The sequence below is a fragment of the Streptomyces sp. TAA204 genome, from assembly GCF_000424965.1.
This window is the reverse complement of record NZ_KE384282.1, coordinates 155396-206953: the sequence shown is the minus strand read 5'-3', so window position 1 is coordinate 206953 and position 51558 is coordinate 155396. Positions and strand designations below refer to the sequence as shown.

At 70.6% G+C, this 51558-nt stretch carries 50 protein-coding genes, 1 tRNA gene and 4 pseudogenes (1 of these 55 running past the window's edge); 40 read left to right on the top strand and 15 right to left on the bottom strand.

The window, feature by feature from the left end:
* Window positions 1-353: integrase core domain-containing protein (locus H343_RS33180; RefSeq protein ID WP_158679630.1), on the top strand; the 353-nt coding region annotated here is incomplete at its 5' end.
* 382 nt (window positions 354-735) lie between these two features.
* Complete coding sequence (locus H343_RS0127290) at window positions 736-2529, top strand: IS481 family transposase (protein WP_486587076.1); 1794 nt, start codon at window positions 736-738, stop codon at window positions 2527-2529.
* A gap of 15 nt (window positions 2530-2544) precedes the next feature.
* On the opposite strand, the gene H343_RS36180 is transcribed toward H343_RS0127290, so the two are convergent.
* Both H343_RS36180 and H343_RS0127280 read right to left on the bottom strand, forming a co-directional pair.
* Complete coding sequence (locus H343_RS36180; RefSeq protein ID WP_078506145.1) at window positions 2545-3369, bottom strand: ATP-binding protein; 825 nt, start codon at window positions 3367-3369, stop codon at window positions 2545-2547.
* Window positions 3370-3414: 45 nt separating this feature from the next.
* Complete coding sequence (locus H343_RS0127280) at window positions 3415-3822, bottom strand: NUDIX domain-containing protein (protein WP_028433708.1); 408 nt, start codon at window positions 3820-3822, stop codon at window positions 3415-3417.
* Between the two features lie 111 nt (window positions 3823-3933).
* Here H343_RS0127280 and H343_RS0127275 point away from each other — a divergent pair, with 111 nt between their 5' ends.
* The 10 genes and pseudogenes from H343_RS0127275 to H343_RS0127230 all read left to right on the top strand — a co-directional run bounded on the left by H343_RS0127275 (window position 3934) and on the right by H343_RS0127230 (window position 10945).
* On the top strand, window positions 3934-4722 hold the full coding sequence (locus tag H343_RS0127275) for a GntR family transcriptional regulator (RefSeq protein ID WP_028433707.1): 789 nt from the start codon (window positions 3934-3936) through the stop codon (window positions 4720-4722).
* A 202-nt stretch (window positions 4723-4924) separates the two neighbouring features.
* The gene (locus tag H343_RS0127270; protein ID WP_028433706.1) at window positions 4925-5275 is read left to right on the top strand and encodes an SCO3933 family regulatory protein; all 351 of its coding nucleotides are present in this window, start codon (window positions 4925-4927) and stop codon (window positions 5273-5275) included.
* Window positions 5276-5279: 4 nt separating this feature from the next.
* Window positions 5280-6656, top strand: a complete 1377-nt coding sequence (locus tag H343_RS0127265) for an FtsK/SpoIIIE domain-containing protein (protein WP_028433705.1) — start codon at window positions 5280-5282, stop codon at window positions 6654-6656.
* 83 nt (window positions 6657-6739) lie between these two features.
* Entirely contained in the window at window positions 6740-7378 is a 639-nt protein-coding gene (locus tag H343_RS0127260) for a DUF2637 domain-containing protein (RefSeq protein ID WP_028433704.1), read from the top strand.
* Between the two features lie 19 nt (window positions 7379-7397).
* Window positions 7398-7589: a mobile element transfer protein gene (locus H343_RS0127255; protein ID WP_028433703.1), complete on the top strand. Its 192-nt coding sequence runs from the start codon at window positions 7398-7400 to the stop codon at window positions 7587-7589.
* A 16-nt stretch (window positions 7590-7605) separates the two neighbouring features.
* Window positions 7606-7799 (top strand): annotated as a pseudogene (locus tag H343_RS33170) (hypothetical protein).
* Window positions 7800-7816: 17 nt separating this feature from the next.
* A complete protein-coding gene (locus H343_RS0127245) occupies window positions 7817-8074 on the top strand; it encodes a SpdD protein (protein ID WP_486587075.1) in 258 nt (85 codons plus the stop codon).
* Window positions 8075-8234: 160 nt separating this feature from the next.
* Window positions 8235-9561 (top strand): annotated as a pseudogene (locus tag H343_RS33165) (replication initiator).
* On the top strand, window positions 9558-9773 hold the full coding sequence (locus tag H343_RS0127235) for a helix-turn-helix domain-containing protein (protein ID WP_028433701.1): 216 nt from the start codon (window positions 9558-9560) through the stop codon (window positions 9771-9773). Before H343_RS33165 ends, H343_RS0127235 begins: the two are co-directional and overlap by 4 nt.
* The gene (locus H343_RS0127230) at window positions 9773-10945 is read left to right on the top strand and encodes a site-specific integrase (protein WP_028433700.1); all 1173 of its coding nucleotides are present in this window, start codon (window positions 9773-9775) and stop codon (window positions 10943-10945) included. The genes H343_RS0127235 and H343_RS0127230 overlap by 1 nt, the downstream gene beginning before the upstream one ends.
* A 51-nt stretch (window positions 10946-10996) precedes the next feature.
* Here H343_RS0127230 and H343_RS0127225 read toward each other — a convergent pair.
* A tRNA-Gly gene (locus H343_RS0127225) sits at window positions 10997-11070 on the bottom strand.
* Between the two features lie 268 nt (window positions 11071-11338).
* On the opposite strand from H343_RS0127225, the gene H343_RS36175 reads away from it, so the two are divergent.
* The 3 genes from H343_RS36175 (at window position 11339) to H343_RS0127210 (ending at window position 12755) form a co-directional block, all read left to right on the top strand.
* Window positions 11339-11524 (top strand): hypothetical protein, encoded by a 186-nt coding sequence (locus H343_RS36175; RefSeq protein WP_028433699.1) that lies wholly within the window; start codon window positions 11339-11341, stop codon window positions 11522-11524.
* A gap of 100 nt (window positions 11525-11624) precedes the next feature.
* Window positions 11625-12200: a dCTP deaminase gene (gene dcd / locus H343_RS0127215; protein WP_028433698.1), complete on the top strand. Its 576-nt coding sequence runs from the start codon at window positions 11625-11627 to the stop codon at window positions 12198-12200.
* 57 nt (window positions 12201-12257) lie between these two features.
* Window positions 12258-12755 carry a phosphoribosyltransferase gene (locus H343_RS0127210; protein ID WP_028433697.1) on the top strand — a complete coding sequence of 166 codons (498 nt, stop codon included), beginning with the start codon at window positions 12258-12260 and terminating at the stop codon, window positions 12753-12755.
* 41 nt (window positions 12756-12796) lie between these two features.
* Here the strand turns inward: H343_RS0127210 and H343_RS33160 are convergent, their stop codons facing one another.
* Window positions 12797-13342 (bottom strand): DUF5994 family protein, encoded by a 546-nt coding sequence (locus H343_RS33160; RefSeq protein ID WP_037905383.1) that lies wholly within the window; start codon window positions 13340-13342, stop codon window positions 12797-12799.
* Window positions 13343-13530: 188 nt separating this feature from the next.
* The gene (locus tag H343_RS0127195; protein WP_158679628.1) at window positions 13531-14091 is read right to left on the bottom strand and encodes a GNAT family N-acetyltransferase; all 561 of its coding nucleotides are present in this window, start codon (window positions 14089-14091) and stop codon (window positions 13531-13533) included.
* Window positions 14092-14399: 308 nt separating this feature from the next.
* On the opposite strand from H343_RS0127195, the gene H343_RS0127190 reads away from it, so the two are divergent.
* Complete coding sequence (locus tag H343_RS0127190; protein ID WP_028433695.1) at window positions 14400-14621, top strand: hypothetical protein; 222 nt, start codon at window positions 14400-14402, stop codon at window positions 14619-14621.
* Window positions 14622-14686: 65 nt separating this feature from the next.
* On the opposite strand, the gene H343_RS0127185 is transcribed toward H343_RS0127190, so the two are convergent.
* From H343_RS0127185 to H343_RS33155, 3 genes are all read right to left on the bottom strand, one after another.
* A complete protein-coding gene (locus H343_RS0127185) occupies window positions 14687-15670 on the bottom strand; it encodes a Yip1 family protein (protein WP_028433694.1) in 984 nt (327 codons plus the stop codon).
* A 192-nt stretch (window positions 15671-15862) separates the two neighbouring features.
* On the bottom strand, window positions 15863-16270 hold the full coding sequence (locus H343_RS0127180) for an ATP-binding protein (protein ID WP_028433693.1): 408 nt from the start codon (window positions 16268-16270) through the stop codon (window positions 15863-15865).
* A 613-nt stretch (window positions 16271-16883) separates the two neighbouring features.
* The gene (locus H343_RS33155) at window positions 16884-19316 is read right to left on the bottom strand and encodes a heterodisulfide reductase-related iron-sulfur binding cluster (protein WP_078506143.1); all 2433 of its coding nucleotides are present in this window, start codon (window positions 19314-19316) and stop codon (window positions 16884-16886) included.
* 336 nt (window positions 19317-19652) lie between these two features.
* Between H343_RS33155 and dnaK the strand changes: the two genes are divergently transcribed.
* The 5 genes from dnaK to H343_RS0127150 all read left to right on the top strand — a co-directional run bounded on the left by dnaK (window position 19653) and on the right by H343_RS0127150 (window position 25174).
* Window positions 19653-21527, top strand: a complete 1875-nt coding sequence (dnaK, locus tag H343_RS0127170; RefSeq protein WP_028433692.1) for a molecular chaperone DnaK — start codon at window positions 19653-19655, stop codon at window positions 21525-21527.
* Entirely contained in the window at window positions 21524-22252 is a 729-nt protein-coding gene (gene grpE / locus H343_RS0127165) for a nucleotide exchange factor GrpE (RefSeq protein ID WP_028433691.1), read from the top strand. The genes dnaK and grpE overlap by 4 nt, the downstream gene beginning before the upstream one ends.
* Window positions 22253-22345: 93 nt before the next feature.
* Complete coding sequence (dnaJ, locus tag H343_RS0127160) at window positions 22346-23545, top strand: molecular chaperone DnaJ (RefSeq protein ID WP_028433690.1); 1200 nt, start codon at window positions 22346-22348, stop codon at window positions 23543-23545.
* Window position 23546: 1 nt separating this feature from the next.
* Window positions 23547-23999, top strand: coding sequence for a heat shock protein transcriptional repressor HspR (locus tag H343_RS0127155; protein WP_028433689.1), 453 nt, complete (start codon window positions 23547-23549; stop codon window positions 23997-23999).
* A 356-nt stretch (window positions 24000-24355) separates the two neighbouring features.
* Window positions 24356-25174: a hypothetical protein gene (locus H343_RS0127150; RefSeq protein WP_028433688.1), complete on the top strand. Its 819-nt coding sequence runs from the start codon at window positions 24356-24358 to the stop codon at window positions 25172-25174.
* Window positions 25175-25239: 65 nt separating this feature from the next.
* Here the strand turns inward: H343_RS0127150 and H343_RS0127145 are convergent, their stop codons facing one another.
* A complete protein-coding gene (locus tag H343_RS0127145; RefSeq protein WP_028433687.1) occupies window positions 25240-25665 on the bottom strand; it encodes a TIGR03618 family F420-dependent PPOX class oxidoreductase in 426 nt (141 codons plus the stop codon).
* A 199-nt stretch (window positions 25666-25864) separates the two neighbouring features.
* On the opposite strand from H343_RS0127145, the gene clpB reads away from it, so the two are divergent.
* Window positions 25865-28480 (top strand): ATP-dependent chaperone ClpB, encoded by a 2616-nt coding sequence (gene clpB, locus H343_RS0127140; protein WP_028433686.1) that lies wholly within the window; start codon window positions 25865-25867, stop codon window positions 28478-28480.
* A 198-nt stretch (window positions 28481-28678) separates the two neighbouring features.
* Window positions 28679-29212, top strand: a complete 534-nt coding sequence (locus tag H343_RS0127135) for a type III secretion system chaperone family protein (RefSeq protein WP_028433685.1) — start codon at window positions 28679-28681, stop codon at window positions 29210-29212.
* A 150-nt stretch (window positions 29213-29362) separates the two neighbouring features.
* On the opposite strand, the gene H343_RS0127130 is transcribed toward H343_RS0127135, so the two are convergent.
* Window positions 29363-30157: a carbon-nitrogen hydrolase family protein gene (locus tag H343_RS0127130; protein ID WP_028433684.1), complete on the bottom strand. Its 795-nt coding sequence runs from the start codon at window positions 30155-30157 to the stop codon at window positions 29363-29365.
* Between the two features lie 220 nt (window positions 30158-30377).
* Between H343_RS0127130 and H343_RS0127125 the strand changes: the two genes are divergently transcribed.
* Together H343_RS0127125 and H343_RS0127120 are read left to right on the top strand one after the other, a co-directional pair.
* A complete protein-coding gene (locus H343_RS0127125; protein WP_037905379.1) occupies window positions 30378-30734 on the top strand; it encodes a PadR family transcriptional regulator in 357 nt (118 codons plus the stop codon).
* Window positions 30731-31324 (top strand): HAAS signaling domain-containing protein, encoded by a 594-nt coding sequence (locus H343_RS0127120; RefSeq protein WP_028433682.1) that lies wholly within the window; start codon window positions 30731-30733, stop codon window positions 31322-31324. Before H343_RS0127125 ends, H343_RS0127120 begins: the two co-directional genes overlap by 4 nt.
* Before the next feature lie 187 nt (window positions 31325-31511).
* On the opposite strand, the gene H343_RS0127115 is transcribed toward H343_RS0127120, so the two are convergent.
* Window positions 31512-32672, bottom strand: a complete 1161-nt coding sequence (locus tag H343_RS0127115; RefSeq protein ID WP_051266160.1) for a pyridoxal phosphate-dependent aminotransferase — start codon at window positions 32670-32672, stop codon at window positions 31512-31514.
* Between the two features lie 309 nt (window positions 32673-32981).
* Between H343_RS0127115 and H343_RS34605 the strand changes: the two genes are divergently transcribed.
* The 11 genes and pseudogenes from H343_RS34605 to H343_RS0127065 all read left to right on the top strand — a co-directional run bounded on the left by H343_RS34605 (window position 32982) and on the right by H343_RS0127065 (window position 44146).
* Entirely contained in the window at window positions 32982-33260 is a 279-nt protein-coding gene (locus tag H343_RS34605; RefSeq protein ID WP_078506151.1) for a hypothetical protein, read from the top strand.
* A gap of 277 nt (window positions 33261-33537) precedes the next feature.
* Window positions 33538-34044, top strand: a pseudogene (locus H343_RS33150) (DUF2617 family protein); the annotation flags it as partial.
* A 305-nt stretch (window positions 34045-34349) separates the two neighbouring features.
* Entirely contained in the window at window positions 34350-36059 is a 1710-nt protein-coding gene (locus H343_RS0127105) for a polyamine aminopropyltransferase (RefSeq protein ID WP_028433680.1), read from the top strand.
* Between the two features lie 129 nt (window positions 36060-36188).
* Entirely contained in the window at window positions 36189-37298 is a 1110-nt protein-coding gene (locus H343_RS35705) for an SRPBCC family protein (RefSeq protein ID WP_486587073.1), read from the top strand.
* A 51-nt stretch (window positions 37299-37349) separates the two neighbouring features.
* Window positions 37350-38166, top strand: a pseudogene (locus tag H343_RS33145) (aldose epimerase family protein).
* A 52-nt stretch (window positions 38167-38218) separates the two neighbouring features.
* Window positions 38219-38803: an orotate phosphoribosyltransferase gene (pyrE, locus tag H343_RS0127090; protein WP_078506141.1), complete on the top strand. Its 585-nt coding sequence runs from the start codon at window positions 38219-38221 to the stop codon at window positions 38801-38803.
* 410 nt (window positions 38804-39213) lie between these two features.
* Window positions 39214-40236: a class II fructose-bisphosphate aldolase gene (gene fbaA, locus H343_RS0127085; protein ID WP_028433677.1), complete on the top strand. Its 1023-nt coding sequence runs from the start codon at window positions 39214-39216 to the stop codon at window positions 40234-40236.
* Window positions 40237-40445: 209 nt separating this feature from the next.
* On the top strand, window positions 40446-40859 hold the full coding sequence (locus tag H343_RS0127080; RefSeq protein WP_028433676.1) for a DUF3151 domain-containing protein: 414 nt from the start codon (window positions 40446-40448) through the stop codon (window positions 40857-40859).
* A 314-nt stretch (window positions 40860-41173) separates the two neighbouring features.
* Window positions 41174-42016, top strand: coding sequence for a tryptophan 2,3-dioxygenase family protein (locus H343_RS0127075; RefSeq protein WP_028433675.1), 843 nt, complete (start codon window positions 41174-41176; stop codon window positions 42014-42016).
* The gene (locus tag H343_RS0127070; protein WP_028433674.1) at window positions 42009-43301 is read left to right on the top strand and encodes an aminotransferase class V-fold PLP-dependent enzyme; all 1293 of its coding nucleotides are present in this window, start codon (window positions 42009-42011) and stop codon (window positions 43299-43301) included. The genes H343_RS0127075 and H343_RS0127070 overlap by 8 nt, the downstream gene beginning before the upstream one ends.
* Window positions 43298-44146, top strand: a complete 849-nt coding sequence (locus tag H343_RS0127065; RefSeq protein WP_106958963.1) for an alpha/beta hydrolase — start codon at window positions 43298-43300, stop codon at window positions 44144-44146. Before H343_RS0127070 ends, H343_RS0127065 begins: the two co-directional genes overlap by 4 nt.
* 18 nt (window positions 44147-44164) lie before the next feature.
* Here the strand turns inward: H343_RS0127065 and H343_RS0127060 are convergent, their stop codons facing one another.
* Complete coding sequence (locus tag H343_RS0127060) at window positions 44165-44605, bottom strand: cupin domain-containing protein (protein WP_028433672.1); 441 nt, start codon at window positions 44603-44605, stop codon at window positions 44165-44167.
* A gap of 383 nt (window positions 44606-44988) precedes the next feature.
* Here H343_RS0127060 and H343_RS0127055 point away from each other — a divergent pair, with 383 nt between their 5' ends.
* Window positions 44989-45153 (top strand): hypothetical protein, encoded by a 165-nt coding sequence (locus H343_RS0127055; protein ID WP_158679627.1) that lies wholly within the window; start codon window positions 44989-44991, stop codon window positions 45151-45153.
* Window positions 45154-45230: 77 nt separating this feature from the next.
* Here H343_RS0127055 and H343_RS0127050 read toward each other — a convergent pair whose 3' ends face one another.
* A complete protein-coding gene (locus tag H343_RS0127050) occupies window positions 45231-46514 on the bottom strand; it encodes an adenylosuccinate synthase (protein WP_028433670.1) in 1284 nt (427 codons plus the stop codon).
* A gap of 152 nt (window positions 46515-46666) precedes the next feature.
* Between H343_RS0127050 and H343_RS0127045 the strand changes: the two genes are divergently transcribed.
* Window positions 46667-47560 (top strand): hypothetical protein, encoded by an 894-nt coding sequence (locus H343_RS0127045; protein ID WP_028433669.1) that lies wholly within the window; start codon window positions 46667-46669, stop codon window positions 47558-47560.
* Between the two features lie 129 nt (window positions 47561-47689).
* Here H343_RS0127045 and H343_RS0127040 read toward each other — a convergent pair whose 3' ends face one another.
* Entirely contained in the window at window positions 47690-48235 is a 546-nt protein-coding gene (locus H343_RS0127040; RefSeq protein ID WP_486587072.1) for a GbsR/MarR family transcriptional regulator, read from the bottom strand.
* Window positions 48236-48327: 92 nt separating this feature from the next.
* Between H343_RS0127040 and H343_RS0127035 the strand changes: the two genes are divergently transcribed.
* Entirely contained in the window at window positions 48328-49281 is a 954-nt protein-coding gene (locus H343_RS0127035; protein ID WP_037905375.1) for an ABC transporter ATP-binding protein, read from the top strand.
* Window positions 49281-50966: an ABC-2 transporter permease gene (locus tag H343_RS0127030; protein WP_037905369.1), complete on the top strand. Its 1686-nt coding sequence runs from the start codon at window positions 49281-49283 to the stop codon at window positions 50964-50966. The genes H343_RS0127035 and H343_RS0127030 overlap by 1 nt, the downstream gene beginning before the upstream one ends.
* Before the next feature lie 33 nt (window positions 50967-50999).
* On the opposite strand, the gene H343_RS0127025 is transcribed toward H343_RS0127030, so the two are convergent.
* On the bottom strand, window positions 51000-51558 hold the 3' end of the coding sequence (locus tag H343_RS0127025; protein WP_028433665.1) for a serine/threonine-protein kinase. 1367 nt of this gene lie beyond the right edge of the window; 559 of the gene's 1926 nt are visible here — the last part of the coding sequence; its start codon lies off the right edge, out of view — the gene reads right to left on this strand; the stop codon is at window positions 51000-51002.

Here is a 51558-nt window from a genome sequence, read left to right as displayed (position 1 = left end):
CTTCGAGGAACAGCTACGCTCGCTGCAACAGCCCGGTGTTGCAACGACCGGTTGAACTCGCCCAATTCAGATCAAGAAAGTACGTCCACGCCCTGCACCGCCACGGCCTGGACGGCTCCATGGGAAGAGTCGGCGCCGCTGGCGACAACGCCGCCATGGAATCCTTCTTCGCGCTCCTGCAGAACAACGTCCTCGACCGCCGCCCCTGGGCCACCCGGCAAGACCTCCGCACCGCGATCGTCACCTGGATCGAGCGGACCTACCACCGACGCCGCCGACAACTCCGGCTGGGCCGTTTGACCCCCATCGAGTACGAGATCACCATGAAGCCCGCCGCAACCCTCGCGGCATGAAAACCGACTGTCACCAACCCGTGCAGCAGCCCCGATCGTAGAGGCTCGCTCCAAACTGGCTCCGTAAAGCCGCGGAGCCGACCGCCCCAGCCACGATGGCGCTCTCTTCTTGTGGGTCGCGTCCGCGCGCGGGCCGGCGGCCGGGCCGGAGCGGGGCGGAGACATGAGCGTCGGCCCGGCGGCGAGCCGGGCCGCGCGGCGAGCGGAGCGAGCCCTTGAAGTAGTAGAGAAAGTTGTTACTCACCGCTGAGGAAGCTGATGTCCTGTCCCGGTAGATGCTTGACGCTTCGGTCCCAGCTGATGGTTGACAGTGGCCGTGATCGGTCTTTCTGTGCGCGTCGTTGCGGCGTGTGTGGGGAGGCTGGGATTGGCGCTGGTGGAGTTGTCGGTCGTCGAGCAGAGATACCGGGCCGTTCTGGCGGTGCTGGCGGGTGCGACGGTGACGGAGGTCGCCGCTCAGTTGGGTGTGTCGCGGCAGACGGTCAGCGGGTGGAAGTCGCGTTATGCGGCTTCGGGGTTGGCGGGGTTGGTTGACCGGTCGCGTAGGCCGGCGTCGTGTCCGCATCAGGCTTCTGCGGAGGTGGAGGCGGCGGTGTGTGAGCTGCGGCGCAAGCATCCTCGGTGGGGCCCGGTGCGGATCGCTCATGTGCTGGAGCGGGCCGGTGCGGTGAGTCCGGTGCCGTCGCGGATGACGGTGTATCGGATCTTGCTGCGGCATGGGCTGGTGGAGCCGGGGGTTCGGCGGCGGAAGCGTTCGGATTACAAGCGCTGGCAGCGGGATCGGCCCATGCAGTTGTGGCAGATGGACATCGTCGGCGGGGTGATGCTGGTCGACCCGCTCACGGGTGAGTTGTCCGAGGCGAAGGTCGTGACCGGTGTGGATGATCATTCCCGGTACTGCGTGATCGCGTCCGTGGTCGCGCGGGCGACAGGGCGGGCGGTGTGCGCGGCCTTCGCTCGGGCTGTGCAGAGGTTCGGGGTGCCGGAGGAGGTGCTGACGGACAACGGCAAGCAGTTCACCGACCGGTTCGGGCAGGGTGGTGAGGTGCTCTTCGACCGGGTCTGCCGGGAGAACGGGATCGCGCACCGGCTGACGCAGCCGGCGTCACCGACCACGACGGGCAAGGTGGAGCGGTTCCATCAGACGCTGCGGCGTGAACTCCTCGACGACTGCGGTGCCTTCGAGAGCATCGAGGCAGCTCAGATGGCGATGGATGCGTGGGTGGAGGAGTACAACTCTCTCCGGCCGCATCAGGCGTTGGAGATGCAGTCTCCGGCGGACCGGTTCGCTTCGGTTCCCGAGCAGGAGCGAGGTGTGCTGGGAGTGCGGGTGCCGGGCGCGCTTGCTCTGGTGCCGCAGCAGACTCCTCCTGTGCTCCCGGAGCCGGTCGAGGTGGTGGAGCCTGCGCCTGCCGATCCGCCGGAGGCGGTGCCGTGGGAGCACGGTGGTCCGGTGGAGTTCGAGCGGGTGGTGCCTGCGAGTGGGAATCTGCAGGTCGCGGAGAAGCAGTTCTGGCTGGGGCCGGCCCGGTCGGGGCTGACGGTGACGTTCTGGGCCGACACGCAGGTGATTCATCTGCTGATCGCCGGTGCGAGGGTCAAGACGGTGCGTTCGCACCTGTCGGTGGCCGATCTGGCCCGGTTGGCGGCCCGGGGCGGGCGTGCGGCGGGGCCGGCACCGCTTCCCGCCGGGGATGCGGTCGCGTTCGAGGTGGACCGTTTGGTCAACAACAGCGGAGTGGTGAGCCTGGGCGGGCATCAGGTGCTGGCGGCGGAGATTCTGGGTGGTCGGCAGGTGGGCGTCCGGATCGAAGGAGAGACGCTGTCGTTCTTCGGTCCGTCCTCGCGGGAGCTGCTGCGGGTGCGGCCCAACCCGCTCAGCCCCGGGGAGGTCCAGCGTTTGCGGGGGCTTCGTCCGGCCGGTCCGCCGCCCCGGCCGCGGGTGGAGCCGGTGCGTGTGCAGCGCCGGATCAGCAGCCAGGGCACGATCATGGTGTGCCGCCAAGTTATCTCCCTGGGCCGGACGTACGCGGGACAGACCGTGGCCGTCCATGTAGCGGACTCGACGATCACCGTTGAGCTGGACGGCCAGGTCCGCGTGATCCGGCGTACCACCGACCTGCCGGTCCGCCACATCAAAGCGGACAAGCCCTACGAGGGCAGTGATGTTGTCTAGGCCCACCGTCAAGCATCACCCGGGATCAGAACGTCGCGCATCACCTGGGACTAGACAGCTGAGGAAGCTGAGTTGAGCGGTCGAGTGGCGCTGCGTGCATGCGGGCAGCGTCCTGCCGTGGCGGTGTGCCATCGGTAGGAATGTGACCGGACGGGCCGTCCAAGTGATCTGGGTGGTGCGGTGCTTGAGGGTGAGGTCCTGGGGTTCGCCCTGGCGGAGCGCTTCGAGGGCCTGCGGCTGCTCGTGGGCCTTCCAGCGCTGGGCCTGGCGGTAGGGCTCGTCGTCCAGGGTGATGGCGATCGTCATGAGGCTGATGCGGACCCAGCGGAGGGCTTGTTCCGGGCTGGTGGCGTCGAAGGCGCCGAGCGTGCCGCCGTTGACCGTGCATTCGCACCAGTAGCCCCGGGTGAGAGGGACGTCGGGCGATGGTTGGGGGCCGGCCTTCAGTTCGGCTGTGACGGTGTGGCCGTGTTCGTCGTCGCCGTAGATGTGGAGTCGTCGGGCGAGTGAGGCGACGAGGGCCAGGCCGCGGCCGTGGGTGTCGTTCTCGTCGGGGTGCTCGACGTGGGGTGTGGTTCGCGTGCCGCCGGAGTCGGTGACGGAGACGGAGACCGCCTGTGGTGTGCGGGAGATCGTGAGGTTGAAGCCGTCGCCCTGATTGCCGCTGGCGCTGTGCAGTAAGGCGTTGGTCCCCAGCTCGGTGACGATCAGTGCAGCGTCGTCGGCGTGGTCGCTGTCGCTGAGGATGTCGCGCGTCCATCGGCGTGCGCGGCCGATCTCTTCCAAGTAACCGGGGCAGGAGAGTTCCCAGATTCGCACCGTGCTCGTATACTCGTGCATACAAGTTCCTTCGTGCTGGTGGCCGCTATGGACAGTGGATTAGAGCTAGACGAGTTTCACGCCGTCGTGCGCGCGCACGGCCGGCGGGGATGTTGCGTCGAGTGCGTCCAGGACGCGGATCGCGTATGCCTCGTCGGCCAGTTCGGAGACCTCTTCGCGGGTCGCCCAGCGAAGTGCGTAGGTCTCCTCCCCCGTCGTCGGGGCCCCGTCGACCGCTTCGCAGCGGAAGACGAGCGAGATGATCAGGCCGGACATGTTCTTGTAGACGCCGGTGAGGGTCGCCGGAAGTGCGATCTTGAAGCCGGTCTCTTCGAGGACTTCGCGTTGGAGAGCGTCCGGGATGGTCTCCCCCGGTTCGAGCACGCCACCGGGCGGCTCCCACTGGCCGTTGTCACGCCGCTGGATCAGGAGGGCCCGGCCGTGCTCGTCGACGATGACTCCGGCGACGCTCACGGAATGGGGGCGCTCTACAGTGCTCACGTTCCTCGGCTTCCCTCTGCTGGCTAGGCTCTCCACCGTAGCAATGACACTCAGCTTCTCGTCTAGATATCTGAAGGAGTACACATGGCGGCTCTCCCCTCCGGCGTTCTCGGAGCGCTGGACCCGACAAGTGACCGCGCGGTGTTCCGGCAGATCGCTGACCAGCTGCGGGAAGCCATCGACAAGGGGCGGTTCAAGGAGGGCGCCAAGCTGCCGTCCGAAGCGGAGCTGACCGAGCACTTCGGGGTGTCCCGGATGACCGTCCGCAACTCGCTTTCCATCCTTCAGAGTGAAGGGCTGGTCTCCTCCGAGCACGGACGCGGGGTCTTCGTGCGGCCCCGGCCCCCGGTGCGGCGTCTGGCGTCGGACCGCTTCGCCCGGCGTCACCGAGATCAGGGGAAGTCCGCGTTCACTGTGGAGGCCGAAGCCGCGGGGAGCCGTCCCGAGGTGGACAGCCTGGAAGTGCGCGAGGAACGCTCCACGCCGGAGATCTCCGCCCGGCTCGGGTCAGCACGGAAGGTCCTCGCCCGCAGGCGCCGGTACCTGCTGGACGGCAAGCCGGTCGAGTTCGCCACCTCTTACCTGCCGCTCGACATCGCCCGCAACACCCCGATCGCCGAACCCAACCCCGGGCCTGGCGGGATCTACGCCCGGCTGGAAGAACTGGGGCACCGCCTGGAGCATTTCGACGAGGAGGTACGGGCCCGGATGCCGGCACCGGATGAGGTCAAGTCCCTGCGGCTGGCCTCCGGTGTGCCGGTGATTCACCTGGTGCGGACCGCGTACGACACCGAGGGGCGTGCGGTGGAGGTCTGCGACACGGTGATGGCCGCCGACGCCTACGTCCTCGCCTACCAACTCCCCGCCACCTGACGGGTCTCGGAGGCTGCTGCACTGCAAGTGGGGCCTCTTCTCCGGGACTTGTACACACGCAGAGGCATACTCGTATAGACGAGTGGGCAAGCATGTGGCACAGTGGTTCGTGTTCCCAATCGAACCGGGGCTGTCACGACGCATCTTGTCTAGACGACTAGGTGTTGATGGTTCCGGCCGTGACTGAAGGAGAAGAGAGACCTTGAAGACCATCCGTGTGCAGACCGAGAACGCCACGATCCTGCTGACCGAGGTGCCTGAGCCGAAGGTGCGGGACCGCCAGACCGGCGAGATCGCCAAGGACGCCGTCAGTGGTGAGGCGTTGATGAAGGTCGGCGTCGTCTACATCGACGAGGGGGAGTCCTCGCTGATCCACGTGACCGTGCCGGAAAGCGGCGTCTCCGACGGGCTGACGCTGGGGGCACCGGTCTCGCTGCCGGGGCTGATCGCCCGGCCCTGGGACTCGGTGTTCAACGGGCAGCAGCGGCACGGCATCGCCTACCGTGCGGCGGCTGTCGCCCCTGGTGCCGTTCCGGCCGGTGTGGGGGCCTGACCCGATGTCGGAACTGATGACCATGATGGAGGTGGGTGGTCCCCTCGCCGCTGCTGGTGGCGGGGCCGCCTACCTCCGGGCCCGGCATCCGGCCGCGTACTGGTCCACGGTGGGCTTGCCGGTGTCGGTGGCCCGGCTGTTGGGCTCGTACGGGTCGGTCATGGACTCCTGCGGGCTGACCGTTCCGCCGTCCCGGCCGCGGGTGTTGGCCACACGCGCGACGACTCGTCGCGAGGTGCGGCCGGTGCCTCCTCGCCGCGGAATGCTGCGGCCTACCTCGACGGGGATGCGGGTGCGGTTGCGGCTCGCTCCGGGTCAGGAACCGGCGGACGTGGCGGCCTCGGCTGAACGGCTGCGTCACGCCTGGGGTGTTCACGCCGTCTACGTGGACGTGGTCAGGCCCGGTGTGGTCGAGCTGCGGCTCGTCGGCTTCGACGTGCTGGACCGGGTGCGGATGCCCCGTAAGGCCGGTAGCGGCTTCCTGCGGGTGCCGGTGGCTCTGCGGGAGGACGCGACCGCGTTCGTGCGGGACTACCGCGCGATACCCCACCAACTCACCCTCGGCGCCACGCTGTCGGGGAAGTCGATGTACCTGCGGCACCTGGTCGCCGGGCTCGCCGGTCAGCCGGTGGCGCTGGTGGGGATCGACTGCAAGCGCGGTGTGGAGCTGGCTCCGTTCGCTTCGCGGTTGTCGGCTCTGGCGACTGAGTCGGGGGAGGCGGCTGAGCTGCTGCCGGTGCTGGTGCGGTTGATGGAGGAGCGCTACGACCTCATCAAAGCCCGGCAGGGGATAGCTCCGAGGACGCCGGATGAGGAGATCACCTCGGACGTGTGGGGACTGCCGGAGAAGCAACGCCCGGTGCCCGTGGTGCTGTTCGTGGACGAGGTCGCCGAACTCTTCCTCGTCGCAACGCGGAAGGACGAGGAGAGGCGGGACGAGATGGTCACCCAGCTCATCCGTCTCGCCCAGCTCGGCCGCGCTGCCGGCATCTACTTGGAGGTGTGCGGACAGCGGTTCGGGGCCGAACTGGGCAAGGGCGCCACCATGCTCCGTGCCCAGCTCTCCGGCCGCGTCTGCCACCGCGTCAACGATGAGCCCTCGGCCAAGATGGCGCTCGGTGACATCGCCCCGGAAGCGGTCGAGGCCGCCTGCGCCATCGCTCCGGAACGTCCTGGCCTGGCCGTGGCCGGTGACACCTCCGGCGGCTGGTCCCGCATCCGTACGCCGTACCTGTCGCTGGCGGATGCTGCCGCCGTCTGCCAGGAAGCCGCGCACATGGTGCCGGACGTGCCTGCGCTGGACCCGTTCCGGCCCGTCGTTCCGGCTCAGCCCGTCGAGCGGCCGATCTCGCTCGTGAAGCCCTGGCCCGTCACGGACTGACCCACACCCCGACCCGGTCGGCGTGACCGCCTCACGCCACGTCCCTACCCCTCCCATGCCTGAACACAGAAAGGAGGCTCCCCGTGCGCGCACAACTGGCCCGTGTCGATGCCGTACTCGTCCAGGCCGTCATCGCTGCCGCGCTGTCCTTCGCGCATCTGCACGACCTGGCCTCGGCTGCCGGACAGGACGGCTGGAAGGCGTGGGCCTACCCGGTCTCCGTCGACCTGCTCCTGGTCGCCGCGTGGCGGCGGCTGAGGTCCGGAAAGGACAAGGCGGCGGGCTGGTGCTGGTTCCTGATCGCCCTGGCTGCGTCGCTCGGCGCGAACGTCTCCACCGCCGGCCTCCTCGACCTGAACGACCTCCCCGACTGGCTCCGCATCCTCGTCGCCGGGTGGCCCGCACTGGCCTTCCTCGGCGGAACGCTTCTCGCCCACGGGTCGAACGAGCCTGCTGCGGCTGAGAGTTCGGAGCCCGTCGTGACTGCCGAGCAGGAGCCCGACGCTCCCGTTGGACCGGTTGCCGAGCAGCCGCCAGCACTGGGGCCCGCCAAGCCGGAGAGCACTGCACCACCAGTCCCGGCCGCGCTCGTCGAGCACGCCCGGAAGGTCGCCGACGCACATCAGGCCCGTACCGGCGCCCCCATCGACACCGGCACGCTCCGCGCCCGCCTCGGCGTCCCCGCACCGCTGGCCGAACAGATCGCCGCCCAACTCACCTGACCCGACAGGAGAACTCGCCATGCCGCTGAACCGCCGCTTCCGCCGCGTGACCCGCGTCGGCCCCGTCCAGGTCGGCACCGCCTACGACAACCGCGGGCGGGAGAAGCACACCGCCGCCTGCACCGCCCCGCGCTGTGGCTTCTCCGCCGACTACGACTCGCGCGCTGCCGCCGAACTCGCCGCCCGTACGCACCGCTGCCCCGTCCGCTGAAAGGAGAACTGACCTCGTGAACGTGACTCTGCCCCTGGTCGTCGTCCTCGGCCTCATCACCTGGGCGCCGTGAAGTTCCTCGGCGTCCGCGTCTGGCTCGTCGTCGTGATCGCCCTCTTCGGCTTCTACCTCGCCGACACCTTCCTGGCCCCCGCCATCGACAACGGCACCCGCGACGGGGTCGACGTCGTCAACGGCACCCACGACTGAACGGAGAACCAACCATGCTGCTCAAGCCCCAGCTCCCGCAGAACCCCACCGCGAATGTCGCGGGTTCAAGTCCCGTCATCCACGGCCACCAACCGGCCGCCCCGGCGCCCGTACGCCGCTCGCTGCCCTCGGTCAGCACAGGGGCCGTTGCCACCGTGCTCCTGGGCGGCGTCGTCCTCACGGCCCTGCTCACCGCCGTCGCTGTCTCGGCCATATCCGTCGCCGTGGCCGCCGTGGTCCTGCGCTCGCTCCTGAACTCCGAGCACCGCCGCTGAGCGGCTACCGGGGCGGTCTCGATACCGCCAAGCATCCACCGCCCCGGCAGCCCGACCCCTTCCGACCGAAGCCGAAAGGAGAACTCCCATCATCACCCGCAAGAGCCCGACGCCACTCAAGGAACTCGGGACCCTCGCCTCAACGGGGACGCTGCCCGGTATGCTCCGCCAGCTCTCCACGCTCGGCGGTTGCACGCACCCCGTGCGCCTTGCCGGCCACCGGACGGAACATCGCCTCAACACCGCGACAGGCGAGATCGGCGCCGAGTTGCACCGCCTCAACTCGGCGGACATGCCTGCCGGTCACCTCCTGGTGCGCTGCGGCAACCGCCGCACGACCCGCTGTGCGGCCTGCGCCGAGACGTACCGCCGTGACACGTTTCACCTGATCACCGCCGGACTGCGGGGCGGCAAAGGCACGCCCGAGACGGTCACTTCGCATCCGCGCGTCTTCGCGACGTTCACCGCTCCGAGCTTCGGTCCTGTCCACAACCGGCCGACCTCGGCCGGAGATTCAGTACGTCCGTGCCGGTGCGGCAAGCGTCACGACCAGGGTGACGGCGTGCTCGGCATGCCGCTGAATCCTGCCCGCTACGACTACGAAGCCGCCGTCTTGTGGAACGCGCACGCCGGGGCCCTGTGGCGGCGTTTCACCATCTACCTGCGCCGCGAGATCGCCAAGCGCGCCGGACTCACTCAGCGGGCCTTCCGGCACTTCGCCCGCGTCTCCTTCGCCAAGGTCGCCGAGTACCCAGAAGCGCGGTGCCGTCCACTTCCATGCCGTGATTCGCCTCGACGGGCCCGAGGGTGGCGACACTTCGCCCCCGGCCTGGGCGACTGCCGAGCTGCTGACCGATGCTATTCAGGCCGCTGCCGGGAAGGCCACCGTGGCCGGCCCCGTCCTCGACGGCCGCGCGCACTCGTTCGCCTTCGGCCGCCAGCTCGACGCACGCACCATCCACGGACCCGACTTCGACGGCGGTCAGGAACTCACAGACCGGGCCGTCGCTGCTTACGTCGCCAAGTACGCCACCAAGGGCGCAGAGACAGCCACGGGGACGCTCGATCGCCGTCTGAGGTTCGTCGGCGAACTCGCCCAGCTCGGCCTCAACCCGCACGCGGAACGCCTGATCCGCACCGCCTGGGCCCTCGGCGGGCGTAAGGACCTGGCTCACCTGCGGCTGCGGGCCTGGGCGCACATGCTCGGCTTCCGCGGTCACTTCTCCACCAAGACTCGCCGCTACTCCACCACCCTCGGTGCTCTCCGTGCTGCCCGCGCCGAATGGCGCCGCCTCCAAGCCGCCATCGCGCGCGGCGAGAACCATCCACAGCCCGTGGACAGTGCCCGCGAGGAGACGACGCTCGTCCTCGCGCACTGGGCCTTCGTCGGAACAGGGCTCAGCCCTGCTGAGGAATGGCTCTCGGCCTCGCTCGCCGACTCCGGAACGCCAACCGCCACCAGCAAGGAAGGAGAGATCGCACGATGACGGACCGATACCTCAGCGTCGACCAGGTCGCCGAACTCCTCGGCACAACAGCCCGGTTCCCCCGCCGGCTGATCGCCGAGCGCCGCATCACCTTCGTCAAGGTCGGCCGTCACGTACGCATCCCGGAAAGCGCCCTCGCCGCGTACATCGAGGAGCGAACCGTCCAGCCGATGCGTCCGCGTCGGGCCCGAGCCCGGAAGGCGGCTGCCTGATGGGAAACAGCAAGGGAAGGCGGCGTCGCTTCGGAGCCGTTCGCCAGTACCGGTCAGGACGTTGGACGGCGAGCTACCTGGACCCAGAGGGGATGGAACGCCGTGCGCCTCAGACCTTCGAGACCAAGACCGACGCGGAAGTCTGGCTCTCCCAGGTCGAAGCCGACCTCTCCCGGGGCAACTGGCAAGACCCCGACGCCGGAGCAGTCAACTTCGAGGTGTACGCCTCGCAATGGGTGAGGGAGCGCGGCTTGTCGCCGACAACGAATGAGCTGTACCGGCGACTGCTTCGACTCCACGTCCTGCCCACCTTTGGTGGCCTCGACCTCGACGAGATCACCTCACCTCGTGTCCGCACCTGGCGCACGGAGCGGCTGACGACGACGGAAGCTCCCACGACGGTCGCCAAGGCATACAGGCTGCTGAAGGCCATCATGCAGACTGCGACCGACGATGAACTGATCCGCCGCAACCCCTGCCGGATACGCGGGGCCGGCAAGGAGATCGCACCGGAGCGTCCCGTCGCCACGGTGGAACAGGTGGACGCCCTCGCGAACGCGATCGGAGTGCGCTGGAAGCTGATGGTCTACCTCGGTGCGTACGGGCCACTCCGCCCGGAAGAGCAAGCGGAGCTCCGGCGCCGCGATGTCGACCTGGACGCGATGACGCTCCGGATCACTCTGGCCTCACCTGAGCTGACCACCGGCGAGCGGGCCACGGGTCCCACCAAGTCGGAAGCGGGCGTACGGCTCGTCGTCCTGCCGGACTTCCTTCGCACCGACCTCCGCCGGCACCTCGACTGGTTCGCGGAGAAGGGCCGGGACGGGCTGCTGTTCGTAGGGGAGAAGGGCGCTCCGTTCCGGCGAAGCTCCTTCGGTCGGAAGTGGCGTCGAGCCCGTGCCAAGGTCGGTATGTCGGAGGGCTTCCGCTTCTACGATCTTCGTCACACCGGGCACACCCTGTCGACGCAGAGCGGGGCCACGCTCAAGGACACGATGGTCCGCGCGGGCCAGTCCTCCGAACGAGCGGCGCTGATCTACCAGCACTCGAACTCGGAGCGTCAGCGGGAGGTCGCCGACGGGATCGACGCACGGGTACGCGCTGAGCGGAAGAAGGCGGCGCAGGAGGACGGCGACGCGCCTTCTGGTGCGGATCTGGTGCAAGACCTTTAGAGAGGTCTGGACAACAAACAAGGCCCGGGTCTGTGACCTGGGCCTTTGTCGTGGAGCGGGTGACGGGAATCGAACCCGCGCTCTGAGCTTGGGAAGCTCATGTTCTACCATTAAACTACACCCGCGAGGAGCCCTGGGATCAGCGGCTTCAACGCCGCTCACTCTACCCCATCACTGACCCCCGCCGCACAGGCCGAGGGGTCTTTTTGCTGCTCCGGGACGTGCCCGGTGACCGTCGCGGCCCTTCGTCGGGCGATGCCGGAGGAGTGTCGGGGGGCCGTCGGAGCGGGGGAGTTGGGGCGTACCGTGGGGCGAGGAGTGCCCGGCGGAGCGTTGTCTGCTTGATCCCCTAATGTGGCTTTCGTCGTTCACGTATTTGGGGAGAGGAGAGCGATGGAGTCCACCGTCGTTCAGTGTGCCGAGGGGCACGTGTTCAGCACCTCGACGTTCCCGATGCAGAGCTTGGAGAGCGGCCGTATCGGCCCCGGGCGGCTGTTGCGCTGTCCGCGGTGTGGGCGGCTGCGGCAGGCGGTGCCCGTGACGGCTTCCGTCCCGCGCCCCGGACGTCCGGAGAAGTAGGGGCAGTTGGGGGCGCTGTGGCGGACAGCGCTGTTCGTGCGCATGCCGACGGGGCCGGTTCGATTGGGCCGGCCCCGTCCACTGCGCGTAGTCTCGGGCCGTGCTTCTCTCCGACAAGGACATCAGGGCCGAGATCGAAACGGGCCGGGTGCGCATCGACCCGTACGATCCCGCGATGGTGCAGCCGTCCAGTATCGATGTCCGACTGGACCGCTATTTCCGGGTGTTCGAGAATCACCGGTATCCGCACATCGATCCCTCCGTCGAACAGCCCGATCTGACGAGGCTGATCGAGGCGGAGGGCGATGAGCCGTTCATCCTGCACCCCGGTGAGTTCGTGCTCGCCTCGACGTATGAAGTGATCACGCTGCCGGACGACATCGCGTCCCGGCTGGAGGGGAAGAGTTCCCTCGGCAGGCTCGGGCTGCTGACGCATTCGACGGCCGGATTCATCGACCCCGGCTTCTCCGGGCATGTGACTCTGGAGCTGTCGAACGTCGCCACGCTGCCCATAAAGCTGTGGCCGGGCATGAAGCTGGGGCAGCTGTGCATGTTCCGGCTGACGACCCCGGCGGAGCACCCGTACGGGTCGGCGCTGCACGGTTCCCGCTATCAGGGCCAGCGCGGGCCGACGCCGTCGCGCTCGTATCTGAACTTCCACCGGACGCAGGTCTGAAGGTCCCGACGCGGCGGCGAGGGGCCGCCGGAGGCGACAGCGAGAGGGAGGCACGGGGTGAGCGACGAGCGGGAGAACCTGACCTATCCCCTGTTCGGGCAGGCGGTACGGGAGTTGGCGCAGGCAGTCGCCGATGACGCGTACGAGCCCGACATCATCCTGTCCATCGCGCGCGGCGGCCTCTTCGTCGCGGGCGGGCTCGGCTACGCGCTGGACGTGAAGAACCTGCATGTGATGAACGTCGAGTTCTACACGGGAGTCGGCCAGACCCTCGATATGCCCGTCATGCTGCCGCCGGTCCCGAACGTCGTCGATCTGAGCCGGAAGAAGGTGCTCGTCGCGGATGACGTCGCCGACACCGGCCGGACCTTGAAACTGGTGCAGGAATTCTGCGTGGAGCACGTCGCCGAGGTGCGCGCAGCGGTGATCTACGAGAAGCCGGACTCGGCGGTGAAGTGCGAGTACGTGTGGAGGCGCACGGACCGGTGGATCGAGTTCCCGTGGAGTGTCGATCCGCCGGTGGTGCGTCGCGACGGGCAGGTTCTCGACGCCTGACCCGGCGCTCGCCGCAGCGGATGCGGGCCGCGGCCCCCGGCTCAGCCGTCGCCGTGCTGTACCTCGTGCGTGCGGGACCGGCTGGGTCTCGTCGGTGAGGCTATGCCCGTCGCCACGAGGATCTGCTGGCCCGTCTCGGTGTTTCCGATGTGCGTGGCCATGGTCATCGCCGCGTGCGCCTCGTCGGTGCTGGCCTCGGGCGGTATGGCCAGCAGGGAGAAGTGGTCACGCTCACCGCGGGTGATGATCACGGTGTCGTCCCCCACCGGGAACCAGTCGATGTGCACGATCCGGCCGTCCACGAACAGCGGTTCGCCGAGGCCGTCCCAGGCGTCGGCGTCCAGGCCGATGCGGTCGATGTGCCCCAGGTGTTCGGTGAGTACGGCCACGAGGCCGGGCAACTCGGCCTGGACGTCCCGGGAGTGCGGCCACCACGCGCCGTCGAAGAGCCCCTCCCGTGAGGGCGCCGCCTGCAGCCTCAGTGCCAACAGGCCGGGTTCGAGGGGCATTCGGAGCGCGTTGAGCGCGGAGGCGTCCGCGGACGGGATGTCTTCGGTCACGTCCGGGAAGTTCGGTTCGACCTTCATGGCGTCCGCCCGTCTGTCAGTCCAGTTCCCGGGCTGTCAGTCCAGTCCCCAGGGGTTGCTCACCTTCCACCGGCAGGCCGACGGCCGGATGCCCACCCGGATCGTCCCTTGAAAGGGTGATTCCGCCTGCCTTTTTTCCAGCGTACTACCGGGCCGGAGCGTTCTTCGCTTCCTCCTCCTCGGGCCCTCTACCTGGGCAGACGGCGCGTCCACGCCTCCAGCGGCGGCCCCTCCGAGGCGGGCGTGATCTTGCCGAGGCTCTCCCATGTCCAGGACTGCAGCGCGGCACGCGCCGAGGCGTTCTCCTGGTCGGTCAGGGTGACGGCCAGCGCGATGCCCGAGGGGGCGAGCAGGTTCTCCTGGAGGCGGCCGGCGACGCCGCGGCGGCGGAAGGACGGCAGGACCATCAGCTCCGTCATCACGAACGCCCGCCCGGCCGCTGTCAGTTCGGTCATCTCCGCGGGCGGTTCGCCGTGCAGGCCGGCCCACCACCGGTCCGTACGGTCGGCCCGGTAGCCGTAGACGCTGCCCACCAGCCGTCCGTCCGCGCCGGCGATCACCAGCTCGAAGCCGGTGCGCTGCATGTGCTCGTCCAGGCGGCGCAGATAGTCCTGCCGTCCGTGGAACTCCTCGCCCGCCGTTCCCCGGTACGCCTCGACGTACAGGTCGGCCACGGCGTCCCGTTCCCGGTCGGCCTGCCAGCGGCTGAGCCGCCGTAGGAACACCTCTGCCATGTCCTCGCCCCCCATCCCGCCGGCCATCCTTGTGACCGGCCCCGACGTGCTGCCGCAGTCGCAGGCTGAACATATTGAGAGTACGTCTCTTCGTGCCTTTTTCGTCGCCCTCGTCCCGCGCGAATGGCGTACGGGGCACGATCACGGCAGCCGTGAAGTCCCGGACCTCCCGGACAGGTTGGAGGATCCGTGCCGCGCGTCCGTCACCGGTGGCGGACGGGCGGGGCCGTGCCCGGCGCCCGGGACGGGAGGCGGGGCGGTTGGGCTGCGGGAAGTGGGCACCCGGAGTGCGCAGGCCGTACTCGCAGGACGGAGTGACCGCGATGGACCTCATCCTCGGTGCCAGCGTCATCGTGCTGGTCGGGCTGACAGCGCTCGTGATCCATCTCATCGATGTGCACCGCGCGCAGCGCATCGAAGCCTTCCACTACCACCGGTTCCACGCCGGCGACCCTCCGGAGGGTTCCGGTCCGGCCTCCGCGGACGGTGCGCGCGGCCCGCGCGGGGACGATGCGACCCGGGAGGGCCGGAGGCGCGAGCCGTAAGGCATCCCGGGTCGGATGTCGGTTCAGATGTCCGGGCGGTGCCGTCCGGCACCGCCCGTCCGGATCTAGAGCGCGCCCAGCTTGATCAGTACGAGCAGCGCCAGGAGCTGCACCGCCGAGGCGCCCAGCGCCCGCGGCCACGGCAGGTCGTGGGAGCGGCTGACCATCGACGTGAACAGGGCGCCCGCGGCGATCCAGGTCACCCAGCCCAGCACCTGTACGACGGGTGCCGTTCCGCCCAGGAAGACGGCGACGAGCAGACGCGGCGCGTCCGTCAGCGACATGATCAGCATGGACAGGCCGATCGTCGGCGCCCATGCTCCGGCGCCTCCGAACTGGCGGGCCAGTGTGTGGGTCACCGCTCCCAGGATCAGCCCCGCCACGACAACGGCCACGCCGGTCGTCAGGACGTACGGGATCGCGTTGGAGAGCGGGGCGCTGATGGCCTCCTCGCGCGCGGTGTCCAGACCGAAGATCGCCAGCAGCCCGTAGAGGAAGGTGACGATGATCGCCGGGCCCCACACGGAGTGGTCGCGCATCTGCCAGAAGGTGGCGTTGGGGCGCAGCACGATGCCGCGCAGCAGGTCCTTCCAGTGCAGCCGCGGACCGGCGGGCGGCGCGGGGCGGCCGGCGCCGTAGGTGCTGCCGTCCTGGTCGCCGTAGCCGTCGTCCGGGCCGTAGGGGTCGGGGACGGTGAAGGAGCGGGTGTGACCGGGGCTGTTGGCGTACGGGTCTGCCGGGCCCTGGCCGTGACCCGCGTGCGGGCCGGGGCCGAAGTGCGGGCCCTGTCCGCCGCCCGGGCCTCCCGGCCCGCGGTACGGCTGTCCGTGCGGTTCACCCAGGTACTCCGGCTCGCCGTGCCCGCCGGCCATGGGAGGCCACTGCTGCTGCGGCGGGCGCTGCCCGTACGGCACGGGACCGCCCGGACCGGCTGCTCCCGCCCGCGGGCCCGGTCCCGGCTGCCCGGGATGTCCCTGTGATCCGCGGTACTGACCCTGCTGCTGCGCGTTCCGGGAACCCCGGCCGCGTCCGATCCTGAAACCAGCCACGCCTTCGAACGTACCTTGTCCCGGGAGCCGGAAGGCCGGGCCCGGGGGAATGGGGCGGGGTTTGTGGCCGATCCGGTACAACCCGTAGGGGCCTCCCCGAAGGGGCGGGCACCGCGCTCCCGGGGCTGCCCCGCCGCTGTGGCCCGCGCTGTGGCCCGCGGTGTGGCCCGCTGCTGTGCCCCGCGGCTGGGTTCAGCCGCCCGGAAGCCGCACCGCCAGGGTCACCACGGCACCCGAGTCCGGGCCGGCCGGTTCGACGGTGAGCCGGTCGGTGACCAGTCGCGCGAGCCACAGTCCGCGCCCGGCGGTGGCTCCGGCGACGCCGGGGGCCAGCTCGGGGATGACGTCCTCGGAGAACCCGGGACCGGAGTCCTCCACCTGGCACTCCAGCTCGCCCGGGAGGTGACGCAGCAGCAACCGGCCTGTTCCTCCCGCGTGTTCGACCGCGTTGGTGGCCACGGCGTCGACGGCGACGACGAATTCGCCTCTGCGTGGCTCTCCCAGCCCCGCCGATGCGGCGCACTCCTCGACCTCTATGCGGATGCGGGGGAGGTCGCGTGAGGTGAAGTGCAGTCGGCAAAGGCGCTCGTTGGTCAGCATGCGTCGTCCCCCTCTCCGGCGGTGAGGTCCGGTGAGCGGTCCGGGGCCGTCCCGGGCCCGGACGGTCGGCGCGGCCCGTGGGTGTGTGCCGGGCCCGGCGTACGGGTCTGCGTACGGGGGTGGCTACAGGTCTTCGTGCGGGGCTGTGGACCGGGTCGTGAACCGGGCCGTGTCCCCGCCCGTGCACAGGCCGGCGCCGTGGCCGCGGCGCCCTCGCCTCCGTCCGGCACCGCCCCTGTGGAGCGTCTCCGCGTGTACGTTCGTAAGGGCGTGGCCGTCCTGTCCGGGCCGCCCGGCCGGCGGCCCGGTCTGGCTCTGCCGACGCCGTGCCGGACCGGGGCGGAAGTCGCTCTCCGCCGTACGGGGGCAGAGCGGTCGTCCGCCTCCACGTCACCGCCGTCCAGCACCTGGGCCGCCTCCTTCGCTGCGCCGCGTTCTGCTGTCGCTGGTCAGCGAGGCTAAGCGGCGTGATGGCCGATGGGTATACCCCGAAGGGGATTGACCTGTGAAGAACGCTAAGTGACTGAATACGAACGGAGTTTGCCGCATACGGACGGAGCTGGTCGCAGTGACGACGAGCTCCGTCCGTATATCCGTCTCTGTCCGGAGATCACTACTTCGCGGTCTCGCTCTCCGCCGTCTGATCCTTCTCCGGCTTCTCCGGCTTCTCCGGCTTTTCCGTCGAGTCCGTCGAGTCCTTCGCGCCCGTCGTCCCCGCCGCCTCCTCGGCGCCCGATCCGCCCTCCGGCACCTCGGCAGGCACCTCCCCCGGCCCCTGCCCCGGCTCCTCGGCCGGTCCGCCGGAGGCCGCTGCCGGGACGCGTACGGAGTCCAGCAGGAGCTGGGCGACGTCCACGACGCGCAGCTCCTCCCTGGCCTTCTGGTCGTTCTTCTTGCCGTTGACCGAGTCCGTCAGCATGACGAGGCAGAAGGGGCAGGCCGTCGAGACGATGTCCGGGTCCAGGGCCAGCGCCTCGTCCACGCGCTCGTTGTTGATGCGCTTGCCGATCCGCTCCTCCATCCACATGCGGGCACCGCCGGCGCCGCAGCAGAAGCCGCGTTCCTTGTGGCGGTGCATCTCCTCGTTGCGGAGCCCGGGGACCTTGCCGATGATCTCGCGCGGCGGCGTGTAGACCTGGTTGTGGCGGCCCAGGTAGCAGGGGTCGTGGTAGGTGATCAGGCCCTCGACGGGGGTGACCGGGACCAGCTTGCCCTCGTCGATCAGGTGCTGGAGCAGCTGGGTGTGGTGGATGACCTCGTAGTCGCCGCCCAGCTGGGGGTACTCGTTGGCGAGGGTGTTGAAGCAGTGCGGGCAGGTCGCGACGATCTTCTTCTTCGACTTCTCGACCGTCACCCCTTCTTCCTCGTCCTGTCCGAACGCGGCGTTCAGCGTGGCGACGTTCTCCTCGCCGAGCTGCTGGAAGAGGAACTCGTTGCCGAGGCGGCGGGGGGAGTCACCGGTGCACTTCTCGTCCCCGCCCATGATCGCGAAGTTGACGCCGGCGATGTGCAGCAGCTCGGCGAAGGCCTTGGTGGTCTTCTTCGCGCGGTCCTCCAGCGCGCCCGCGCAGCCGACCCAGTAGAGGTAGTCGACCTCGGTGAGGTCGTCGACGGTCTTGCCGACGACGGGCACCTCGAAGCCCGTGGCCTGAGCGAGCTCCTTCGTCCACTCCAGCCGCTGCTTCTTGGCCAGGCCCCAGGGGTTGCCCTTCTTCTCCAGGTTCTTCAGCATCGTCCCGGCCTCGCTCGGGAACGCGCTCTCGATCATCACCTGGTAGCGGCGCATGTCGACGATGTGGTCGATGTGCTCGATGTCGACGGGGCACTGCTCGACGCACGCGCCGCACGTGGTGCACGACCACAGCACGTCCGGGTCGATGACGCCGTTCTCCTCGGCCGTACCGATCAGCGGCCGCTCGGCCTCCTCGAGCGCGGCGCGCGGTACGTCCTTGAGCTGTTCCTCGCTCGCCTTCTCCTCGCCCTCCATCGTCTTGCCGCCGCCGGCGAGCAGGTAGGGGGCCTTGGCGTGCGCGTGGTCGCGCAGCGACATGACCAGCAGCTTGGGGGAGAGCGGCTTCCCGGTGTTCCAGGCGGGGCACTGGGACTGGCAGCGTCCGCACTCGGTGCAGGTGGAGAAGTCCAGCAGGCCCTTCCAGGAGAAGTGCTCGACCTGGGAGGCGCCGAACTGCGTCTCCTCGCCGTCCTCGTCGTCGAAGACGGTCTCGAAGTCGATCGCCTTGCCGGCGGAGGTCATCGGCTGCAGTTCGCCGAGCGCGGTGCCGCCGCGGGCCTCGCGCTTGAACCAGATGTTGGGGAAGGCGAGGAAGCGGTGCCAGGCCACGCCCATGTTGGTGTTGAGCGCGACGACGATCATCCACACGAACGAGGTGCCGATCTTGATCAGCGCCACCAGGTACACCAGATTCTGCAGCGTGCCGGCGCTCAGCCCGTCGAAGGCGGCGACCAGGGGGTACGAGACGAAGTACGCGGCCTCGTAGCCCTCGACGTGGTGCAGGGCGCCCTCCAGGCCGCGCAGCACCAGGATGGCGATGCCGATGGTCAGGATGACGTACTCGACGAAGTAGGCCTGGCCCGCCTTGGAGCCGGTGAAGCGGGACTTGCGCCCCGCGCGGGAGGGCAGGTTCAGCAGCCGGATCACGATGAGCGTGGCGATGCCCAGCGCCGTCATCAGGCCGAGGAACTCGGTGAAGATCTCGTAGGGCGCCCATGTGCCGATGAGGGGGAGCGTCCAGTCCGCCGAGAAGAGCTGGCCGAAGGCGTGCACCAGGGTGAGGACGAGCGCGAAGAACCCGATCGCCACGAACCAGTGCGCGAAGCCGACGATCCCCCAGCGGTTCATCCGTGTGTGCCCGAAGAACTCGCGGGCGACGGTGAGCGTGCGCTGTTGCGGGTCGTCGGTGCGGGTGCCCTCGGGCACGGGCTGGCCCAGCCGTACGAAGCGGTAGATCTGCGCGATGGCGCGCGCGAACAGCGCGATGCCGACCGCGGCCAGCACCAGCGAAACGACGATCGCGGCGAGTTGCATGGAGGCTCCTCGGACCTGCGGGCGAGCGCGGGTGCCCCGCTCGCTCTGGCTTACTAAGCGGTAACTTAACTGATCCGTACGAGACTACCCACTATCCGGGGGGTGCTGACACCCGGGCGCGCGGTGATCTGCGTCGCGGGGGCCGCCGGGTCCGGGCGGATGTGTCCGTGCGTCAACTGTGCCCGATGCGGCGCTGCTTCGTGCCTGGTCGGAGAGGGGTGCGCATAAAGACGGCATAAGACTTGAGTCCACCACGCTCAGCTCAGTTGACGTTCAGGATTCGGCCAGGCACTCTTGAGCCAGCTTCACTCAAGACATCAGCTGGAGGAAACCGAAATGGCACGTGCGGTCGGCATCGACCTGGGCACGACGAACTCCGTCGTCAGTGTCCTCGAAGGCGGTGAGTCCACCGTCATCACCAACGCCGAGGGCGCCAGGACCACGCCGTCCGTTGTGGCCTTCGCGAAGAACGGCGAGGTGCTCGTCGGCGAGGTGGCCAAGCGACAGGCTGTCACCAACGTCGACAGGACGGTCCGGTCGGTCAAGCGCCACATGGGCACCGACTGGAAGATCAACCTGGACGGCAAGGACTTCAACCCGCAGCAGATGAGCGCCTTCATCCTGCAGAAGCTCAAGCGCGACGCGGAGTCCTACCTCGGTGAGAAGGTCGAGGACGCGGTGGTGACCGTCCCGGCGTACTTCAACGACGCCGAGCGTCAGGCCACCAAGGAGGCCGGTGAGATCGCCGGTCTGAACGTGCTGCGCATCGTCAACGAGCCCACCGCCGCCGCCCTCGCCTACGGGATGGAGAAGGAGGACCAGACGATCCTGGTCTTCGACCTCGGCGGCGGCACCTTCGACGTCTCGCTGCTGGAGATCGGCGACGGCGTCGTGGAGGTGAAGGCCACCAACGGTGACAACCACCTCGGCGGTGACGACTGGGACCAGCGCGTCGTCGACCACCTGGTCAAGCAGTTCCACTCCGGCCACGGCGTGGACCTGGGCAAGGACAAGATGGCTCTGCAGCGCCTCCGTGAGGCGGCGGAGAAGGCCAAGATCGAGCTGTCCAGCTCGAGCGAGACCACCATCAACCTGCCCTACATCACGGCGTCCGCCGAGGGCCCGCTGCACCTGGACGAGAAGCTCACGCGCGCCCAGTTCCAGCAGCTCACCCAGGACCTGCTGGAGCGCTGCAAGACGCCGTTCCACAACGTCATCAAGGACGCGGGCATCCAGCTGTCCGAGATCGACCACGTGGTTCTGGTCGGCGGCTCGACCCGTATGCCCGCCGTCGCCGAGCTCGTGCGCGACCTGACCGCCGGCAAGGAGGCCAACAAGGGCGTCAACCCGGACGAGGTCGTCGCGATCGGCGCCAGCCTCCAGGCCGGTGTGCTCAAGGGTGAGGTCAAGGACGTCCTCCTGCTGGACGTCACCCCGCTGTCCCTCGGCATCGAGACCAAGGGCGGCATCATGACCAAACTCATCGAGCGCAACACGACGATCCCGACGAAGCGCTCCGAGACCTTCACCACGGCCGAGGACAACCAGCCGTCGGTGCAGATCCAGGTCTTCCAGGGCGAGCGTGAGATCGCGGCGTACAACAAGAAGCTCGGCATGTTCGAGCTGACGGGTCTGCCGCCCGCCCCGCGCAACGTGCCGCAGATCGAGGTCACCTTCGACATCGACGCGAACGGCATCATGCACGTCTCGGCGAAGGACCTCGGCACGGGCAAGGAGCAGCGGATGACCGTCACCGGCGGCTCGGCGCTGCCGAAGGACGACATCGAGCGCATGATGCGCGACGCCGAGCAGTACGCCGACGAGGACGCCAAGCGCCGCGAGTCCGCCGAGACCCGCAACCAGGCCGAGCAGCTCGTCTACACGACCGAGAAGTTCCTCAAGGACAACGAGGAGAAGGTCCCGGACGAGATCAAGACCGAGGTGGAGGCCGCCACCGAGGACCTCAAGGAGAAGCTGAAGGGCGAGGACACCGCCGCGATCCGCGAGGCCAGCGAGAAGGTCGCGGCGACCAGCCAGAAGCTCGGCCAGGCCATGTACGCCGACGCGCCGGGAGCCCAGGGTGACGCCGAGGGTGGCGCTCAGGGCGGTGCGGAAGGTGGCGCCGCCGGCGCCAAGGCCGAGGGTGACGAGGATGTCGTCGACGCCGAGATCGTGGACGACGAGCAGAAGCCCAAGGGTGGTGCAGCGTGACGGAGGAGACCCCGGGCTTCGAGCAGAAGCCCGACGTCCCCGCCGACGCCGTACAGCCCGATGACGCTGCGGCGCAGGCCGCCGGGCCCTCTCCCGCCGAGGAGGCGGAGGGCGGCCCGGCGGACCTGGCCGGGGACGTGACCGAGAGCGAACAGGAAGGCCGGCCGCAGGAACCGGTGCAGGGGCAGGTGCAGGGACAGGGTCCGCAGGAAGCGGCGCTGACCGCGCAGCTGGACCAGACCCGCACCGCGCTCCACGAGCGCACACAGGATCTGCAGCGGCTCCAGGCGGAGTTCCAGAACTACCGCCGCCGTGTGGAACGTGACCGGGCGTCCGTCAAGGAGGTCGCCGTCGCGAACCTCCTGACGGAGCTGCTGCCCGTGCTCGACGACATCGGCCGGGCGAGGGACCACGGCGAGCTGGTCGGCGGTTTCAAGTCGGTGGCCGAATCGCTGGAGATGGTCGCGGCCAAGATGGGTCTGATGCAGTTCGGCAAGGAGGGCGAGCCCTTCGACCCGACGGTGCACGAGGCGCTGATGCACTCGTACTCGCCGGACGTCACGGAGACGACGTGCGTGCAGATCCTTCAGCCCGGGTACCGAATCGGCGAGCGCACGATCCGTCCCGCCAGGGTCGGTGTCGCCGAGCCGCAGCCCGGCGCCCAGGGCACCACAGGTGAGGAGTCCGCCGACGAAGAGGACAGCGGTGGCCCCGAGCAGGGGTGACCACGGCAGGCACGATGTCGACGAAGCGGTGACCGGTCCGGCCCCCGGGCCGGTCACCGGTCAGGGCACCGAGCGGAAGGAGGGACGTCGCCGATGAGTACCAAGGACTACATCGAGAAGGACTACTACAAGGTCCTCGGCGTCCCCAAGGACGCCACCGAGGCCGAGATCAAGAAGGCCTACCGCAAGCTCGCGCGGGAGAACCACCCCGACGCCAACAGGGGCGACGCCAAGGCCGAGGAGCGCTTCAAGAACGCGTCCGAGGCATACGACGTGCTCGGCGACAGCAAGCGCCGCAAGGAGTACGACGAGGCGCGCACCCTCTTCGGCAACGGAGGCATCCGCACCGGCGGCCCCGGTGGTCCGGGCGGTGCGGGCGGCTTCAACTTCGACCTCAACGACCTCTTCGGGGGCAACCAGCCCGGCAGCGGTGCCGGAGCACCCGGTGGTGCGGGCGGCTTCGGGGGCGGGCTCGGCGACGTCTTCGGCGGCCTGTTCAACCGGGGCGGCGCCGGTACGCGTACACAGCCGCGGCGCGGCCAGGACATCGAGTCCGAGGTGACGCTCAGCTTCACCGAGGCCGTCGACGGGGCCACGGTCCCGCTGCGGATGTCCTCCTCGGCGGCGTGCAAGGCGTGTGCCGGTACGGGTGACAAGAATGGCTCCCCGCGGGTCTGCCCGACCTGCGTGGGGACCGGCCAGGTCTCCCGCGGCGGCGGTGGCGGCTTCTCGCTGACCGACCCCTGCGTGGACTGCAAGGGCCGTGGGCTCATCGCCCAGGACCCGTGCGAGACGTGCAGGGGCTCGGGCAGGGCGACGAGTTCGCGCACCATGCAGGTCCGCATCCCCGCGGGCGTCAGCGACGGGCAGCGCATCAGGCTGCGCGGCAAGGGGGCTCCGGGCGAGCGCGGCGGTCCGGGCGGTGACCTGTACGTCGTCGTCCACGTCGACCGTCATCCGCTCTTCGGACGGCGGGGGGACAACCTCACGGTGACCGTGCCCGTCACCTACCCGGAGGCGGCGCTCGGCGGCGAGATCAAGGTGCCCACGCTCGGATCTCCGCCTGTCACGCTCAAACTGCCGCCGGGGACACCGAGCGGCCGTACGATGCGCGCACGCGGCAAGGGCGCCGTCCGCAAGGACGGGACGCGGGGCGACCTGCTGGTGACCATCGAGATCTCGGTCCCCAAGGACCTGAGCGAGAAGGCGAAGACGATCCTGGAGTCCTACCGCGAGGCGACGGAGGCGGAGGACCCACGGGCCGAGCTGTTCAAGGTCGCGAAGGGAGACTGAGGTGAACGGCCGAGACGGGCGACGCAATCCTTATCAGCTGACCGACGAGTCACCGGTATACGTCATCTCGGTCGCCGCTCAGCTCTCGGGTCTGCATCCGCAGACCCTGCGGCAGTACGACCGTCTCGGCCTGGTCTCCCCCGACCGTACGGCCGGGCGCGGGCGCCGGTACTCGGCGCGGGACATCGAACTCCTGCGGCAGGTGCAGGAGCTGAGCCAGGACGAGGGGATCAACCTCGCGGGCATCAAGCGCATCATCGAGCTGGAGAACCAGGTGTCCGCGCTGAAGTCCCGCGTGGTCGAGCTCCAGCAGGCGCTGGAGGGCGCCGCAGCGGCCATGCAGCAGCGCGAGGCGCAGGTCCACGCCTCCTACCGGCGTGACCTCGTCCCCTACGAGGACGTGCACCAGTCGGGCGCCCTGGTCGTCTGGCGTCCGAAGAAGCGCCGCGACTGAGCCGGCCCCGCGTCCTGATCGTTCTCAGGCCCCTTCGTGCATGAAGCGCGGAGGGGTCTTTCGACGCGCCGACCGGCTGATGCAGCTTGCTTGAGGCCGGATCTCCCTGCTTCGAACTCTGGCTCGTTCTGCATTTCTGCAGTCACACGGCCTATGCGGTACGTACCGCCAACTGCTCCCGTTTCTGAAACAGCACCTGCCGCATCGCAGTCACATGAGGCACAGCCCCGTCGGCCGCCCATCGGCCATGCGGGTGCCCGGCACCCGAACGGAGTCGGGAGGCGGGAACGGGCCGGGTTAACCCGATCAGGTGTGTGCAGTTGGCCCTGACGCGTGGCCGGACCCAGCGTAGGGGGATGACGTCGACACGCGCGGCCGTCGCCGCCTTCGTGACCTGCAGCACCGCTCTGGCCGTCATGGGGGCCGGAGCCCCCGCCGAGTACCCACCGGTCTCCGAGGGTGCCCGGTGGCCGCAGGGAACCGTCCCCACCGTCGGCAAGCTGGTCGCCAAGCTGCCGGACAACCAGGCCGAGTCGTGCTCGGCCGCCATCGTCGACTCCCCCAACGGGAGCGTCGTCGCCACGGCGGCCCACTGCATCGCCAGCCCGGAGCGTCCGGCCCGGCCCGAGGCGATCTACTTCCAGCCCGGCTACAAGGGCGGGGGCGGCCCGAAGGCCGTACTTGCCAAGGGGTGGAAGGCCGAGTCGTGGAAGGTGGCGCCGGGATGGAACGTCAAGAAGGACCTGGAGTCGATCCTTCCGCACGACTGGGCGTTCCTGCGGATGGAGAAACGCAACGGGCGCACGATCCAGGAGACCCACGGGGCGAACACACTGCGGACCGGCCGGGCTTCCGGCGGCACCGCGGCCACTCTCGGCTATCCGGTCACCTCGCCCTACGACGGTGAGACGCTCAACTACTGCGCGGGTGACGCCCACCGGTACCGGAAAGGCGAGATCGCGGCTGCCAACGTCGGTGCGCTGGCGCTCAAGCCCTGCCGGCTCACCCAGGGCGTGAGCGGCGGTCCCTGGCTGCGCGGCTTCGACAGGGCGCGGGGGGCGGGGACGCTGGTGGCCGTGACGTCGGTCGGGTCGGACGAGGAGTTGCTGGGGCGGCCGTACCCGAAGGCGGCCGAACCGGTCTTCAAGAAGATCGGCGCCACCGGGAGCCGTTGACGGGGGCCGGCCGGGGGAGTCCGGCCGGTGCAGGCGGCGGCGGTGCGAGGGTGTGCGGGGGGCCGTCACGGGGTGCGGCCCAGCGTCCTGTCCACGGTGATCTCGATCAGGACCCGCTCCGGGTTGGGGCGGGGGCGGCGGCCGTAGCGCTTCTCGTAGCGGTCCTCGGCGTCGGAGACGGCGTCCGCTTCCGTACGGACACGGGCGCGTCCCTCCAGCGTCGACCACCGTCCGCGGTCGACCTGGCAGAGGGCGACGCGCATGCCCTCGTCTCCGGCGGCGAGGACGTTGCGCACCTTCTTGCTGGTCCGGCGGGCGACGACGCGGGCGGTGCCGGTGCCGGTGCCGGGTTCGAAGGTGGCGCTCACGGGCACCACGTGCGGGGTCCCGTCCGGGCGCAGGGTCGTGAGGGTGGCGTAGTGGGGTTCCTGCCAGAAGGCCGTGAGGGCCGGCGGGAATCCGGAGGACGGGGAAGAGGGCGTGCTCGTCATGGGAACGAATCTAGCCGTCCGATAGTTGAGTGAAGTAGACTCAACTTGATAGAGGCTGTGAGTGGCAGCCAGAGCGGGGAAGAGGCAGGCCGGCCGGTAAGCGGCCCCGCATACGCGCACACACGCATACACGCATACGCGCACACACGCAGAGGCGTACGCACGTACGCACCGCAGAGACGAGGAGGCACGCACGCCAGTGGACGCCGAGCTGACGAACAAGAGCCGCGAGGCGATCAGCGGGGCCAACGACCGGGCCGTCACGGACGGGCACCCCGACATCACCCCGGCCCACCTTCTCCTCGCCCTGCTCCAGGGCGAGGAGAACGAGAACGTATCGGATCTGATCGCGGCCGCCGACGCCGATCAGGCCGCCCTCCGCTCGGGTGCCGAGCGCCAGCTCGCCGCCCTGCCCAGCGTCCAGGGATCGACGGTCGGCAAGCCGCAGCCCGACCGTCCGCTGCTGGCCGTCATCGCCGACGCGGGACAGCGGGCGAAGGAGCTGGGCGACGCCTACGTCTCCACCGAGCATCTGCTGATCGGCATCGCCGCCAAGGGCGGAGCCATGGCGGACCTGCTCCAGGAGCAGGGCGCCACGGAGAAGAAGCTTCTCGAGGCGTTCCAGGCCGCGCGCGGCAGCCGCCGGGTGACCAACCCCGACCCCGAGGGGACGTACAAGGCGCTGGAGAAGTTCGGCACGGACCTGACCGCCGCCGCCCGCGAGGGCAAGCTCGACCCGGTGATCGGGCGCGACCAGGAGATCCGCCGCGTCGTGCAGGTGCTCTCGCGCCGTACGAAGAACAACCCGGTGCTCATCGGAGAGCCGGGCGTCGGCAAGACCGCCGTCGTCGAGGGACTCGCGCAGCGCGTCGTCAAGGGCGACGTGCCCGAGTCGCTGCGCAACAAGCGGCTCGTCTCCCTCGACCTGGGTGCGATGGTCGCGGGCGCGAAGTACCGCGGCGAGTTCGAGGAGCGGCTGAAGACCGTGCTGTCGGAGATCAAGGAGAGCGACGGCCAGATCATCACCTTCATCGACGAGCTGCACACCGTAGTCGGCGCGGGAGCCGGCGGGGACTCCGCCATGGACGCGGGCAACATGCTCAAGCCCATGCTGGCCCGCGGTGAGCTGCGCATGGTCGGTGCCACGACCCTCGACGAGTACCGCGAGCGGATCGAGAAGGACGCCGCGCTGGAGCGCCGCTTCCAGCAGGTGCTGGTGTCCGAGCCCAGCGTGGAGAACTCGATCGCGATCCTGCGCGGGCTCAAGGGCCGCTACGAGGCGCACCACAAGGTCCAGATCGCCGACAGCGCCCTGGTGGCCGCCGCCGCGCTGTCCGACCGGTACATCACCTCGCGCTTCCTGCCCGACAAGGCCATCGACCTCGTCGACGAGGCCGCGTCCCGGCTGCGCATGGAGATCGATTCCTCGCCCGTCGAGATCGACGAACTCCAGCGTGCCGTCGACCGGCTGAAGATGGAGGAGATGGCGCTCACCAACGAGACCGACCCCGGCTCCGTCGAGCGCCTGGAGCGGCTGCGCCGCGAACTGGCCGACCGCGAGGAGGAGCTGCGCGGACTGAACGCCCGCTGGGAGAAGGAGAAGCAGAGCCTCAACCGCGTCGGTGAGCTGAAGGAACGGCTCGACGAGCTGCGAGGGCAGGCCGAGCGGGCCCAGCGCGAAGGCGACTTCGAAGCGGCGTCGCAGCTTCTCTACGGTGAGATCCCGGGCGTGGAACGGGAGCTGGCGGAGGCGTCCGCCGCCGAGGAGGAAGCGGCCTCCCAGCAGCAGGAGGTCCGCGAGACCATGGTCAAGGAGGAGGTCGGCCAGGACGACATCGCCGACGTCGTCGCCTCCTGGACCGGCATCCCCGCAGGCCGGCTGCTGGAGGGCGAGACGAAGAAGCTGCTGCGCATGGAGGAGGAGCTGGGCACGCGTCTGATCGGCCAGAGCGAGGCGGTGCGCTCCGTGTCGGACGCCGTGCGCCGTACGCGCGCCGGTGTCGCCGACCCGGACCGCCCCACCGGCTCCTTCCTCTTCCTCGGACCGACCGGTGTCGGCAAGACCGAACTGGCCAAGGCGCTCGCGGACTTCCTCTTCGACGACGAGCGGGCCATGGTCCGCATCGACATGAGCGAGTACGGCGAGAAGCACTCGGTGGCCCGGCTGGTCGGCGCGCCTCCCGGCTATGTCGGCTACGAGGAGGGCGGCCAGCTCACCGAGGCGGTACGTCGCCGCCCGTACAGCGTCGTGCTGCTGGACGAGGTGGAGAAGGCGCACCACGACGTCTTCGACGTGCTGCTCCAGGTCCTCGACGACGGACGACTCACGGACGGGCAGGGACGCACGGTCGACTTCCGCAACACCATCCTGGTCCTCACCTCCAATCTGGGCAGCCAGCATCTGATGGACCCGCTGGAGAAGCAGGAGGAGAAGCGGGAGAAGGTGCTCGCCACGGTGCGTGCCTCCTTCCGCCCCGAGTTCCTCAACAGGCTGGACGACGTGGTCGTCTTCTCGGCCCTCAGCACCGACGAGCTCGGCCGCATCGCCGAGCTGCAGATCGACGGCCTGCGCAGGCGCCTCGCGGAGCGCCGTCTCGACCTGGAGGTCACGCCCGACGCGCTGGCCTGGCTGGCGATCGAGGGCAACGACCCGGCGTACGGCGCACGGCCGCTGCGGCGCCTGGTGCAGACGGCGATCGGTGACCAGCTCGCCCGCGAGATCCTCTCGGGCGAGGTCATCGACGGTGACACCGTACGTGTGGACGCCGCGCCGGACGGTACGGGACTGGAGGTGCGTCCGGGCCGAGGCGCCTGAAAGGGCGTCCGGCCCGGCGGTCCGGCCCGGCTGCCCGGCGGGGACGGCAGGAACGGAGGCGGCACGGGAAGTCCCGGCGGCCCCACTCCCGTTACCTCCCGTAACCGGTGCCGTCGCCGGTGCCGTCACCGGGTCGGGTTGCGTGGAGCGGGCGAGTGTGAGGGAGGATGGCAGGAACCGTACGAAGGGACTTACACGGTGAGCATCGACCCGTCCTCGATTCCGAACTTCGGGGGCCAGGAGCCCGACCCGCAGGAGTCCGGTCCGACCGGCCCTGTCATCCCCGACCAGGAGCTGGTCAAGCAGCTTCTGGACCAGATGGAGCTGAAGTACGTCGTCGACGAGGAGGGAGACCTCGCGGCGCCGTGGGAAGAGTTCCGTACGTACTTCATGTTCCGGGGCGAGGAGGAGCAGCAGGTCTTCTCGGTCCGTACGTTCTACGACCGGCCCCACCCGATCGAGGACAAGCCCAAGCTGCTGGAGTCGATCGACGACTGGAACCGGCGCACGCTCTGGCCGAAGGTCTACAGCCACACGCACGACGACGGCACCGTCCGTCTGATCGGTGAGGCCCAGGCCCTGATCGGTACGGGCGTCTCGCTGGAGCACTTCGTCTCCAGCGTCGTCAGCTGGGTGCGGGCGTCGATCGAGTTCGACAAGTGGCTGGTCGAGCACCTGGGCCTGGAGAAGGATGCGGAGTCCGGCGAGAAGCCGGGCGACGACGAATCCTGACGAGCGCGGACGGCTGACGCGCGGGAACCTCCGCGCCGAGCGCCGTCCCGTGCGGCCCTGCGTCCATGGGCTTCCACGGCAGGGGGCGCATGAGCGGTGGAGCGGGCCGGGATCTCACCCGGCCCGCTCCACTGGCGCCCGGGGCGCCACTCAGCGCTCGGTCACGGTGAACCGGCGCAGTTCGAGGGCCGGATTCACCTTGCGTACCGCGTTCATCCGCTCCCGGGAGACGGTGGCGACCGCGTTGCCGGTCTGCTCGCCCAGCGAGGCGAGCACCACTCCCATCGGGTCGATGATCATGCTGTGGCCGGAGCCCGTCGGGGCGCACTGGCCGGCCGCCGCCACGAACACCGTGTTCTCGATCGCGCGGGCCCGCAGCAGCGTGACGAAGTGGTCCTCCTTCAGCGGCCCCGGCACCCATGCGGCGGGCACCAGCACCACGTCGGCGCCCGCGTCGACCAGGCGTCTGGTGACCTCGGGGAAGCGCAGGTCGTAGCAGGTCTGCATGCCCAGGACCAGTCCGTCGACCTCGAACGTCACGGGTGGTTCGAGAGCGCCGGGGTGGACGAACGCGGACTCGGTGAACCCGAAGGCGTCGTAGAGGTGCTGCTTGCGGTAGAGGGCGGCGATCTCGCCCGAGGGGGACGCGGCGACGAGGGTGTTGAAGATCGTGCTGCCGTCCCGGCGCTCGTTCACGCCGGCCACCACATGGATGCCGAGCCGTGCGGCCGTCTCGCGCACCGCCGTCGTGTACGGGCCGTCCAAAGGCTCCGCGGAGTCGACGAAGCGCCTGTCCATGGCGGGCGCTGTGTACATCGCGTACTCGGGTGCGACGATCACCCCCGCGCCGCGGTCGGCTGCCTCACCGGCAAGCTCACGCAGCGCGGCCAGGTTCGCGCTCTTGTCCTTACCCGGCGCGAACTGCGCCACGGCGATGTCGCCCATAAGGCTCCTCCTCACTCCGGTCCGCCCGACGGTTCCTCGCCGTACGGCCTGCCTGTTCCTCTTCCTCGTGGTCGACGTCTTCCCCGTGGCCGGCGCCGCTCCTCTCGCCCTGGGCCGCCGACGTAACCGGCGACCGCGACCGCGGGCGGGTGCCGGCAGCCGGACGCCCGCAGCCGGACGCCCGTAGCGGTATCGTCGCCCGGCAGGTACCTTGTGCCGCATGGTACTTTCCGGTGGAGTGCATTCCGGAGTGAGCCAACTCCGGCGTGGAATCCTGCAGTTCTGCGTTCTGGCTCTTCTTCGCGACGGCGAGAAGTACGCCTTCGAGCTGGTGCGGGAGCTGTGCGACGCCCATGGCCTCGCGACCAGCGAGGGCACCATCTACCCGCTGCTCTCACGGCTTCGCAAGGAGGGGTGGGTGAGCACCGCCTGGAAGGAGTCCGAGACCGGGCCACCGCGCCGTTACTACACCCTCTCGGCCGCGGGGCGAACGGCACTGGCGGACTTCGCGGGGGAGTGGGGGACCTTCAAATCGACCGTCGACAACCTTCTGGGCAGTGAGGGGAAGCACCGGTGACGTCCCAAGGAGACCAGCTCGTCGAGGAATACCTGCGCCGTTTCGACAACGCCTCCGTGTTCCTCACGGAGGAACGCCGCGCAGAGCTCAGGCAGGAGATCGTCGAGCACATAAGCGCCGACACCGAAGAAGCAGAGGCCGTGCACGCCGACGCGGTCCGTGCCGCTCTGGAGCGGCTGGGCCCGCCGGCGGACATAGTGGCCTCGGAGACGGGTTCAGGGGCGACGGATTCCACGCAGGTCCTCGGCCACGACTCCCCTTCCCTCGGCAGCACAGCCCACGAAGACGACGGGCGCCTGCCTCCCGGCGGCGCTTCCGCGCCCGCTCCCCCTGCCCGGCCCCGGAGACTCGCGCTGGTTCTCATCGGGGCAGTGGCGGCGGCAGTCGTGTTCGGCTTCCTGGTGCTGGCGACGAGCATCACGGCCGGCGACGACGTCCAGCCGGACCGGGCACCCTCGGTCACCCGGCCGCCGGGCGGTGCGCCCGACAGCGAAGGTCTTGAGCGGTCCCCGTCGGACTCCCCCGATGCCTCTCGCTCGTCCTCCCAGGAGCCCACGCCCTCCACGGACACTCCCACCACGACACCTTGAGGAGGCGCGGCGCGGGAAGACCACCGTGGGGCGTCGGGCGGGTGCTTCCCGGGGCAGAGCAGGGCAGGGGGCCAGGTTCGGAGCAGGGGCAGGCGTACGGGACAGGGGTGAGCCACCGCCCTCGCCGAGCAGCTGGCCGAGTACGCACCCCGGGCCCGGCGCCCATGAGCCGGCGGCGGGCGCGGGCTCACTTCTGCCGGAGGCGTGACGCGGCCTCCCGGAGCACTTCCTCCTTCTTGCAGAAGGCGAAGCGGACGTGGCTGCGGCCGGCGTCCGGGTCGTCGTAGAAGACGGCGGTGGGGACGGCGACCACGCCGCAGCGTTCGGGCAGGGAGAGGCAGAAGCCGATGCCGTCCTTCTCGCCGAGCGCGGTGATGTCGGTGGTGATGAAGTAGGTCCCCTGGGGGCGGAAGACGTCGAAGCCCGCCTCCGTCAGGCCGCCGGTGAGAAGGTCGCGCTTGGCGAGCAGGTCCTCGCGGAAGCCGGTGAAGTAGCTGTCGGGGAGGCGGAGCGCCTCGGCGACGGCGTACTGGAAGGGGCCGGCGCTGACGTAGGTCAGGTACTGCTTGGCGGTGCGGACCGCGGCCACGAGGGCGGCGGACGCCGTGACCCAGCCGACCTTCCAGCCCGTGAAGGAGAAGGTCTTCCCGGAGGAGGAGATGGAGACCGTCCGCTCGCGCATGCCGGGGAGGGAGATGAGCGGGATGTGCTCGCCGTCGAAGACGAGATGCTCGTAGACCTCGTCGGTGACGACGAGCAGGTCGCGTTCGACGGCCAACTCGGCGATCGCCGCCGCCTCTTCGCCGGTGAGCACCATGCCCGTCGGATTGTGCGGCGAGTTCAGGAGCAGCAGCCGCGTGCGGGGGGTGACGGCGTCGCGCAGGGCGTCGATGTCGGGGCGGAAGCCGGGGGCGCGGAGGGTGAGGGGGACGCGGGTGGCGCCGGCCATGGCGATGGAGGCGGCGTAGGAGTCGTAGAAGGGCTCGAAGGCGATGACCTCGTCGCCGGGCTCCAGCAGCGCCAGCATCGAGGCCGCGATGGCCTCGGTGGCGCCCGCCGTGACCAGGATCTCCGTGTCGGGGTCGAAGGTCAGGCCGTAGAAGCGCTGTTGGTGCTCGGCGACAGCGGTGCGCAGTTCGGGAATGCCGGGGCCGGGCGGGTACTGGTTGCCGCGGCCGTCGCGCAGGGCGCGTACGGCGGCCTCGCGTACGGACTCGGGTCCGTCGGTGTCGGGGAAGCCCTGGCCGAGGTTGATCGCCCCGGTCTTCACGGCGAGGGCGGACATCTCGGCGAAGATCGTCGAGCCGTGACCCTCCAGCCTGCGGTTCAGCAGCGGCCTGTCACTCATGCCCACCATCTCCTCACGCCGGATGCCGACCGTCCAGCCCCCATCCTGTCCGATCGGGCGAGCGGATATCACGCCCCCGGTCCGGCAGCGGGGCAGCGGGCCCCCGACGGCCCCGGCGCATCCGCGGTGTCCGTCTCGCGGAAGCTCTCGTCTTGCTCAACTCGGCTTTGACGCACGCCGCCCCCGGGCAGAAGCCCGTGCACATCGACAGGGCGCCGACGCCCGGGCGTCCGCGGGGACACCGGGGCGAGCGGCGTACGGGAGCGGTGCGGGCCGCACCCGCACCGCGGAACAATGGGGGATCGGATCATGTCCGAGTTTTTCGTCATCGTGCTGGTCGTGTTGTTCGTCGCGGGTCTGGCAGGTCTCCTCGTCGCCGTGTCGAGGAGCAGCGGCGGCTCCGGCCGCCGGCCCGCCCGGCGCGGTGGCTCATCGAGCGGTTCCACCGGTGCCGCCGCCGGATGGTGGGCGGGTGACACCGGAGACGGGCACGGCGGGGGTTCCGACGGCGGTGGCTCGTCCTGCGGCGGTTCGTCGTCGTGCGGTGGAGGCGGTGGCGGCTGCGGTGGCGGTGGGGGCGGCTCCTGACCGTCCAGCGCCGCGTCACGGGTTCGACTCAGGGCGTCCTTTCGCAACTCCGTTCCCCCGGTGGGCGCTCGGCAGTTGAACATTTGAACTGCTTTCCCCCCGGGGGGATGAAACCAGGAGAAGATGGGCCATCCCGCTGTGGCAGCACACATTTCATGATTCGGTGATTCTGTATCCCCGGACCTGGCGTGGGCACGAGCCGGAGACACGGATCCCCAACACGACGTGGAGGAGCGTGCCGGCCCACCCCTCCACTGCGTGCTTGCGGAGCCGACCCATGCTCACCACTCTCACCACCCCCTACACGGACACCCGCGCGGGCGACCTCGCCTGGGCCCTCGGCCGCGAACCGCTCCCCGCGCTCGCCTCGAACGAACTGGAACTCGACGGCGTCACCGTGCAGTTGCGGCTGCTCGGCGCCTCGCACCAAGTGCTGCTCGCGGGCGAGGGAAGCACATGCTCCGAGACGGTCGCCTGCATGCCCGGCAGCAGCACACCGCTGCCGCTGGGCGTCTCCAAGCGCATCGGCGAGTGGGAGTACGAGTTCGCGGCGCGCGTCGAGCGGCTCTCGCCGGGCTCGTTCGCGGGTCGCGCACAGGAGTTGCTCGCCCTGGTCTCCGACCATCCCAACGGCCTCGCCGGTACGTTCCCCGGCGCGCCGCTCGCCTTCACCGCACTGCTGGTGCAGCGGCACGCGGGACAGGTCCACTGGCGCACGTGGCACTCCTACCCGCAGGAGGGCCGGCTCGTCTCCACCCGTACGCGCGTCGGCGCACGGCCGCCCGAGGCCGCCGGGAACGCGCGGAGCGCCGCCGGATCGGCGGGCGGTGCGGGGGAGTTCCCTCCCCACGGCTTCGCGGGTCTCGCTCCCGCGCAGACCGGCACCGCCGCGGCTCCGGGTGCGCGCACGGTGATCCCGGCCGTCCCGCTGGGAGCTCAACGCTCCGCGATGGTCTGAGAGTTGAGGACGGCAGAGGCTTCCGCGCCGTCACTCGCCGTGCCACCGCGCGCTTCGCTGCGCAGGGTTTGCCGCCCCGGCACACGTGTGGGTGTCGAAGAGTGCAAATCCGGTCACGTAGCGTGCACGGCATGATCGACAGCCCCTCAGCCCCGTCCGACGACGCGAGGCTGCCCGTGCCCGCCGGGATCGGGCGCGGGCTCGTACTCGCCTCCGTGTTCGTCTGCGCCGCCTGCGGGCTCGTCTACGAACTGGAACTCGTCGCCCTCGCCTCCTACTTGGGGGGCGACTCCGTCACGCAGGCATCCGTCGTGCTGTCCGTCATGGTCTTCGCCATGGGCATCGGATCGCTGCTGGCCAAGCGGCTGCGCTGCCGCGCCGCGACCGGATTCGCCCTCGTGGAGGCGCTGCTCGCCCTCGTCGGAGGCGGATCGGCGATGGCGCTGTACGCCGGCTTCGCCTGGTTCGGCAGCGCACACGTCGGACTGGTCGGATTCTCCCTCGCGATCGGGGTGCTCATCGGCGCCGAGATGCCGCTGCTGATGACGCTCATCCAGCGCATCCGCCGGCAGGACGCGGGCGGTGCCCTCGCCGACCTCTTCGCGGCCGACTACGTGGGCGCCCTGGTGGGAGGGTTGACCTTCCCCTTCCTGCTGCTGCCGTTCTTCGGCCAGTTGACGGGCGCGCTGCTGACCGGAGTGGTCAACGCCCTCGCGGGCGGTGTGGTGGTGCTGTGGCTCTTCCGCCACGACGTCAGCGTCCGTACACGCTGGAGACTGCTCGCCGCGAACGGGGCGGCCGTGCTCCTGCTGGTCCTCGCCACGGCGTTCGTCGGCCCCTTCGAACGTGCGGTGCGGCAGGCGGTGTACGGGGAGGACGTACGGGTTGCCGTCCGCACGGACGCCCAAGAGGCCGTACTGACAGGCGATGTGAACCCGGCCGGGTACGAACACGGCGCCCGCCCCCTGCAGTTGTTCCTGGACGGGCGGCTGCGGGCGTGCTCCGCCGACGGGCACCGCTACCACGCCTCACTCGTGCGTCCCGCCATGACGGGCGGCCCCAGTGAGCGGGTGCTGATCCTCGGCGGCGGCGACGGACTGGCGCTGCGGCAGGTGCTGCGCCACGAGGGCGTACGCGCGGTGACCGTCGTCGGCGCCGACCGGGGCGTGGTGGAACTGGCCCGCGAGGACCCCGGGCTGCGGCGGCTCAACGACGGCGCGTTCGAGGACCCGCGCGTCCGCCTGGAGACGGGCGAGGACGCCTTCGCCCGGCTGCGTCAGCGCGTGGACGCACCGCCCTACGACGTCATCATCTCCGACCTCCCCGACCCGGCGATCTCGACCAGCGCCAAGCTCTACTCCCAGGAGTTCTACGGGCTCGTCGGCCGCTCCCTGGCCGCACACGGCCGCCTCGCGGTGCACGCGGGCCCGGCCGGGGCGAGCCCCCGCACGTACTGGACGGCGGAGGCCACCCTCCGCTCGGCCGGCCTGCGCACTTCGCCGTACGTCGTCGACGGAACGTCCTGCGGCAGGGACGTGGACAGCGCGGAGGGCGCCGCGGGTGAGGGAAGGGCGGGAGACGCCGGACTTCCGGCGGCGCGCGTCGCGGACAGCCGGCCGCGCGACTGGGGATTCGTACTGGCGCACCACAGGGGAGGCACCGAACGGAACGCACCACCGCCCCCCACCCGCTCGCAGTCGCTCACCACGCTCACCGGCGCGCACGGTGAACGGCTGCGCGGTCCCTTTGCCGCGAAGAGTCTGCGGACGGCCCGACTGCGCGCGGAGCGGCTGCGCATGACGGGGCTTGCGCCCTCGACCCTGACGCACCCGCGCTACTGAGACCGCGGCTGCTGACGCCCCGTCCGCCGGCGCGCGGTGGTTCGGGCGGGTGCGGCTCGCGGAGAAGTGGGCGTCGGCCGGTCACATGTACGGGGTGCGGTGGGTAGGCTCCGCTCCATGGAGCACGAGGTGAACGTTCCGTTTTCCGTCGGGCCGGTACGGGCGGCGCTCTCCGAGCCCGAGCGCGTGATGCGTTGCGTGCCCGGGCTGCAACTCGACGAGGCCGGGGGCGCGGGCCGCGCGAAGTCCGCCGGCTCCGCCTCCGCCACGGCCGAAGGGCGCCTGCGCGTCCGTGTCGGCGGTTCCACGATCACCTACCGCGGCACCCTCACCCTCACCCCGCGCGGTGAGGAGTTCGCCGTCAAGGGCAGCGGTACGGAGGCACGGGGCAGCGGTTCCGTGCGGCTGAACCTCAAAGTCGTGCCGAGGCGGGCGGAGGACGGCGAAGCGACCCGCCTCGTCTGCAAGGGCACCGTGAAGGCCGACGGACGCATCGAGGACGTCGAGCCGAAGACGGCGGCCTCCGCCGGTCAGCGTCTGCTGGAACGCTTCGCCAAGGCCCTCGGCGACAGCATCCGGGAGGACCCGCCGAAGGCACCGGACTCCCCCGGCGCGCCTGCCGCCGAAGCCTCGACCGGCGAGCCGCCGGCGGGGGAGCCCTCCGGGGGCATCGGCGAGCCCGACGACAACGAGCGGGCCATCCCCGGCATCCCGGGGCCGGACGCCCGCGAATCGCGCTCGTCCGGCGAGAGTTCCGGGGAGACCCCCGGTGAAGCCCCGACCCGCGGCGAGGCGCCCGAAGGCGCGTCAGCCGGTGAGCGGGCCGACTCGGCCGAGGGAGCGGGACCGGGTGACGGGACCGGCGCGCGGGAGCAGCCGGAGGGCCCCGACCGCCAGGACCGCCCGGACCGCCCGGACCTCCCGGAGCGCAAGGATCGCCCCGATCGCCCCGAGCGCCCCGGAGTGTTCGGGACGGACGTCCCGCCCTCCTCCCTCGGTGCTGACGAGGAAGAGGACGCCGAGGCGGCCGCGGAGGCCGAGGCGGCACACGCCCGCCGCACGATGATCGGACGCAGCGCGGAGGAGGTCGACCACGCGCCGCCGCGCGGCCGCTACAGCCCCGTCCCCGTGCCGGAACCCCTCGCCAGGTCGGCCGCGCTGCGCTGGGTCGCCCCGGCCACGGCTGCTGTCGTCGCCGGAGCCGTCGTGATCGGCCGGGCGCTGCGCCGCCGGCGGTGACCGGGCAGGTCGCAAGGTTCATTCGGATGAGCGGAGGTTTAGGGTCACGTCATGACTCACACCGCCACCACCGAGGCAGACGTCACGCTCCGCGCAGGCGATGCCGAGTTGACTGTCGAACCGCACCGGGGCGCCCGGATCTCGTCGTTGAAGGTCAGCGGCACCGAAGTGCTCCGGCAGGGCAACAGGTACGGCTCGTTCGTGATGGTGCCCTGGTGCGGCCGTACGGACCAGGGCCGCTTCCGCAGCGGAGGCGAGCTGTACCAACTGCCGCTGGACAGCGGCCCGCACGCGATCCACGGCACCGTGCGCGAAAGCGGCTGGCGCACCGTGCGGCACGACGAGCGGTCCGCGGCCTTCACCTGCGAGCTGAGCGACCCGTGGCCCTGGGAGGGCCGGGTGACCCAGGTCGTCGAGCTCGACGAGGACGGTGACGGGCTGACGCTTGCCCTGGGAGTGGAGGCGTCGGACGCCAGTTTCCCGGCACAGGCCGGCTGGCACCCCTGGTTCCTGCGCAACCTCGGCGGGAACAGCGGTGACGTACGCCGACTTCGACGCCGAGTGGCAGGAGGAGCGCGGCGTCGACCACCTCCCCAGCGGCAGGCGCATCACGCCGCGCGAAGGCCCCTGGGACGACTGCTTCGGCATGCCGCAGGGCGTGGACGTCACCCTGACCTGGCCGCGGAAGCTGGAGCTGAAGGTCGCCAGCCGCGCCGAGTGGGTGGTGGTCTACGACGAGCAGCCGGACGCCGTGTGCGTCGAGCCGCAGACGGGCCCGCCCAACGGCCTCAACAGCCATCCGCAGCTGGTCACTCCCATCCAGCCGCTGGAGGTCTCGGCGACCTGGACCTGGCGTGCCCTGACGTGACCGGCGGCCCCTCCGGGCTGGCGGAGGGCCGGTCGGCTTAGGGTCGGGGGCCATGAGCACTGGATCCTCCTCCCCGGGCGCGTCACCTCTCGCCTCCCCCACCGGCGCGCGTGACGCGCTGCTCCGGCAGATCAAGGACAAGGCCGTCGTGCCCGGCAAGGTCACCCTCTCCTCCGGCCAGGAGGCGGACTTCTACATCGACCTCCGTCGCGTGACCCTGGACGGCGAGGCGGCGCCTCTGGCGGGCCAGGTGATGCTGGACGTCACCTCCGGAGTCGACTTCGACGCCGTCGGCGGGCTGACGCTGGGCGCCGACCCGGTCGCGTCGGCCATGCTGCACGCGGCGGCGGCGCGCGGGCGGACGCTGGACGCGTTCGTCGTACGGAAGGCCGGCAAGGCCCACGGGCTGCAGCGGCGTGTCGAAGGCCCGGACATCAAGGGCCGACGGGTGCTGATCGTCGAGGACACCTCCACGACGGGCAAGTCACCGCTGACCGCCGTGGAGGCGGCACGCGAGGCAGGCGCGGAGGTGGTCGCGGTGGCCACCATCGTGGAACGGAGCGCGGCGGCGGCGATGGAGCGGGAGAACCTCCGGTATCTGCACGCTTTCGACCTGTCGGACCTCGGCCTGGCCTGAGCCCGGCGTGCGACCGCCGGCGTGCGGACTGCCGTGTCGCTGTGCCGGGCCGCGCCGCGCTGTGCCGCGCCGCGCCGCGCCGCGCTCGGTCGGGACGGTCCGGAGCGGGCGGGACGCTCCGGACAGCCTGAGGACGGGTCGCACGCAGGGTGTAGGGGCGGGGTGTACGGGCGGGTCCAACCCGGAAACAGGACATGACGCGGTGAACTGGGCTTTTCATGCGGCAGGTTGACGGCTGTTCCACGTGAAACCCCGCCGTTGCCGACGCCTCGCGCCGGCGTGTCCTCGTGCGCTCGTGAACCACCGACTGGAGCATCGGCGCCTGTCTGGGAGGATGGGGGCGACGATGATGTCGTTCCGTTGAGCCGAAGACCGGACCCGAGCCGACACGCACCCCAAGGAGCGGACAGATGCCCATCGCGACCCCCGAGGTCTACAACGAGATGTTCGACCGGGCGAAGGCGGGCAAGTTCGCCTACCCCGCCATCAACGTCACCTCGACGCAGACCCTGCACGCCGCGCTCCGCGGCTTCGCGGAGGCGGAGAGCGACGGCATCGTCCAGATCTCCACCGGCGGAGCCGAGTTCCTGGGTGGTCAGTACAGCAAGGACATGGTCAGCGGAGCCGTCGCGCTGGCCGAGTTCGCACACATCGTCGCCAAGAAGTACCCGGTGAACATCGCCCTGCACACCGACCACTGCCCGAAGAACAAGCTCGACGGGTATGTACGGCCGCTGCTCGCGGTGTCCAAGGAGCGCGTGGACGCCGGTCAGAACCCGCTCTTCCAGTCCCACATGTGGGACGGCTCCGCCGAGACGCTCAAGGACAACCTCGAGATCGGGCAGGAACTGCTCGCCCTGGCCACCGCCGCGAAGATCATCCTCGAGGTCGAGATCACCCCGACCGGCGGCGAGGAGGACGGCGTCACACACGAGATCAACGACGAGCTCTACACCACGGTCGACGACGCGCTGCGCACCGCCGAGGCCCTCGGCCTGGGCGAGAAGGGCCGCTACCTGCTGGCCGCCTCCTTCGGCAACGTGCACGGTGTGTACAAGCCGGGCAACGTGGTGCTCCGCCCCGAGCTGCTGAAGGACCTCCAGGAGGGCGTCGGAGCCAAGTTCGGCAAGCAGAGCCCCTTCGACTTCGTCTTCCACGGCGGCTCAGGCTCCACCGACACGGAGATCGCGACCGCGCTGGAGAACGGCGTGGTGAAGATGAACCTGGACACCGACACCCAGTACGCCTTCTCCCGCCCCGTCGCGGACCACATGTTCCGCAACTACGACGGCGTGCTGAAGGTCGACGGCGAGGTCGGGGACAAGAAGACCTACGACCCGCGAAGCTGGGGCAAGGCCGCCGAGAAGGGCATGGCCGAGCGCGTACAGCAGGCGTGCGCGAACCTGCGCTCGACGGGCACGCGGCTGAAGTAGCGCGGGCGGTCGCGCAGGCGGCACGGCGGGCCACTCCTCCGGCCGCCGGGGCGCTCCGGCCGTCACAGCGCTCCACCCGATCCGTCCGCCGCCCGCCCGCCGGCCGTCCGCGGGGCCTTCCCGGCTCCGTGGCCGCCCGTACGGGGCGGGCGGCGGCGCTGTGTCCGTAGCGGCGCAGCGCCCCGTGCCGACAAGGCAGACTGGAGAGCATGAGCATTCACGAGAATCTTCTCGGGGGCCCGCCCCCGACCCATCTGCCCGACGACCCCGGGCCGCGCGAGCTGCTCGCCTCCGGGACCGCGCCCGTCGAGGTGGCCGCGGAGTACCCGGCGTCCTCGCTGGCGTGGGCGCTGCTCGCCGACGACGCCTTCGAGGCGGGACGGGTCGTCGAGTCGTACGCGTACGCGCGTACCGGCTACCACCGCGGGCTGGACGCACTGCGCCGCAGCGGCTGGAAGGGCCACGGACCCGTGCCCTTCGAACACGAGCCGAACCGTGGCTTCCTGCGCGCGCTGCACGCGCTCGCCCGAGCGGCGGAGTCGATCGGGGAGCACGAGGAGTACGAGCGCTGCTCGACCTTCCTCAAGGAGAGCTCGCCCACCGCAGCCGCGACGCTGTCCTAGCCGTCTGCCGTCTGCCGTCTGCCGTCTGCCGCCTGTCACGGGGGCGGGGACGGGCCGTGGCGCCGCTCCGGGGGCCGTCCCCCGGAGGGTGCCGCACCGCGGGAAGGCCCGCGGTTTCCTCGCGGCGACACGGACCGCCGGGGCGGGTGATCAGGGCATCTACCTGCTTCCCTTGTCCCGGCGGGCCGCCTCGCCGATGATGATTCCTGGACCCGCCGGACCGGAGAACCGTGGCGGGACCGAGGGGACCGGGGCTCCACCGTCTACAGAGAAGGAGCGGACCGCTACCCGGACACCACGTTGAGGAGACAGCGATGTCGCACGACGTCGAGGACCCCGAGGCCGGTGCGCAGGCACCCCACCTGGACTTCGAGGGCACCACCCCGTACGAGGACTATGTGCAGGCTGACGTCCTCACCCATCTTCAGCATCCGCTCTCGGACGACCCGGGCGAGATGGTCTTCCTCGTCACCACGCAGGTCATGGAGCTGTGGTTCACGGTCGTCGTGCACGAGTGGCAGACGGCCGCCGAGAATCTGCGTCAGGACGAACTGCCGGGCGCGCTCGCGGCGTTGAAGCGTTCCACATACGAGCTGATGTCGCTGAACGCCTCCTGGGAGCCGCTGGCCCACCTGACACCCGCGCAGTTCAACTCCTACCGCTCCGCGCTGGGTGAGGGTTCCGGCTTCCAGTCGGCGATGTACCGGCGGATGGAGTTCCTGCTCGGTGAGAAGTCCGCGTCGATGCTCGTACCGCACCGCGGCGCTCCCCGTCTGTACGCCGAGTTGGAGAAGGCGCTGCACGAACCGAGCCTGTACGACGAGGTGTTGCGCCATCTGGCCCGGCGCGGCGAGCCGGTGCCCGCGCGGGTGCTCGACCGGGACGTCTCCAAGCCGTACCAGCCCGACCCCGAGGTCGAGGCCGTGTGGGCCAGGGCCTACGGGCAGCCGGAGGAGGGAGACGTCGTACGGCTCGGGGAGGCGCTGACCGAGGTCGCGGAGCTGGTGTGGCGGTGGCGCAACGACCATCTGGTCGCCACACGGCGCGCGATGGGCTCCAAGGTGGGGACGGGCGGCTCGGCGGGCGTGGCCTGGCTGGAGAAGCGTGCGGCGAAGAACGTCTTCCCGGAGCTGTGGACAGCGCGCAGCCATGTCTGAGGCGACGGCCGGGCGACTCGACGCCGAGGACGAACTCGCCGGCCACCGTGAGAAGTTCGTACTGGACGACACCGTCTATCTCGACGGCAACTCCCTCGGTGCGCTGCCCCGTTCCGTGCCCGGGCGCCTCGCCGAGGTGGTCGCGCGGGAGTGGGGCGAGCTGCGTATCCGCTCCTGGTCCGAGTCGGGGTGGTGGAGCGCGCCCGAGCGGATCGGCGACCGCATTGCGCCCCTCCTGGGCGCCGCGCCGGGGCAGGTCGTGGTCGGCGACTCCACCAGCGTCAACGTCTTCAAGGCGGTGGTGGGCGCGGTGCGCCTCGTCCGCCAGGAGCACGGCGGCGGGCGTGACGGAGGCGGCGCGGGGCGCGGGGAGATCCTGGTCGACGCCGCCACCTTCCCCACCGACGGCTACATCGCGCGCTCCGCGGCGCGCATGACGGGCGCAACGGTGCGGGCCGTGCCGGTCTCGGGGATGGCGGAGGCGGCAGGCCCGTCCACCGCCGTCGCACTCGTCAATCATGTCGACTACCGCACCGGCGAGTTGCACGACCTGGCCGCCGTCACCTCCGCCGTGCACCGCGCCGGCGGGCGGACCGTGTGGGACGTGTGCCACAGCGCGGGCGCGCTCCCCGTCGAACTCGACGCGCAGGGTGCGGACTTCGCAGTCGGCTGCACCTACAAGTACCTCAACGGCGGCCCCGGGGCGCCCGCGTTCCTCTACGTGCGGCGGGAGTTGCAGCCCCGCTTCGAGTCGCCACTGCCGGGCTGGACCTCGCACGCCGACCCGTTCGCGATGTCGGACGGTTACCTGCCGGGCGAGGGCGCGGCGCGCGGGCGCGTGGGCACACCCGACATCCTCTCCATGCTCGCGCTGGAGGAGGCGCTGAAGGTCTGGGACGGGACCGGTGTCGCGGCGGTGCGTGCCAAGAGCCTCGCCCTGACGGACTTCTTCCTGCGGCGGGTGGGTGAGTACATCCCCGGCGGACGGGCCGGACGGCTGCGTCTGCGGTCCCTGACTCCTCAGGCGCACGAGCGGCGCGGCAGTCAGATATCGCTGCTGTGCGAGCGCGGTCCGGAGGCCGCCGGTGGCGCCGAGGGGGGCGGCGACGCCGCCGAGGACGTGATGGCCGGGCTGCACGCGCGGGGCATCGTCGGCGACTTCCGCCGTCCCGGTGTGCTGCGCTTCGGGTTCACCCCGCTGTACACCTCGTTCGGCGACGTGGACCGTGCGGCGCGGGCCCTCGGTGAAGTGGCCCGCGAACGAGGCGGTGAGGTGGGCAGTTGAGGGGGACGGACGCGGGACGGGGAGCAGGGAACGACGGGGAGCTGAACGCACTGCTGGACCTGCGTCCGGTGCCGCCGGAGCGGACCCTCGCCTACGGTGAACACCCCTCCCAGGTCGTCGACCTGTACGGGGTGGACGCCACGGGCCCGCGCATCACCGTTCTGCACGGCGGCTACTGGCGCGAGGCCTACGACCGCACGCACCTCTCCCCCTTCGCGGGAGCGCTGGCGCAGCGGGGCATGACCGTCGAACTCGTCGAGTACCGGCGGGTGGGCGGCGGTGGCGGATGGCCCGCCACGGCGCAGGACGTCGCCGCCGCCCTCGGCCTGCTCGGGCCGCCCCCGGACGTGCTCCTCGGCCACTCGGCGGGAGGCCAGCTCGCGCTGTGGGCGGCGGCGGGCATGGGGGGCATGGGGGGCACGGGCAGCACGGCGGGCACGGGCAGCATGGCGGGCACGGGCGGCGCGGACGCGGTGTCCGGGCGGGACGATGCGGCGGGACGCGTCGTCGCGGTCGCCGCGGTGACCGACCTGGCCAAGGCACACCGGCTGCGGCTGAGCGAAGGGGCGGTCGGCGAGTTCCTGGGCGCCGGCGGGGCTTCGCGGGAGCAGACCGAGGAGCTGGTGCGCGCCCGGCTGCCCGAGGCGGACCCCATGCGGCTGCCGCCGAGGGTGCCGGTGGAACTTCTGCACGGCACCGCCGACGAGGTGGTTCCGCTGGAGATGTCGCGCGGTTACGCGAGCGACTGGGGCGCCCGCCTCAATCTGCTGACGGGCACCGGCCACTACGCGGCGTTCACACCGGGCACGCCCGCCTTCGGCGTGCTCGTCGACGCACTGGCCTGAGACCGTCCGGGTCCGCGGTCAGGGCGACATGCGGAAGTCCGCGAAGTCGAAGCCCGGCGAGACGACGCAGCTGACCAGCGTCTCCCCCGAGCGGTCCACGGGACGGGCCCGCTGCCAGACGCGGGGCGGCACGACCGCCTGCGGAAGCTGCCCGCCCGTCACGTCCGCCCCCAGCGTGAGCGTCTCCGGCTCCCCGGCGGGTACCTCCCCGCTGCCGCCGAGCTGGAGGCGGAGCGGCGATCCGGAGTGCCAGAGCCACAGCTCGGCGGAGCGTACGACGTGCCAGCACGACTCGTCACCCGGCCCCAGCAGGAAGTAGATCGCGGTGGCGCTCGCCCGCTCGCCGTCGTAACCGCCGGGACGCAGCGACACCTCGCTGCGCCAGGTCTCCCGGAACCAGCCGCCCTCCGGGTGCGGTTGCAGACCCAGTTCACCGATGAGCGGGGAGAGTCGGGTCATCGGGCGCAACTCCTTCACGGTAGGGGCAGTTCGTCGCCGAGCGGGTGTACGTGCCCGCCGGGCCCCGGGATGGCCGGGATTCACATGATCCTGACACCGGTTGTTGCCGCATGCTGCCATGGTCCGGCGTTGACCGGGCAGTTGGCGTCCTGAATGCTGATGGCCGCTGGAGGGACCTGTTAAGGGGGACCCACCGTCATCCCCGGTCCAGCGCGACACCGGCCGGTCCGGGTGGTTCCTCCAGGTGATGGGAGTTCAAGGGCGTCCCGCCCGGACTCCGCGTGACGACGCGGGAGTTCGCTGGACGCTGGACATCATGGCGCCGGGGACGGTCTCCCGTTCGCGGGAGTCCCCGGCGGATGTATTACTCGGAGGAGTTCAGCATGATGGAGCACAAGATCAACGAGCGGATCGACGGAGAGCTCGTGGAGAGCGACAGCGGCCAGATCGTGGCCGAGGGGTCGCCCGTCCTCGCCACGCCGGCGTTCGCCGCCGCCGTCGCCACCGCCGCCGTGGGCGGCTACGTCGCCGGCCAGAACGCCGGCTGAACGAGCTGAGACCCTGCGGGGCCGGCGCATCCTCGTGATGCGCCGGCCCCGCTGCCGTGTCCGGCAGGCCGACGTGTTCACAGGAACGAGTTGACCTGGATCGTCTCGTCGCGGCCCGGGCCCACCCCGATCGCGGAGACCGGGGCGCCGGACATCTCCTCCAGGGCCTTGACGTAACCCTGGGCGTTCTTCGGCAGGTCGCTGAAGGACTTGGCCCCGGTGATGTCCTCCGACCAGCCCGGCAGATATTCGTAGACGGGCGTCGCGTGGTGGAAGTCGCTCTGGCTGAAGGGCAGTTCGTCGATCCGCTTGCCCTCGACCTCATAGCCCACGCAGACCGGGATGCGCTCCCAGCCGGTCAGTACGTCGAGCTTGGTGAGGAAGAAGTCGGTGAGGCCGTTGACGCGGGTCGCGTAGCGGGCGATGACGGCGTCGAACCAGCCGCAGCGCCGGTCGCGTCCGGTGGTGACGCCGCGCTCGCCTCCGATGCTGCGCAGCGCCTCACCGTCCGCGTCGTGCAGTTCGGTGGGGAAGGGGCCCGCGCCCACGCGCGTGGTGTACGCCTTGAGGATGCCGATGACCCGGCTGATCTTCGTCGGCCCGACGCCGGCGCCCGTACAGGCGCCGCCGGCGGTGGGGTTGGAGGAGGTGACGAAGGGATACGTGCCGTGGTCGACGTCGAGCAGCGTGCCCTGACCGCCCTCGAAGAGGACGACCCGGCCCTCGTCGACCGCGTTGTTGAGGATCAGCGAGGTGTCGGCGACGTAGCCGCTCAGCGCGTCCGCGTAGCCGAGCAGCTCCTCGACGATCTGGTCGGTGCGGACGGCACGCCGGTTGTAGAGCTTGGCGAGCACCTGGTTCTTGAAGTCGAGTGCCGCCTCGACCTTCTGCGTCAGGATCGACTCGTCGAAGAGGTCCTGGACGCGGATGCCCACCCTGTTGATCTTGTCCGCGTAGGCGGGGCCGATGCCGCGGCCGGTCGTGCCGATCTTCCGCTTCCCGAGGAAGCGTTCCGTCACCTTGTCGACCTCGGTGTGGTACGGCGTGATCAGGTGGGCGTTGCCGCTGATGAGGAGCTTCGAGGTGTCCACGCCGCGCTCGTTCAGCCCGCTCAGCTCGGAGAGCAGGACCGACGGGTCGACGACGACGCCGTTGCCGATGACCGGGACGCAGCCCGGGGAGAGGATGCCTGAGGGCAGGAGGTGCAGCGCGTACTTCTGGTCGCCGACGACGACCGTGTGACCGGCGTTGTTGCCGCCCTGGTAGCGCACCACGTAGTCCACCGAGCCACCGAGGAGATCGGTGGCTTTCCCTTTGCCCTCGTCACCCCACTGGGCACCGAGCAGCACAAGTGCGGGCACAGGCGTACACCCCTTCCGGGCGGGGCATGTCCCACGTGCGTGGCGCTTTTGCCATCGCAAGAGCCGCGGACCGGTGCCCCAGATAGAGGAAGCCCCTGGCGCAACAGCGACAGGGGCTCTTGCACCGAGAGGTTACCTGAGAGAGGAACAAGGTGTCGGCTCCAGACCCCACGGGGACCTCGCGGCCTCCGCTGCTCCTGGTCATCGACCCCGCCGCCCGGATGTGGGACGGGGAGTCGGTGCGCATCGCCCGTGACGTGCTGTGTGCGGGCGCACCGGGTGTGAAGGTGTGCCTGCCGGAGAGCCAGGAGGAGGCCGAGCGGGCGCTGGCCCGCCGGGGATCCCGCCGTCCGGTGGTCGTGGGCGACGACGTGGCGCTGCTGCGGACGGTGCAACTGCTGCACCGCGAGCGTCAGTTGGGTGATGCCGCGGTCTCGGTGGTCCCGGTCGGCGCGAACGAGCGCGTGGCGCTGACGCGTGGCCTGGGCGTACCGCCGGACACCGTCTCCGCGGCCCGTACGGTCCTGGACGGCGTCGAGCAACGGCTGGGCCTGCTGATAGACGACAGCGGCGGTGTGGTCCTGGGCGGGCTGCGCATCCCGGAAGGGGCGGACGGTGACGCGCGGCGGCCGGCGGCGAAGCCGCGGCGTGAGCCGGCGGCGCGGTCGGGGCCGCCGACCCGGGGGCCCCTGTCGCGGTCGGTACGCGCGGTGCGGGGTGTCCGCGGCGGCCGGGGCCCGCGTGGCGAGATCTCCTTGCCCGCACAGCGGTTGAGGGTGGAGGCGGACGGGAAGCTGCTCGCCGATCTGGACCAGCCGGTGGCGGAGGTCTCGGTGACACCCGTCGAGGGGGCGCGGGACCTGGCGCAGGTGACGGTACGGCCGCGGACGGCGGACCGTTCGGGGCTCGTGCGCGTACGGGCCAGGGCGGTCACGGTCTCGGGGCCGGACTTCCACTACCGTGCGGACGCTCTGGTCGGCGGCCCGGTCAGGGTCCGTACGTGGACGGCGCTGGCGGGGGCGTGGAGTCTGACGCTGCCCGCTTGAGGGGCAGGGGCAGGGGCCGGGCCCACGGTGCCGGCAGGGTGCTGGCCGGGGTACTGCGGGGCCGGGTGATGCGTGGCCGGGGTGCCGGCCGGTGGTGCGGACCGGCCGGACCGGCCGGAGAGGCCGCGCTCACCCTTGCCGGGAGGCCCGGTGGGCGTACCAGCGCTCCAGCATGCTCTTCAGCTCGCTCTGCATGAACGACAGGAACTCGTAGGTCTCCTGGACGCGCCGGCCTCCGGGGGACTCGGGGCCCAGGTCCTCCGCGCCGGAGCGCAGGGTGGCCATCCAGCCGGTCAGGAGCTGGTCCCGGTCGATCAGTGCCTCGTACCAGATGTTCTCGTGCACGCGGTAGAGCTCGCGCCGCGAGCCCGGTTCGCGTTCACGGCTGACCATGCGGACCTGGGAGAGGTAGCGCACGGCGCCGGAGACGGCCGCCGGGCTGATGCGGAGCCGCTCGGAGAGCTGGGCGGAGCTGAGTGAACCGTCTTCGGAGCTGAGCAGGCAGGCGAAGACGCGGGACGCCATGCGCTGCATGCCCGCCGCGGTCAAGTCGGCGGCGAAGCGTTCGACGAAGGCCGACGCCGTCTCGTCGTAGCGGCGCTGTTCCTCCGATTCGGCCTCCGCTCCGGACACGGCGGTCTGCCCGGGCTTCGGGTCGGATCGCTCTGGGGTCACGGTTTAGGGCTTCTCCCTGCTCAGTCGTGTTTCGCCGATCCTATCGCTTTCTGAACTTCACAAATTTATGAAACAAGCGTAGCTTCCTGACTATGGACACAGCCACCACCGCCATCTCTGTATCGGGTCTCGTGAAGACCTTCGGCCGGGTCCGCGCACTGGACGGACTCGACCTCGACGTCCGCACAGGCGAGGTCCACGGATTCCTCGGCCCCAACGGAGCCGGAAAATCCACAGCGATCCGCGTGCTGCTCGGCCTGCTGCGCGCGGACTCCGGCACGGCACGGCTCCTCGGCCAGGACCCCTGGGACGACGCGGTCTCCCTGCACCGCCGCCTCGCCTACGTGCCCGGTGACGTCGAGCTGTGGCCCAACCTGACCGGCGGCGAGGCGATCGACCTGCTCTCCCGCCTGCGGGGCGGCCTGGACACCGCCCGCAAGGACGAGCTGATCGAGCGCTTCGACCTCGACCCGACGAAGAAGGGGCGCACCTACTCCAAGGGAAACCGGCAGAAGGTGGCCATCGTCGCGGCGCTCGCCTCCGACGCCGAACTGCTGCTCCTCGACGAGCCCACCGCGGGACTCGACCCGCTGATGGAGGTGATCTTCCAGGACGTCATCTTCCAGGCGAAGGCCGCGGGGAAGACGGTGCTGCTCTCCAGCCACATCCTCGCCCAGGTCGAAAAGCTGTGCGACCGCGTGAGCATCATCCGGCTCGGCAAGATCGTCCAGTCCGGGACGCTGAGCGAGATGCGCCACCTGACACGCACCACCATCGAGGCGGAGACCGAACTCCCCGCGTCCGGCCTGGACGCGCTGCCGGGCGTGCACGACGTACGCACCGAGGACAGCCGCGTGCACTTCGCCGTCGACGGCACCCACCTCGACGAGGCCGTACGCCACCTCAGCGGACTCGGCATCCGGAGCCTCACCAGCCACCCGCCCACCCTCGAAGAGCTCATGCTGCGGCACTACGGCGACGAACTGGCCGCCAACGGCCACCGCGACGACGCCGGAAGCCTCAACGCGACCGGGGGAGCAGCCTGATGACCACCGGGACACAGGCGGAGGGCACCCCGTCCGCGGCACTGCGGACACCCCCGGCGCCCGGCACGCCCGCGGTCCACCGCCACCTGCTGGCCGGCACCGGCACCCTCGTCCGGTTCGCTCTGCGCCGCGACCGTGTCCGGCTGCCGGTGTGGATCGGCGCGCTGCTGCTGCTGACCTTCTCGACCCTCGGCGAACTCAAGGGCCTCTACTCCGAACCGTCCACACAGGCGACGCTGGCCAGGACGATGGACAGCCCGGCCGGTCTCGCCATGACGGGCCCGCGCCACTACCTGGAGGACGGCTACGGCATCGGCGCGATGCTCAGCCACCAGGTCATCGGCTTCTACGGCGTCCTGGTCGCGCTGATGAGCGTGCTGATCGTCGTGCGGCACACCCGCACCGAGGAGGAGACCGGCCGGGCCGAACTGCTGCGCTCGACCGTCGTGGGCAGGCATGCCGCGCTGACCGCTGCGCTGGTCGTCGCCGTCGTCGCCAATCTCGTGCTCGCCGCGCTGCTGAGTCTCAGCCTGGGCGGATCGGGCACCGACGAGCTGAGCTGGGGCGGATCGCTGCTGTACGGGGCGGTGTTCGCGGGCATGGGAACGGTCTTCGCGGCCGTCGCCGCCGTCACGGTGCAGATCACCGAACACGCGCGCGGTGCCTCCGGCATGGCGATCGGCGTGATCGGTCTCGCGTACGTGCTGCGCGCGGCCGGCGACGTCGGCGACGGGACGCTGTCCTGGCTGTCGCCGATCGGCTGGGCGCAGCGCAGCTATCCGTTCGTCGACGACCTGTGGTGGCCGGCGCTGCTGCTGCTCGCCGTGGCCGTGGTGACGGGCGCCGCGGGGTACGTGCTCAGCGCGCGCCGCGACGTGGGGGCGGGGCTGCGCAGGCCCCGGCCGGGCCGCCGGGCGGCGTCCCCGGCGCTCGTCCGGCCGCTCGGCTTCGCGCTGCGGCTGCAGCGCGGCATCCTGGTCGGCTTCGGCTTCGGGGTGCTGCTGCTGGGGGCGATGTACGGATCGATCCTGGGCGACGTCGACGACATGCTGGGGGACGTCGAGGTGATGGACGAGGCGCTCGCCCGCACCGGCGGCGCTGGTTTCGTGGACTCCTTCGCCTCCGTCGTCATGATCGTCAACGCGATCGTCCCCGCCGTGTACGTCGTGCTCGCCGCGTCCCGTCTGCGTGCGGAGGAGGGAGCCGGACGGGCCGAGTCACTGCTGGCCACCGGACTCTCCCGGGCCCGCTGGGCCTTGAGCCACCTGCTCGTCGCGGCAGCGGGCGGGACCGTGCTGCTGATCGTCACCGGGCTGGGGTTCGGCGCGTCGGGCGCGGCCTCCACGGGCGACGGCGGCCTCACGCTGTCCCTGACGGGCGCGGCGCTGGCCTACGCTCCGGCGCTGTGGGTCACCCTCGGCGTCGTGGCCGTGCTCTTCGGCTGGCTGCCGCGGGCCACGGCCGCCGCATGGCTGGTCCCCGTCTACGCGTTCCTGGTCGGATATCTGGGCCAGATCCTCCAGTTCCCCGACTGGATGAACGACCTCTCCCCCTTCGGGCACATCCCGAAGCTCCCCGCGGAGAACATGGACTGGGCGCCGCCGGCCGTCCTCACCGCGATCGCGGTGGCGCTGGTGGCGGCCGGTCTCGCCGGGTTCCGGCGCCGGGACCTGGAGATGAAGTAGGGCCGCCGGGGCGGGCGGTGGGCACGGAGGGGCTCACCGCTCGCGGGTGTACGTCAGTTCGGCGCCGTTCTCGAACGTACGGAGAAGCCGTCCGCCCTCGACGCTGAGCGAGGAGGTCTCCCCGGTGACGCAGTCACCGGAGGAGGCCGCCTCGTCGACGCCGGGCGGCGCGAGACGTACGGGCTCGCCCCCGCCGCCGACGGAGAACACGTCCGCCTTCGCCTCGCAGTGTTCGCTGGTCGCCTCCGAGACCATGTCGACGGACATGCTGCTCCCCGACACCTGCTCGACGGTCATCCGCTGGGTGCCGCCGCCCCGCAACGTCCGCTGCCAGGTGCCCAGGTACTCCTCCGGCAGCCTCTCCGGGCGCTCCACCCGCCGCAGGGTGGCGGTGCGGCCCGCCGCCTCCCACTCCAGGGTGGAGCCGGAGGTGCTGGTCAGCGTGTGGGAGCCCAGGGCCGAACACCTCTCCTCGGGAACGCTCTTGACGACTCTGGTGTCCAGCTCCAGCGACCCGCCCGCGGAGACGAGTTTGCCGTCGCTCTTGCACTCGTAGTCCTTGCCGAGACTGACGCTGTTGGCGACGACCTCG

What these genes read in the sequence shown, in the direction of transcription:
- H343_RS36180 (WP_078506145.1), bottom strand. Translation starts at nt 3,369, where the DNA reads ATGCACGAGTATACGAGCACGGTGCGAATCTGGGAACTCTCCTGCCCC.
- H343_RS0127275 (WP_028433707.1), top strand. Translation starts at nt 3,934, where the DNA reads ATGGCGGCTCTCCCCTCCGGCGTTCTCGGAGCGCTGGACCCGACAAGT.
- H343_RS0127265 (WP_028433705.1), top strand. Translation starts at nt 5,280, where the DNA reads ATGTCGGAACTGATGACCATGATGGAGGTGGGTGGTCCCCTCGCCGCT.
- H343_RS0127255 (WP_028433703.1), top strand. Translation starts at nt 7,398, where the DNA reads ATGCCGCTGAACCGCCGCTTCCGCCGCGTGACCCGCGTCGGCCCCGTC.
- H343_RS0127235 (WP_028433701.1), top strand. Translation starts at nt 9,558, where the DNA reads ATGACGGACCGATACCTCAGCGTCGACCAGGTCGCCGAACTCCTCGGC.
- H343_RS0127230 (WP_028433700.1), top strand. Translation starts at nt 9,773, where the DNA reads ATGGGAAACAGCAAGGGAAGGCGGCGTCGCTTCGGAGCCGTTCGCCAG.
- H343_RS36175 (WP_028433699.1), top strand. Translation starts at nt 11,339, where the DNA reads ATGGAGTCCACCGTCGTTCAGTGTGCCGAGGGGCACGTGTTCAGCACC.
- H343_RS33160 (WP_037905383.1), bottom strand. Translation starts at nt 13,342, where the DNA reads ATGAAGGTCGAACCGAACTTCCCGGACGTGACCGAAGACATCCCGTCC.
- H343_RS0127195 (WP_158679628.1), bottom strand. Translation starts at nt 14,091, where the DNA reads ATGGGGGGCGAGGACATGGCAGAGGTGTTCCTACGGCGGCTCAGCCGC.
- H343_RS0127190 (WP_028433695.1), top strand. Translation starts at nt 14,400, where the DNA reads ATGGACCTCATCCTCGGTGCCAGCGTCATCGTGCTGGTCGGGCTGACA.
- H343_RS0127180 (WP_028433693.1), bottom strand. Translation starts at nt 16,270, where the DNA reads ATGCTGACCAACGAGCGCCTTTGCCGACTGCACTTCACCTCACGCGAC.
- H343_RS33155 (WP_078506143.1), bottom strand. Translation starts at nt 19,316, where the DNA reads ATGCAACTCGCCGCGATCGTCGTTTCGCTGGTGCTGGCCGCGGTCGGC.
- dnaK (WP_028433692.1), top strand. Translation starts at nt 19,653, where the DNA reads ATGGCACGTGCGGTCGGCATCGACCTGGGCACGACGAACTCCGTCGTC.
- dnaJ (WP_028433690.1), top strand. Translation starts at nt 22,346, where the DNA reads ATGAGTACCAAGGACTACATCGAGAAGGACTACTACAAGGTCCTCGGC.
- H343_RS0127150 (WP_028433688.1), top strand. Translation starts at nt 24,356, where the DNA reads ATGACGTCGACACGCGCGGCCGTCGCCGCCTTCGTGACCTGCAGCACC.
- H343_RS0127145 (WP_028433687.1), bottom strand. Translation starts at nt 25,665, where the DNA reads ATGACGAGCACGCCCTCTTCCCCGTCCTCCGGATTCCCGCCGGCCCTC.
- H343_RS0127130 (WP_028433684.1), bottom strand. Translation starts at nt 30,157, where the DNA reads ATGGGCGACATCGCCGTGGCGCAGTTCGCGCCGGGTAAGGACAAGAGC.
- H343_RS0127125 (WP_037905379.1), top strand. Translation starts at nt 30,378, where the DNA reads ATGGTACTTTCCGGTGGAGTGCATTCCGGAGTGAGCCAACTCCGGCGT.
- H343_RS0127115 (WP_051266160.1), bottom strand. Translation starts at nt 32,672, where the DNA reads ATGAGTGACAGGCCGCTGCTGAACCGCAGGCTGGAGGGTCACGGCTCG.
- H343_RS34605 (WP_078506151.1), top strand. Translation starts at nt 32,982, where the DNA reads ATGTCCGAGTTTTTCGTCATCGTGCTGGTCGTGTTGTTCGTCGCGGGT.
- H343_RS0127105 (WP_028433680.1), top strand. Translation starts at nt 34,350, where the DNA reads ATGATCGACAGCCCCTCAGCCCCGTCCGACGACGCGAGGCTGCCCGTG.
- pyrE (WP_078506141.1), top strand. Translation starts at nt 38,219, where the DNA reads ATGAGCACTGGATCCTCCTCCCCGGGCGCGTCACCTCTCGCCTCCCCC.
- fbaA (WP_028433677.1), top strand. Translation starts at nt 39,214, where the DNA reads ATGCCCATCGCGACCCCCGAGGTCTACAACGAGATGTTCGACCGGGCG.
- H343_RS0127080 (WP_028433676.1), top strand. Translation starts at nt 40,446, where the DNA reads ATGAGCATTCACGAGAATCTTCTCGGGGGCCCGCCCCCGACCCATCTG.
- H343_RS0127075 (WP_028433675.1), top strand. Translation starts at nt 41,174, where the DNA reads ATGTCGCACGACGTCGAGGACCCCGAGGCCGGTGCGCAGGCACCCCAC.
- H343_RS0127070 (WP_028433674.1), top strand. Translation starts at nt 42,009, where the DNA reads ATGTCTGAGGCGACGGCCGGGCGACTCGACGCCGAGGACGAACTCGCC.
- H343_RS0127060 (WP_028433672.1), bottom strand. Translation starts at nt 44,605, where the DNA reads ATGACCCGACTCTCCCCGCTCATCGGTGAACTGGGTCTGCAACCGCAC.
- H343_RS0127055 (WP_158679627.1), top strand. Translation starts at nt 44,989, where the DNA reads ATGATGGAGCACAAGATCAACGAGCGGATCGACGGAGAGCTCGTGGAG.
- H343_RS0127035 (WP_037905375.1), top strand. Translation starts at nt 48,328, where the DNA reads ATGGACACAGCCACCACCGCCATCTCTGTATCGGGTCTCGTGAAGACC.
- H343_RS0127030 (WP_037905369.1), top strand. Translation starts at nt 49,281, where the DNA reads ATGACCACCGGGACACAGGCGGAGGGCACCCCGTCCGCGGCACTGCGG.